The organism is Lysobacter solisilvae, assembly GCF_016613535.2.
Lineage (GTDB): Bacteria > Pseudomonadota > Gammaproteobacteria > Xanthomonadales > Xanthomonadaceae > Agrilutibacter > Agrilutibacter solisilvae.
On the sequence record NZ_CP071518.1, the window covers coordinates 1,366,658 to 1,422,185 of the forward strand.

The 55,528-nt window shown below is 69.2% G+C and carries 54 protein-coding genes, 1 tRNA gene and 1 pseudogene (2 of these 56 cut by a window edge); 33 read left to right on the forward strand and 23 right to left on the reverse strand.

All coding sequences use genetic code 11. The features are described 5' to 3' along the window. The 7 genes from I8J32_RS06015 to I8J32_RS06045 all read left to right on the forward strand — a co-directional run. A protein-coding gene (locus tag I8J32_RS06015; RefSeq protein ID WP_200616197.1) for a VOC family protein crosses the window boundary here: on the forward strand, nt 1-61 show its end. It extends 308 nt beyond the left edge of the window; 61 of the gene's 369 nt are visible here — the last part of the coding sequence; the start codon falls outside the window, past its left edge; the stop codon is at nt 59-61. Nucleotides 62-176: 115 nt separating this feature from the next. After that, on the forward strand, nt 177-551 hold the full coding sequence (locus I8J32_RS06020) for an MAPEG family protein (RefSeq protein WP_200616196.1): 375 nt from the start codon (nt 177-179) through the stop codon (nt 549-551). Between the two features lie 134 nt (nt 552-685). Then, nucleotides 686-1,057 (forward strand): VOC family protein, encoded by a 372-nt coding sequence (locus I8J32_RS06025; protein ID WP_200616195.1) that lies wholly within the window; start codon nt 686-688, stop codon nt 1,055-1,057. 58 nt (nt 1,058-1,115) lie between these two features. Next, nucleotides 1,116-1,379, forward strand: coding sequence for a hypothetical protein (locus I8J32_RS06030; protein WP_200616193.1), 264 nt, complete (start codon nt 1,116-1,118; stop codon nt 1,377-1,379). A gap of 71 nt (nt 1,380-1,450) precedes the next feature. Next, a complete protein-coding gene (locus tag I8J32_RS06035; protein WP_200616192.1) occupies nt 1,451-1,741 on the forward strand; it encodes a YciI family protein in 291 nt (96 codons plus the stop codon). 81 nt (nt 1,742-1,822) lie between these two features. Further along, on the forward strand, nt 1,823-2,872 hold the full coding sequence (locus tag I8J32_RS06040; RefSeq protein ID WP_207526823.1) for an alpha/beta fold hydrolase: 1,050 nt from the start codon (nt 1,823-1,825) through the stop codon (nt 2,870-2,872). A gap of 98 nt (nt 2,873-2,970) precedes the next feature. After that, on the forward strand, nt 2,971-3,354 hold the full coding sequence (locus I8J32_RS06045) for a hypothetical protein (RefSeq protein WP_200616189.1): 384 nt from the start codon (nt 2,971-2,973) through the stop codon (nt 3,352-3,354). A gap of 36 nt (nt 3,355-3,390) precedes the next feature. Here I8J32_RS06045 and I8J32_RS06050 read toward each other — a convergent pair whose 3' ends face one another. After that, the gene (locus I8J32_RS06050; RefSeq protein ID WP_207526824.1) at nt 3,391-4,074 is read right to left on the reverse strand and encodes a DUF2306 domain-containing protein; all 684 of its coding nucleotides are present in this window, start codon (nt 4,072-4,074) and stop codon (nt 3,391-3,393) included. A 308-nt stretch (nt 4,075-4,382) separates the two neighbouring features. Between I8J32_RS06050 and I8J32_RS06055 the strand changes: the two genes are divergently transcribed. From I8J32_RS06055 to I8J32_RS06065, 3 genes are read left to right on the forward strand one after another with little or no spacing between them, the layout of a single operon-like run. Then, nucleotides 4,383-5,375, forward strand: coding sequence for a DUF2306 domain-containing protein (locus I8J32_RS06055; protein ID WP_200616186.1), 993 nt, complete (start codon nt 4,383-4,385; stop codon nt 5,373-5,375). 41 nt (nt 5,376-5,416) lie between these two features. Next, on the forward strand, nt 5,417-6,493 hold the full coding sequence (locus tag I8J32_RS06060; protein ID WP_200616184.1) for a sensor histidine kinase: 1,077 nt from the start codon (nt 5,417-5,419) through the stop codon (nt 6,491-6,493). Next, the gene (locus I8J32_RS06065) at nt 6,490-7,278 is read left to right on the forward strand and encodes a LytR/AlgR family response regulator transcription factor (RefSeq protein WP_200616182.1); all 789 of its coding nucleotides are present in this window, start codon (nt 6,490-6,492) and stop codon (nt 7,276-7,278) included. The genes I8J32_RS06060 and I8J32_RS06065 overlap by 4 nt, the downstream gene beginning before the upstream one ends. 104 nt (nt 7,279-7,382) lie before the next feature. On the opposite strand, the gene I8J32_RS06070 is transcribed toward I8J32_RS06065, so the two are convergent. Next, nucleotides 7,383-7,814: a TfoX/Sxy family protein gene (locus I8J32_RS06070; protein WP_200616181.1), complete on the reverse strand. Its 432-nt coding sequence runs from the start codon at nt 7,812-7,814 to the stop codon at nt 7,383-7,385. Continuing rightward, nucleotides 7,811-8,296, reverse strand: a complete 486-nt coding sequence (locus I8J32_RS06075) for a GAF domain-containing protein (RefSeq protein WP_200616179.1) — start codon at nt 8,294-8,296, stop codon at nt 7,811-7,813. Before I8J32_RS06075 ends, I8J32_RS06070 begins: the two co-directional genes overlap by 4 nt. A gap of 193 nt (nt 8,297-8,489) precedes the next feature. On the opposite strand from I8J32_RS06075, the gene bioD reads away from it, so the two are divergent. The 3 genes from bioD to I8J32_RS06090 all read left to right on the forward strand — a co-directional run bounded on the left by bioD (nt 8,490) and on the right by I8J32_RS06090 (nt 13,836). Beyond that, nucleotides 8,490-9,176, forward strand: coding sequence for a dethiobiotin synthase (gene bioD, locus I8J32_RS06080; protein ID WP_200616178.1), 687 nt, complete (start codon nt 8,490-8,492; stop codon nt 9,174-9,176). A 153-nt stretch (nt 9,177-9,329) separates the two neighbouring features. After that, on the forward strand, nt 9,330-10,544 hold the full coding sequence (locus I8J32_RS06085) for an efflux RND transporter periplasmic adaptor subunit (RefSeq protein WP_200616176.1): 1,215 nt from the start codon (nt 9,330-9,332) through the stop codon (nt 10,542-10,544). 211 nt (nt 10,545-10,755) lie between these two features. Further along, entirely contained in the window at nt 10,756-13,836 is a 3,081-nt protein-coding gene (locus I8J32_RS06090) for an efflux RND transporter permease subunit (protein ID WP_200616175.1), read from the forward strand. Between the two features lie 206 nt (nt 13,837-14,042). Here I8J32_RS06090 and I8J32_RS06095 read toward each other — a convergent pair whose 3' ends face one another. Together I8J32_RS06095 and queD are read right to left on the reverse strand one after the other, a co-directional pair. After that, nucleotides 14,043-14,444, reverse strand: a complete 402-nt coding sequence (locus I8J32_RS06095; RefSeq protein ID WP_200616174.1) for a phasin family protein — start codon at nt 14,442-14,444, stop codon at nt 14,043-14,045. Between the two features lie 168 nt (nt 14,445-14,612). Then, nucleotides 14,613-14,972: a 6-carboxytetrahydropterin synthase QueD gene (gene queD, locus I8J32_RS06100; protein WP_200616173.1), complete on the reverse strand. Its 360-nt coding sequence runs from the start codon at nt 14,970-14,972 to the stop codon at nt 14,613-14,615. Nucleotides 14,973-15,247: 275 nt separating this feature from the next. On the opposite strand from queD, the gene I8J32_RS06105 reads away from it, so the two are divergent. Further along, nucleotides 15,248-17,611 (forward strand): Tex family protein, encoded by a 2,364-nt coding sequence (locus tag I8J32_RS06105; protein ID WP_200616172.1) that lies wholly within the window; start codon nt 15,248-15,250, stop codon nt 17,609-17,611. A 159-nt stretch (nt 17,612-17,770) separates the two neighbouring features. Here I8J32_RS06105 and I8J32_RS06110 read toward each other — a convergent pair whose 3' ends face one another. The 4 genes from I8J32_RS06110 to I8J32_RS06125 are packed head-to-tail and all read right to left on the reverse strand — an operon-like array spanning nt 17,771 to nt 21,859. Beyond that, a complete protein-coding gene (locus I8J32_RS06110) occupies nt 17,771-18,463 on the reverse strand; it encodes a GntR family transcriptional regulator (protein WP_200616171.1) in 693 nt (230 codons plus the stop codon). A 9-nt stretch (nt 18,464-18,472) separates the two neighbouring features. Further along, nucleotides 18,473-19,924 carry an aldehyde dehydrogenase family protein gene (locus I8J32_RS06115; protein WP_200616170.1) on the reverse strand — a complete coding sequence of 484 codons (1,452 nt, stop codon included), beginning with the start codon at nt 19,922-19,924 and terminating at the stop codon, nt 18,473-18,475. A gap of 1 nt (nt 19,925) precedes the next feature. Next, entirely contained in the window at nt 19,926-20,924 is a 999-nt protein-coding gene (locus I8J32_RS06120) for a 4-hydroxyproline epimerase (RefSeq protein ID WP_200616169.1), read from the reverse strand. Between the two features lie 11 nt (nt 20,925-20,935). Then, nucleotides 20,936-21,859: a dihydrodipicolinate synthase family protein gene (locus tag I8J32_RS06125; RefSeq protein WP_200616168.1), complete on the reverse strand. Its 924-nt coding sequence runs from the start codon at nt 21,857-21,859 to the stop codon at nt 20,936-20,938. Between the two features lie 91 nt (nt 21,860-21,950). On the opposite strand from I8J32_RS06125, the gene I8J32_RS06130 reads away from it, so the two are divergent. The 5 genes from I8J32_RS06130 (at nt 21,951) to I8J32_RS06150 (ending at nt 30,105) form a co-directional block, all read left to right on the forward strand. Next, nucleotides 21,951-23,261, forward strand: coding sequence for an NAD(P)/FAD-dependent oxidoreductase (locus I8J32_RS06130; RefSeq protein WP_200616167.1), 1,311 nt, complete (start codon nt 21,951-21,953; stop codon nt 23,259-23,261). Further along, on the forward strand, nt 23,258-24,460 hold the full coding sequence (locus I8J32_RS06135; protein WP_200616166.1) for a M24 family metallopeptidase: 1,203 nt from the start codon (nt 23,258-23,260) through the stop codon (nt 24,458-24,460). The genes I8J32_RS06130 and I8J32_RS06135 overlap by 4 nt, the downstream gene beginning before the upstream one ends. Nucleotides 24,461-24,665: 205 nt before the next feature. Beyond that, nucleotides 24,666-27,254 (forward strand): collagenase, encoded by a 2,589-nt coding sequence (locus I8J32_RS06140; protein ID WP_207526825.1) that lies wholly within the window; start codon nt 24,666-24,668, stop codon nt 27,252-27,254. Between the two features lie 97 nt (nt 27,255-27,351). Beyond that, nucleotides 27,352-28,242 (forward strand): TSUP family transporter, encoded by an 891-nt coding sequence (locus I8J32_RS06145; RefSeq protein ID WP_200616163.1) that lies wholly within the window; start codon nt 27,352-27,354, stop codon nt 28,240-28,242. 27 nt (nt 28,243-28,269) lie between these two features. Further along, nucleotides 28,270-30,105 carry a DUF885 domain-containing protein gene (locus I8J32_RS06150; protein ID WP_200616162.1) on the forward strand — a complete coding sequence of 612 codons (1,836 nt, stop codon included), beginning with the start codon at nt 28,270-28,272 and terminating at the stop codon, nt 30,103-30,105. A gap of 157 nt (nt 30,106-30,262) precedes the next feature. Here the strand turns inward: I8J32_RS06150 and I8J32_RS06155 are convergent. Continuing rightward, nucleotides 30,263-30,339, reverse strand: a tRNA-Met gene (locus I8J32_RS06155). Between the two features lie 119 nt (nt 30,340-30,458). On the opposite strand from I8J32_RS06155, the gene I8J32_RS06160 reads away from it, so the two are divergent. The 3 genes from I8J32_RS06160 to bfr all read left to right on the forward strand — a co-directional run bounded on the left by I8J32_RS06160 (nt 30,459) and on the right by bfr (nt 32,011). Further along, on the forward strand, nt 30,459-31,076 hold the full coding sequence (locus I8J32_RS06160; RefSeq protein ID WP_200616160.1) for an RNA pyrophosphohydrolase: 618 nt from the start codon (nt 30,459-30,461) through the stop codon (nt 31,074-31,076). 125 nt (nt 31,077-31,201) lie between these two features. After that, complete coding sequence (locus tag I8J32_RS06165; RefSeq protein WP_200616159.1) at nt 31,202-31,402, forward strand: (2Fe-2S)-binding protein; 201 nt, start codon at nt 31,202-31,204, stop codon at nt 31,400-31,402. Nucleotides 31,403-31,540: 138 nt separating this feature from the next. Further along, nucleotides 31,541-32,011: a bacterioferritin gene (gene bfr / locus I8J32_RS06170; RefSeq protein WP_200616157.1), complete on the forward strand. Its 471-nt coding sequence runs from the start codon at nt 31,541-31,543 to the stop codon at nt 32,009-32,011. 77 nt (nt 32,012-32,088) lie between these two features. Here bfr and I8J32_RS06175 read toward each other — a convergent pair whose 3' ends face one another. Further along, nucleotides 32,089-32,667, reverse strand: coding sequence for a DUF4126 domain-containing protein (locus I8J32_RS06175; RefSeq protein WP_200616156.1), 579 nt, complete (start codon nt 32,665-32,667; stop codon nt 32,089-32,091). A gap of 141 nt (nt 32,668-32,808) precedes the next feature. Between I8J32_RS06175 and I8J32_RS06180 the strand changes: the two genes are divergently transcribed. The 5 genes from I8J32_RS06180 (at nt 32,809) to I8J32_RS06200 (ending at nt 36,572) form a co-directional block, all read left to right on the forward strand. Next, nucleotides 32,809-33,228, forward strand: a complete 420-nt coding sequence (locus I8J32_RS06180) for a bactofilin family protein (protein WP_200616155.1) — start codon at nt 32,809-32,811, stop codon at nt 33,226-33,228. A 61-nt stretch (nt 33,229-33,289) separates the two neighbouring features. Then, nucleotides 33,290-34,006, forward strand: a complete 717-nt coding sequence (locus I8J32_RS06185) for a DUF6776 family protein (protein WP_200616153.1) — start codon at nt 33,290-33,292, stop codon at nt 34,004-34,006. A 58-nt stretch (nt 34,007-34,064) separates the two neighbouring features. Continuing rightward, entirely contained in the window at nt 34,065-34,448 is a 384-nt protein-coding gene (erpA, locus tag I8J32_RS06190) for an iron-sulfur cluster insertion protein ErpA (RefSeq protein WP_200616152.1), read from the forward strand. 111 nt (nt 34,449-34,559) lie between these two features. Further along, on the forward strand, nt 34,560-35,492 hold the full coding sequence (nudC, locus tag I8J32_RS06195) for an NAD(+) diphosphatase (RefSeq protein WP_200616151.1): 933 nt from the start codon (nt 34,560-34,562) through the stop codon (nt 35,490-35,492). Nucleotides 35,493-35,624: 132 nt separating this feature from the next. Further along, nucleotides 35,625-36,572 carry a hypothetical protein gene (locus tag I8J32_RS06200; RefSeq protein WP_200616149.1) on the forward strand — a complete coding sequence of 316 codons (948 nt, stop codon included), beginning with the start codon at nt 35,625-35,627 and terminating at the stop codon, nt 36,570-36,572. A 51-nt stretch (nt 36,573-36,623) separates the two neighbouring features. Here I8J32_RS06200 and I8J32_RS06205 read toward each other — a convergent pair whose 3' ends face one another. Further along, entirely contained in the window at nt 36,624-37,031 is a 408-nt protein-coding gene (locus I8J32_RS06205) for a DUF2752 domain-containing protein (RefSeq protein ID WP_245156434.1), read from the reverse strand. A gap of 7 nt (nt 37,032-37,038) precedes the next feature. Continuing rightward, entirely contained in the window at nt 37,039-37,410 is a 372-nt protein-coding gene (locus I8J32_RS06210) for a CD225/dispanin family protein (RefSeq protein ID WP_200616148.1), read from the reverse strand. Nucleotides 37,411-37,579: 169 nt separating this feature from the next. On the opposite strand from I8J32_RS06210, the gene I8J32_RS06215 reads away from it, so the two are divergent. Next, nucleotides 37,580-38,920 (forward strand): hypothetical protein, encoded by a 1,341-nt coding sequence (locus tag I8J32_RS06215; RefSeq protein ID WP_200616146.1) that lies wholly within the window; start codon nt 37,580-37,582, stop codon nt 38,918-38,920. A 126-nt stretch (nt 38,921-39,046) separates the two neighbouring features. On the opposite strand, the gene I8J32_RS06220 is transcribed toward I8J32_RS06215, so the two are convergent. Further along, nucleotides 39,047-40,942 (reverse strand): MFS transporter, encoded by a 1,896-nt coding sequence (locus I8J32_RS06220; protein WP_200616145.1) that lies wholly within the window; start codon nt 40,940-40,942, stop codon nt 39,047-39,049. A gap of 117 nt (nt 40,943-41,059) precedes the next feature. Beyond that, nucleotides 41,060-42,673 (reverse strand): diguanylate cyclase domain-containing protein, encoded by a 1,614-nt coding sequence (locus I8J32_RS06225; RefSeq protein ID WP_207526826.1) that lies wholly within the window; start codon nt 42,671-42,673, stop codon nt 41,060-41,062. Nucleotides 42,674-42,985: 312 nt separating this feature from the next. On the opposite strand from I8J32_RS06225, the gene I8J32_RS06230 reads away from it, so the two are divergent. The 4 genes from I8J32_RS06230 (at nt 42,986) to I8J32_RS06245 (ending at nt 46,435) form a co-directional block, all read left to right on the forward strand. After that, entirely contained in the window at nt 42,986-43,276 is a 291-nt protein-coding gene (locus I8J32_RS06230) for a hypothetical protein (RefSeq protein WP_200616139.1), read from the forward strand. A 245-nt stretch (nt 43,277-43,521) separates the two neighbouring features. Further along, a complete protein-coding gene (locus tag I8J32_RS06235; protein ID WP_200616138.1) occupies nt 43,522-44,739 on the forward strand; it encodes a c-type cytochrome in 1,218 nt (405 codons plus the stop codon). Nucleotides 44,740-45,200: 461 nt separating this feature from the next. After that, nucleotides 45,201-46,061 carry a pseudouridine synthase gene (locus I8J32_RS06240; protein ID WP_245156435.1) on the forward strand — a complete coding sequence of 287 codons (861 nt, stop codon included), beginning with the start codon at nt 45,201-45,203 and terminating at the stop codon, nt 46,059-46,061. A 173-nt stretch (nt 46,062-46,234) separates the two neighbouring features. Beyond that, a complete protein-coding gene (locus I8J32_RS06245; protein WP_207526827.1) occupies nt 46,235-46,435 on the forward strand; it encodes a hypothetical protein in 201 nt (66 codons plus the stop codon). On the opposite strand, the gene I8J32_RS06250 is transcribed toward I8J32_RS06245, so the two are convergent. The 6 genes and pseudogenes from I8J32_RS06250 to prmA all read right to left on the reverse strand — a co-directional run bounded on the left by I8J32_RS06250 (nt 46,398) and on the right by prmA (nt 53,060). Further along, entirely contained in the window at nt 46,398-47,144 is a 747-nt protein-coding gene (locus I8J32_RS06250) for a Crp/Fnr family transcriptional regulator (protein ID WP_200616133.1), read from the reverse strand. The two genes, I8J32_RS06245 and I8J32_RS06250, sit on opposite strands and share 38 nt — an antisense overlap. 275 nt (nt 47,145-47,419) lie before the next feature. Then, nucleotides 47,420-48,713, reverse strand: a pseudogene (gene purD, locus I8J32_RS06255) (phosphoribosylamine--glycine ligase). Nucleotides 48,714-49,057: 344 nt separating this feature from the next. Then, complete coding sequence (gene purH / locus I8J32_RS06260) at nt 49,058-50,629, reverse strand: bifunctional phosphoribosylaminoimidazolecarboxamide formyltransferase/IMP cyclohydrolase (protein WP_200616131.1); 1,572 nt, start codon at nt 50,627-50,629, stop codon at nt 49,058-49,060. Between the two features lie 305 nt (nt 50,630-50,934). Next, nucleotides 50,935-51,207: a DNA-binding transcriptional regulator Fis gene (fis, locus tag I8J32_RS06265; RefSeq protein WP_200616129.1), complete on the reverse strand. Its 273-nt coding sequence runs from the start codon at nt 51,205-51,207 to the stop codon at nt 50,935-50,937. A gap of 157 nt (nt 51,208-51,364) precedes the next feature. Further along, the gene (locus I8J32_RS06270) at nt 51,365-52,105 is read right to left on the reverse strand and encodes a zinc-ribbon and DUF3426 domain-containing protein (RefSeq protein WP_200616128.1); all 741 of its coding nucleotides are present in this window, start codon (nt 52,103-52,105) and stop codon (nt 51,365-51,367) included. Between the two features lie 31 nt (nt 52,106-52,136). Further along, nucleotides 52,137-53,060, reverse strand: coding sequence for a 50S ribosomal protein L11 methyltransferase (prmA, locus tag I8J32_RS06275; RefSeq protein WP_200616126.1), 924 nt, complete (start codon nt 53,058-53,060; stop codon nt 52,137-52,139). Between the two features lie 80 nt (nt 53,061-53,140). Between prmA and I8J32_RS06280 the strand changes: the two genes are divergently transcribed. Continuing rightward, the gene (locus I8J32_RS06280; RefSeq protein WP_200616125.1) at nt 53,141-53,800 is read left to right on the forward strand and encodes a hypothetical protein; all 660 of its coding nucleotides are present in this window, start codon (nt 53,141-53,143) and stop codon (nt 53,798-53,800) included. 35 nt (nt 53,801-53,835) lie between these two features. Here I8J32_RS06280 and I8J32_RS06285 read toward each other — a convergent pair whose 3' ends face one another. Both I8J32_RS06285 and accC read right to left on the reverse strand, forming a co-directional pair. Beyond that, nucleotides 53,836-54,537 carry a hypothetical protein gene (locus I8J32_RS06285; RefSeq protein ID WP_200616124.1) on the reverse strand — a complete coding sequence of 234 codons (702 nt, stop codon included), beginning with the start codon at nt 54,535-54,537 and terminating at the stop codon, nt 53,836-53,838. A 265-nt stretch (nt 54,538-54,802) separates the two neighbouring features. Then, nucleotides 54,803-55,528: the 3' portion of an acetyl-CoA carboxylase biotin carboxylase subunit gene (gene accC, locus I8J32_RS06290; RefSeq protein ID WP_200616122.1), read on the reverse strand. The gene runs 642 nt beyond the window's last position; the window shows 726 of its 1,368 coding nt (coding positions 643-1,368); the start codon falls outside the window, past its right edge; the stop codon is at nt 54,803-54,805.

Below are 55,528 nucleotides of genomic sequence, written 5' to 3' on the forward strand. Positions count from 1 at the left end.
ATTCATCGTCCTGGTGATCGACACCGAGGGCAACATGATCGGGCTGCATTCGCTGCAATGACGGCGCGAACTGCACGTCCCGGCCCGGCCTCGTCCCTGCGGTGCTGGTTCCAGGCCATGCGCGGTGACGGCATCGAGATTGCAGGGGGCAACGGGTGAATCCGCTCGTAGTTCCCATGGCAGGCCACGTCGCCCTGACGGCTCTGCTCTATGTGGTGCTCACGGTGGCCCGCGCGCCGCGGGTGTGGGGTATCGGTCGAAGGCCGGACGGGACCAGCCCGTGGGCCGGGATCGAGCCGCGCATCAGCGCAAACCTGTCCAACCAGTTCGAGTGGCCGTTGTTCTTCTACGCGGCCTGTCTGCTGCTCATCCACGGCCAGGCGCAGAGCCGCGCGGCGCTGCTGCTGGCCTGGATATTCGTCGCGGGGCGGATCGTCCACGGGGGCGTGCAGATCCTTACCGCGAACGTTCGCCTGCGCGGACTGGTCTTCACCATCAACTTCCTGGCCGTGCTGGGCTTGTGGGTGCTGGTCGTGCGGGCGTTGGCTTGAACGATTCCCCGCGCCCGGAGCCGGGTAGTCCACTCTGGCCATGCCACGCAGGACGCTCATCCAGTTGCCGTACTGCGGCCAAGGCGTCTGCGGCCGCCGGGATCTGTCGCTTCGGAAACCAATGAGGAACGAACATGCAGCTCGGCAACTTTTCCGTCAGCCTGGCGGTACGGGATATCGCGGCGTCACGTGCCTTCTACGAAAAGCTCGGCTTTGCCGTGTGGGGAGGCGACCAGGCGCAGAACTGGCTGATCCTGAAGAATGGCGGTACGGTCATCGGCCTGTTCCAGGGGATGTTCGAGCGCAACCTGCTGACCTTCAATCCGGGATGGGACAGCGACGCGAACAAGCTGCCCGCGTTCACCGACATCCGCGACCTGCAGCGCCAGCTCCGGGCGCAGGGCGTTGAACTGCTCAGCGAAGCCGATGAGTCCACCTCCGGTCCGGCCAGCCTGATGGTGGTGGATCCGGACGGCAATCCGATCCTGCTGGATCAGCACGTCTGAACTCCCCGCGGTCCCTGTCGTCCCGCCCCGCCGTTCTCTGCCACCGACCAGGTACATCATGCTCAGAGCCAGTGCGGGACTGCTCGTCATCGGATGGCTGGTGGTGTGCGTGCTGTACCTCGCCGGCACGCTGGCCTGGGACAACCGGCTGCTGTGGATCTGCGTCGTCGCATTTCCGTCGGCCTGCATGATGGGCCTGGCCGCCGCCGCCGAAGAAGGCAGCCATCGCCTGGCGGCGGTGGGCGTGGCGCTGGCGGCATTGGCCAGTTGCCTGCTGTTTGGCGTCTTCTACTTTTTCCTGTTCGGACTGGTTGGTAGCTGACGTCCGAAGCACTGACAATCCAGTCGACCGCCGCGCATCACCGGCGCCCGACTGAAGCACGGAGGCATACGATGTTCGTGGTCCTGCTGACCTACACCGCCCCGCTGGATGCCGTGGATCGCCACGTGCCCGCGCATCGGCAATTCCTGGAGCGGCAGTACGCCGCGGGCGTGTTCCTGCTGTCCGGGCGCAAGGAGCCGCGCGACGGCGGGGTGATCCTCGCCACCGCCGCATCGCGCGCGCAACTCGACGCCGTGCTCGCGCAGGATCCCTTCATGCTCCACGGGATCGCCGATTACCAGGTGCTGGAGTTCCATCCGACCATGGGAGCACCGGCGGTCAATGGATGGCTGGAAGGTTGAAGGGGCCGCACTTCGCAGTCGGCCCGGCACACGCCTCCGCGTGGCGGCCGTAAACTGACCTCCCTCCATCCGGACGCCCCCATGCTGTCGATCGCCAGAGGTTGCCTGCTGTCGTTGCTGTTCGCCGCCTGCGCCGGTGTGTTCGCACCCGCCTTCGCCGCCGATTGCCCGGTCACCACCGACTATGCCCGCGCGCGCGCCATCGTGGCCGACCTCAACCGGATCGTGGCGCCCCAGGGTGTGCAGGAGTCCTACACCACGCGCATCGGCGGCATCGACCAGTGGATCAACGTGCGCGGGCAGGATCGCGACAACCCGATCATCCTGTTCGTGCATGGCGGGCCGGCCTCCCCGCTGATGCCGACGCTGTGGCAGTTCCAGCGGCCGATCGAGGAATACTTCACCGTCGTCAACTGGGACCAGCGTGGCGCCGGCAAGACGCTGGGCGAAGTCGACCCGGAGTCCATCAGCGACACCATCCACATCCCGCGCTACGTCGATGACGCCATCGAGGTCGCCGAGCACATCCGCCGGAAGTTCGGCCAGCGCAAGCTGATCCTGATGGGGCACAGCTGGGGCACCATCGTGGGAATGGGCGCGGCGCTGAAGCGGCCGGACCTGTTCCACGCCTACGTCGGCATCGGCCAGGTGATCAACGTGCGCGAGAACGAGCGGATCAGCTTCGACTACGCGGTCGCGCAGGCCCGCGCCCACGGCAACACGGCGGCACTGAAGGAACTGGAGGCCATCGCGCCTTATCCCGGCGACCAGCCGATCACCCGCGAGCGCATCGTGACCGCGCGCAACTGGGCGCAGCACTACGGTGGGCTGAGCGCATACCGGGCGACGTCGGATTATTTCTACGACGCACCGCGACTGTCGCCGGAATATGCCCCGCAGGACGTGTGCTCGGTGGACGAGGGCAACCGGTTCACGCTTGGCCGCATCCTGCCCGAATTCCTGGCGGTGGATTACACCGTCGTGCAGGCGTTCCCGATCCCGGTGGTGATGTTCATGGGCCGGCACGACTACACCACGCCGTCGGAACCCACGCAGCGCTGGCTTGACGCGCTGCAGGCACCGTACAAGCGGGGCGTGTGGTTCGAGAACGCCTCGCACATGATTCCCTAGGAAGAGCCCGGCAAGCTGCTGCTGAGCCTGGTGGAGCACGTGCGGCCGCTGGCGGTGCCGTCCGCACCGGCACCCGCCGCCACCACAGGACAGGCCCGATGAACCAGCCGCGGCCATTGACGCGTGGGTGGTTCCGGATCGCGGACATCGCCGCCCGCCTGCTCGCGCTGGGCTGCGTGCTGTTCGCGGTCGCCTATCCGTTCCTGGCGTCCGAAGTGGCGGCCCGCCACGGCCAGGCGCCGGCGTGGGGCGCGTGGTTCTTTGCCTCGCTGGTGTTCGTGGCCGCGGCCGTGGGCGCACATGGCTTCCTGCGCCGCCGGCCGACGGCGCTGCTGCTGATCGCGCTGCCCGCCGTGCTGTTCCTGACGGATGCACACGTGATGGCGGCGGTCTGCTGGTTGCTGGCCGTGGTGCTGCTGTTCGCCGCGCCATTCGCGCTGGCCCTGCGCGAAGCGCGCGCCGCGCCCCGGCGCGTGGACTGAATTTCGGAGCGGCGCGGTATCCGCCGCCGTCGGGCGTCAACCGTCCGCGAGTGCCTCGCCGGTGCGGGGCAGCGCGACGCGGCGCCGCTTCCAGTACACGCGCACCAGCCAGAAGAGCAGCATCCCGGTGACCAGCAGCACGGGCAGGGCGAGCAGCCCGGATTTGCGGATCGGCATCGGGAAGAATTTCGCCTCGCCGAGGAAGGCGGACGTCGTGGCGATCCACATCGCGTAGGTCATCCGCCACAGGTGGCGGGCCAGCCGGTGGGCGCCTTCGATGCGACCGGCCCACAGCAGGCGCGCGTCCATCGCCGCGGCCAGCAGCGCCGCGGCGCCGAACAGGAAAAGCGGGGGTGCCGGAATGCCGTCGACGCGTCCGTTGGCGCTCTGGGTCGCCTCGATGCCGTAGGCGAAGCCGAAGGCCGCCAGCCCCATCGCCAGCAGCATCAGCGCGGCGGTCACGCCGCGCGTGCGGTCCACCGGCCGTTTGACGGTCAACCAGGCGGTGCTGACCAGATAGAAGGTGAGCAGGCCCGCGACGACCGAACCGCGGTCGGGCTTGAGCCAAGCCAGCACCGCGCCGGTACTCGACATCACCAGCATCACCGCGAAGAAGACCGTCCCGCTGCGCCGGTGCAGGGGCGAGCCCTTGGTCGCGAACAGGGCGGTGAATCCGGCGGCGAGGGCGAGGATGCCGCAGGCGATGTGGATCCATTTCATGTCGGTGACCCCGGTAAGACGCAACGTGCGCGCCGTCGGAGCTGAATCTGGACGCGCGCGGACGGCCTGCACAGGGGGCGTGCGACGGGCGACGGCTCCCGGGGCGCGGACGACGGCGCGACGCGACGGGTGGCGCCGCGGACCGGCGGGTGGTGTCCGAGTGCGATGCGAGGCGGACGCGACATGCGGCAATCGGTGCGCCGGTGCCGGTGCCGGTCACAGGCGGACGTGCGGCGGCTGGACATGCCCGCACCGGCGCCACGGCTCCGTTGGTCCACAACGGCCTGCGTCGCTCGTCGCCCCGATCCGTGGCTGGCGGCCTCCACGCCGTCGCCCGTCGCCTGGCGGCTTCCGCTGAGCTGCCGGCGCCCGAACACTCCGACGCCAACGCCGCATCCACCGCGAGCGAGCCGGAGAACGCCATGCAGCCGTCCAGCCCCACCGCCGATGCCACCCCGGGGCTCCTGTCAGCCACGCCCGCTCGCGCGGGCCGCGTCGTCGACGCCGAAGCAGGCAACCGTGCGGCGCGAACCCTGCGCCTGGTGGCCGCCGTCTGGTTCGGCGTCGCCGCCACGGGCCAGTTGATCTTCGTCGCCTACATCCTGGGCCTGTATGGCCTGTCGGCCCTGCGCGGCGACCTGGCGGCGTGGAATGCGGTGATGCCCCGGGCGTACGTGCCCGGCGCGACGTTCGCCAACACCGTGATCGGCGTGCACCTGGCGTTCGCCGCCATCGTGGTGACCGGCGGAATCTTCCAGCTGGTGCCGGCGGTGCGCCGGCGCTGGCCGGTCTTCCATCGCTGGAACGGACGCGTGTATCTGTCGGCGATCTTCCTGGTGTGCACCGCTGGACTGATCATGTTCGCCACGCGCGAAATCGTCGGCGACCCCGAGCAGCGCGTGGCCAGCGTGATCAATGTGGCGCTGATCCTGGTGTTCGCGGTGCAGGCGCTGCGCCACGCGCGCGCGCGGCGCATCGACATCCACCGGCGCTGGGCGCTACGCCTGTTCCTGGCCGCCAGCGCCGCCTGGGTGTTCCGCGTCGCGCTGATGTTCTGGATCGTGGTCAACCAGGGGCCGGTCGGCTTCGATCCGAAGACGTTCCAGGGGCCGTTCCTGATCTTCCTCGCCTTCGCCCAGTACCTGCTGCCACTGGGCGTCCTGGAGCTGTATTTCCTTGCGCGGGACCGCGGTGGCGCGCGCGTCCGGTACGCGATGAGCGCCGGACTGGGCTTGGCGACGCTGGCCACGGCGACGGGCATCGGTGCAGCGACCATGATCCTGTGGTGGCCCAAGCTGTAGGCCCGCTACTCGTTCCGGCCTTCTGCGCTATCGTCCCGCCCATGCACTCTCCCGACGCATCCGCGGCTGCTCCGCGCCTGTTCACCTGGCAACGCGTGCGGCCAGTGGCGATCGCCTGCTTCCTCGTCAGTCTGATGATGTCGCTGACCTGGCAGGCCTCGTATGCGGTGCTGATCACGCGGCTGCTGATGGTCGGGATGACCGCATTGCTGGTGTTCGGCGTGCTGGAGCGCTGGCCGCGAAGGCTGCCGCGTTTCGTGGAACGCTGGGCGTTGCAGGTGATCGGCGTGGCCGTGGTCATCCCCTTCGCGACTGCGATCGCCTATGCGCTGACGGTGTGGGGCGAGCCGAAGCCGTGGTTCATGGACAAGGACCGGATGGGTGGCTTCAGCGCGATCTGCATGCTGGGCCTGCTGATCGCACCGTGGATGGCAATCGCCGCGCTGCTGCGGCAGATCCGCGGCGAGGCGCAGCGGCAGGCGCTGGCCTTCGAGCTGGAGCGCAGCCAGTACGAACGCAATGCGCTGGACGCGCGCCTGCACCTGCTGCAGGCCCAGGTCGAACCGCACTTCCTGTTCAATACGCTGGCCAATGTGCGCGAGCTGGTGGACTCCGGCTCCGCGCAGGCATCGGCGGTGCTGGGCAGCCTGATCGCCTACCTGCGCGCGGCCGTGCCGCGCCTGCACGAGCCGATGTCGACGCTGAGCCAGGAACTGGACCTGTCGCGCGCCTACCTCGAGGTGATGCACATGCGCATGCCCGACCGCCTGCAGTTCTCCCTGCACGCCGACGACGCGGCGCTGGCGCTGACCTGCCCGCCAACCACCCTGCTCACGCTGGTGGAGAACGCAGTGCGCCACGGCATCGATCCGGCGGAGGAGGGCGGCCGCATCGACGTACGCGTGCGGTTGCGCCACGGCCGCTGCCACGCCGAGGTGAGCGATACCGGCGTGGGCATCGCCACGCACGGTGAACACGGGCTGGGCACCGGGCTGGAGAACCTGCGCGAACGCCTGCAGCTGGCCTTCGAAGGCGACGCGCAACTTCGGCTGACGCCGCTGGCGCCGCACGGCACCAGCGCGGAAGTGGAATTCCCCGCCCGGAGCGCACCGGCATGAGCGCGAGCCGGCCGACGGCACTGATCGCAGACGACGAACCCCTCCTGCGGCGCTCGCTGGTGCGCCTGCTCGCACAGGCCTGGCCGGAGCTGGAGATCGTGGCGCAGGCGCGCAACGGGCGCGAGGCGGTGGAGCGTTTCGAGGCGCTGCAGCCCGACATCTGCCTGCTGGACGTGCACATGCCGGGCCTGTCCGGCGTGGAGGCGGCGCGGCTGATCGGTCGGCGCGCGCACCTGGTATTCGTGACGGCCTACGACCAGTACGCGTTGCAGGCCTTCGAGCACGGCGTGCTCGACTACCTGGTCAAGCCGGTGGAATTGACCCGCCTGGCCGACACCGTGGCGCGGCTGCGCGAGCGGCTGGGCGCATCGCAACCGGCGCCGGATACCGATGCGCTGCTGGAGCAGCTCGCCGCGCGCCTGCAGAAGAAGGTGGCGGCGCCCGAGCCACTGCGGTGGATCCGGGCGTCGGTCGGCCCGTCGCTGCGCATGATCGCGGTCGAGGACATCGACTACCTGCGCTCCGACGAGAAGTACACGCTGATCGCGTGGCGAGGCGATGGCGGCAAGCCGGGCCAAGCCCTGATCCGCACGCCGCTGAAGGAACTCGTCGCCCAGCTCGACCCGGCGCACTTCGTGCAGGTGCACCGCAGCGCGGTGGTCAACCTGCGGGCCATCAGCCATGTCACCCGAGGCGCCAACGAGACCGCCCACGTGCACCTGCGCTCGCGCGAGGAAGTGCTGCCGGTGAGCCGCAGCTACCTGCACCATTTCAGGCAGATGTAAGCAGATCGAGATGGGCGAACGGGGGTGGCCGTCAGCCGTGGCCGATCAGGCGCGCAGCCCCGGTGGCGCGATGCACTTCGGCGCGTCCGGCGCCCAGGACATGCTCAGTCTTCGGCGCCCGCAGAACCACCGTCATCGCCACCCAGGGCGCCGGCGCGGTCGTCGAAGGCAGCAAAGCCCTCGGCCGGATCGGTGCTGGCGTCGTCTTCCACGGGCTCACGCGGGGCGGTGATGGTGGTGCGCACCGGGCCCGCCGCGGGGCGGTTGCGTGGTGGCGGCAGCTGCGCGGTGGCGGCGTCGGCGGCCAGGATCAGTTCCTGGCGGCGTTCCTCGGGGACTTCCTGCCAGTGGCAGTCCAGCAGTGCGCCTTCGATCGCGTAGAGCAGGTTCAGGCCTGGCTTGAAACCGGCGCGCTTGACGCGCATGAAGGCCTCGACGGTGCCGACCGCGGCCAGGTCGTCCAGCGTGCGCAGGCCCACCTGGCGCAACCACGCCGCGCTCTTGGGGCCGATGTTCCGCATCTTCACCGCGCTCATGCCAGCGATTCCACAAAAACCTGCGCCAGGGCTTCCAGCCCGCGCTGATCGTGTTCATCGAACCGGTCGAGTTCGGGGCTGTCCAGGTCGAACACGCCGATCAGTTCTTCTCCCCGCAGCAGCGGCACAACCACTTCCGAACGCGAGGCCGCATCGCAGGCGATGTGGCCGGGGAAAGCGTGCACGTCGGCCACGCGCTGGGTCTGGCGGGTGCTCGCGGCCGCGCCGCACACGCCCTTGTCCAGCGGGATGCGGACGCAGGCGGGTTGCCCCTGGAACGGGCCGACCACCAGTTCGCGACCATCGAAGAAGTAAAAGCCGGCCCAGTTGAGCGCGGGCAGCGCGTGGGCCACCAGCGACGACAGGTTGGCGGCATTGGCGACGCGGTCGCGTTCGCCGGCCAGCAGGCCACGCGCCTGGTCGACCAGCTGTGCGTACTGCTCGGGCTTGTCGCCCGACAACGGAGAGGCCTGGAACGTCATGGCGGCAGTGTAACAGTGGTCGCCGACGCCGCCCTCCCGGTCCCGGCTACCATGGGCGAGGCCGCCGGAGGACGCGCATGGAGCTGATCAGACTGCCGATCGACCACATGCCGCCCCAGTGCGGCTGCCAGGCCGCGCGTCGGCCGGCCAGCGTCGGCGGCGCGTGTCCCCGCACGGCGACGGGTGGGCGCGCATGAGTGCGGCCGTCACGCACCGCGCGCTGTTCGTTACCGGCACCGACACGGGCATCGGCAAGTCGGTGGCCAGCGCCGCCCTCCTGCACGCCTTCCGCGCGCGCGGACTTCGTGCGGTGGGCATGAAGCCGGTGGCCAGCGGCTGCGAGTGGCTGCAGGGCGGCTGGCGCAACGAGGATGCGCTCGCGCTGCAGGCGGCGAGTGACCCCACGCCCGACTACGACGACATCAATCCCTACGCGCTCGAGCATCCGCTCGCACCGGAACTGGCCGCTGCGGACGCCGGCATCTCCATCGCCCTGCCGCCGATCGTCGCCGCGTATGCGCGGCTGCGCGCGCAGGCCGACGTGGTCGTGGTCGAAGGCGTGGGCGGCTGGATGGCGCCGCTGACCGCGCAACTGGACCAGGCCACGCTGGTGAACGAGCTCGGGCTGTCCGTCGTGCTGGTGGTGGGCCTGCGGCTGGGCTGCATCAACCATGCGCGGCTGACGGCGCGCGCGATCCAGGCCGATGGCCTGCACCTGGCCGGCTGGATCGCCAACGAGGTGGATCCATCGATGGCGCGGCGCGACGACAACGTCGAGATCCTGCGGCGCGTGCTGCCGGCGCCGTGCTGGGGCCGGCTGCCGCACGCCGCGCAGATCGATCCGGCGAGGATGGCCGCCGGGCTCTCGCCCGGGCCCTGAACGGCATGAGACGCCTGCCGAACAGGGAGCGACGCCGCTCCGGCGGCATGTGCAGAAGATGGCTTTAATCCCGGCCTGACTTCCGGCAGGGTTATCGGACGACAGCGGCAACGCTAAACTGCCCAGTTCAAGAAATGGACCGACGAGGCTGGCATGGCCCGATTGCAGTGGAATCACGGACTCCCGCTCGTCCTGGCCCTGGGCCTGACGGTGGCGCTGAGCGCGTGCGGCAATGGTGACGCGGCCGGTGCCGGCGCGGCCGCGGGTGGCGGCGGCCCTCCGGGCGGCATGCCGCCGCTGCCGGTCGAAGCCATCACGCTCAAGCCGCAGAAGCTCGAGGCCGGCCTGCAGACGGTCGGCAGCCTGCGGGCGGACGAATCGGTGGTGGTGCGCCCCGAAGTGGGCGGTCGCATCGTCCGCATCAACTTCACCGAAGGCGCATCGGTCAACGCCGGCCAGCCCCTGTTCGTGCTGGACGGCAGCGTGCAGCAGGCGGCGCTCAACGAGCAGCTGGCGAACGTGGAAAACAGCCGCCGCGCCGCCGAACGCACGCACCAGTTGCTGGGCGACAAGCTCATCGCGCAGTCGGACTACGACCGCGCGCGCGCCGCCTACGGCGTCGACCAGGCGCGCGTGGCTTCGGCCCGAACCGCGCTGGCGAAGATGACGATGCGCGCGCCGTTCTCGGGCCGGATCGGCCTGCGCCAGGTGAGCGTGGGCGACTTCGTCACCGTCGGCCAGGACCTGGTCACGCTGGTGCGCCTGGATCCCATCGAAGTGGATTTCAGCGTCCCCGAAGGCGCGCTGCCGCAACTGGAAAACGGCCAGCGCATCGCCATCACGGTCGACGCCTTCCCCGCCGACGAGTTCGTCGGCAAGGTGACCGCGATCGATCCGGTGGTCGACCCCAACAGCCGCAGCGCCAAACTGCGCGCGCAGATCCCCAACCCGGACGGCCGCCTGCGCCCGGGGCAGTTCGCGCAGCTGCAACTGGACACCGGCGCCAACTCGGTCGACGCGGTGATGGTCCCCGAGCAGGCGCTGATGCAGGAAGGCAGCCAGCGTTTCGTGTGGACCGTCGTCGCCGGCAAGGCGAAGAAGGTGATCGTCAAGACCGGCGTGCGGGTCCCCGGGGCGTTCCAGGTCATCGACGGCGTCAAGGCCGGCGACCAGGTGATCACCGCGGGCCAGAACAAGCCGATGATGAGTGATGGATTGCCGGTGCAGGTGTTGCCGGGCGAGGGTGCGGCTGAAGCCAGCCCTGCCGCTGCAAACCCGGCAGCCGCCAAGCCTGCGTCGGCCAAGGCCGCCGAACCCAAGCCCGCCGACCCGAAGTCGGCCGAACCGGCGCCGGCCGAAGCGAAATAGTCAGCCCGCGCTGCGCGGCAACGCGCAGCGCCGTCCCACGCCGGGGTTGACCGCCACGGCGCGCAGGTTCCCGGAACGGGCGGCCTGGCCACCCTGGCCACCTGTTCCACCGCGGCGCGATGCGCCGCCTCCATGCGTGGCCCCTGCCCGCACGGAGTCCGCCAGATAGGGCGCTTCCCACGGGACGCGCCGCGACCCAAGCGAGGCGTCCATGGTTCTGTCCGACATCTCCATCCGCCGTCCCGTCTTCGCGATGGTGATCAACCTGGTGGTGCTGCTGGTCGGCATCATCGCGTACGACCGCCTGGCGGTACGGCTGATCCCGAACGTCGACGTCCCGGTGGTCACCGTCAACACGGGCTATCCCGGCGCCAGTGCGCAGGTGATCGAGTCGCAGGTGACCCAGCCGATCGAGGACGCGTTGTCCGGCGTGGAAGGCGTGGAGTACATGCAGTCGGTCAGCCGCGAGCAGTCCAGCCAGGTGACCATCCGCTTCCGACTCAACCGCGATCCGGACGGCGCGGCGTCCGACGTGCGCGACCGCGTCGCGCAGGCGCGGCAGTTCCTGCCCGAGGAAGTCGACGAGCCGGTCGTCCAGAAACAGGAAGCCGACGCGCAGCCGATCATCTACCTGGCCTTCTCCTCCGACCGGCACTCGCAGGTGGAGATCGCCGACTACGCCGAGACGCTGGTCAAGGACCGCGTGCAGACCATCCCGGGCGTGGCCCAGGCGCAGGTCTACTCGAGCACCTACGCGATGCGCGTGTGGATCCAGCCGCAACGGCTGGCCGGCTTCGGCCTGACGCCGGCGGACGTGGAAGCCGCGCTGCGCGAGCAGAACGTGGAGATTCCGGCCGGGCGCGTGGAAGGCAGCGACCGCGAGTTCACCGTCCTGTCGGAAACCGACCTGAAGACGCCCGAGCAGTTCGGCAACATCGTGCTGGGCGACGTCAAGGGCACGCTGGTGCGCCTGCGCGACGTGGCCAAGGTCGAACTGGGCCAGGAGGAGGACCGCTTCCGCGCGCGCTACAACGGCAAGAACGCGGTGCCGCTGGGCATCGTCAAGCAGGCGGTGGCCAACCCGCTGGACATCTCGCAGGCGCTGCAGGAGATGCTGCCGAAGATCACCCAGTCGCTGCCGCAGGGCATGAAGGTCGAGATCGCCTATGACTCGACGATCTTCATCGACAAGTCGATCGAGGAGGTGCAGCACACGGTGCTGATCGCGATCGGCCTGGTGATCGTGGTGATCTTCCTGTTCCTGCGCAGCTGGCGGGCCACGCTGATCCCGCTGGTGACCATCCCGGTTTCGATGATCGGCGCGTTCGCGCTGATGTACGCCTTCGGGTTCACCATCAACACGCTGACGTTGCTGGCGATGGTGCTGGCGATCGGCCTGGTGGTCGATGACGCGATCGTGATGCTCGAGAACATCGTGCGCCACATCGAGGAAGGCATGCCGCCGATGGAGGCGGCGTTCAAGGGCAGCAAGGAGATCGGCTTCGCCATCGTCGCCATGACCCTGACCCTGGCCGCCGTGTACATCCCGCTGGCCTTCTCCACCGGGCGCACCGGCAAGCTGTTCGTGGAATTCGCACTGACGCTGGCCGGTTCGGTGCTGGTGTCCGGTTTCACCGCGCTGTCGCTGTCGCCGATGATGTGCTCACGGCTGCTGCGCGGCGACAACCACCACGGACGCTTCTACCAGGCCGGCGAACGCGTGCTGCAGTGGATGGATTCGCATTACCGCAGCGCCTTGTCGGCGATGATGCGCTGGCGCTGGATGGTCGTGGGCTTTGCCGCGCTGGTGTTCGCCGGCGCCGTCGGCTTGTTCCTGTGGCTGCCCAAGGAAACCGCGCCGCAGGAGGACCAGGGCTTCATCATCGCCATCGGCGTGGCGCCGGAAGGCTCCACGGTGGAGTACACCGACCGCTACGCCAAGCAGATGGAAGGCATGCTGATGGGCCTGCCGGACCAGCAGCGGGTGTTCGAGATCGTCGGCTTCCCGGACGTCACCCAGGCCATCGGTTTCACCATGCTCACCGACTGGTCCAAGCGTGAAAAGTCGGCCAAGGAAATCTCCGATGCGCTGGGCGGCCAGATGTTCTTCGCCGTGCCGGGCGTGCTGGCCTTCACGATGACGCCGCCGCCGCTGGGCAGCGACGACTTCCTGGGCAAGCCGGTCAACTTCGTCGTCCAGAGCACGGGCACGTGGGATGAGCTCAACGCCACCGTGCAGAAGCTCATGGCCAAGATGCAGACCAATCCGAAGCTGATCGCGCCGGAAACCGACCTGAAGCTCAATAAGCCGCAGCTGCGCGTGGAAGTCGACCGCGACAAGGTGGCTGCGGTGGGCAGCAGCGTGGACACGGTCGGCCACACGCTGGAGACGTTCCTGGGCGGGCGCAATGTGACGCGCTTCAAGCGGGGATCGGAGCAGTACGACGTCGTCGTGCAGATCGAGGATGCCGCCCGGCGCACGCCGGGGGCGCTGTCCAACGTGTTCGTCCGCGGTGGCGACGGGCAGATGGTGCAGCTGTCCAACCTGGTCAGCGTCAATGAGACGATCGCGGCCAAGGAGCTCAACCACTTCAACAAGCTGCGCGCCGCCACCGTGAGCGCCGGCCTCGCGCCGGGCTACTCCATCGGGGACGCGCTGACCTGGATGGAAGATGCGCTGCAGGAAGTCGCGCCGGCCTCGCCGTACGATCTGTCCGGCCAGAGTCGCGAATTCCGCGAGTCCTCCAGCGACTTCGCGATGATCTTCCTGCTGGCGCTGGCCTTCATCTTCCTGGTGCTGGCCGCGCAGTTCGAAAGCTGGGTGGATCCTTTCGTGATCCTGCTGGGGTCCGTGCCGCTGGCGTTCTTCGGCGCGCTGCTGCTGCTCAAGCTCACCGGCGGCTCGTTCAACATCTACACCCAGATCGGCCTGGTCACGCTGGTCGGCCTGATCGCCAAGCACGGCATCCTGATCGTGGAGTTCGCCAACCAGCTGCAGGAGGACGGACGCGACAAGTTCAACGCCGTGCTCGAAGCCGCCGCCCTGCGCCTGCGCCCGATCCTGATGACGACCGGCGCCATGGTCCTGGGATCGTTGCCGCTGGCCATTGCCACCGGCGCCGGCGCGGAGGCGCGCAACCAGATCGGCTGGGTCATCGTGGGCGGCATGTCGATCGGCACGCTGTTCACCCTGTTCGTGGTGCCGGTGGTGTACCTGCTGATCGGCCGCGACCACCACAAGGCGCAGACGCGCAAGGCGGCCAAGCTGCAGGCGGCGACGCAGTCGACCTGACGCACCGCACTGGCCGAAGGCGGGGCGCGCGGGAAACCGGGCGCCCTTCTTTTTGCCGGGCTGCGGACCTCAGGGCATGCGGCGCGGCTGTCCCGGCTTGGCCACGACCGACCGCGCGTCCGCGTCAGGTAAAGCGCCGGCCAACAAAAAACCCGGTCGCCTTCGCGACCGGGTTCGTTGTTCCACCGGGGTGGAGAGAGAGACGGTTACTTGACCTTGGACGCGTTGGCGACCTTGTTCGCAGCCTCTTCAACCGTGGCCTGCGTCTTGGCGGCGACGGTCTCGATCTGGGTCTTGGTGATCTGGCCGATGGCCTCGTTGGCCTTCAGCGTGCGGCCGAAGACGTCCTGGCCGACGGCCACGGCGCGCTCGACGTTCTCGCGGGCCACCTGGACGCCCTTCGGGAAGAGGGTCTTGAGGGCTTCGAGGTCACGGGCCTGCGCGGCTTCACCGAAGAAGGCGAAGGTGGCGTTGGCGCGCTCGTTCAGGACGCCCATCTGCAGGCCGAAGACGGCCTCGACGTTGTCCAGGGCGATGCGGTTGATCTGGGCGGCCGTGTCCGCGAACTGGCGCGAGGCGGCGGCAAACTGTTCGTTGAACTGGTACATGGCGGCTCCGTTAGTCTTTGACCAATCCGGTCGGGGGATCCGGCGGATTGTGCGACGCAGCATAACGGGCGGATTGTTGCATTGCAACATTTGGCGCTCCGGCGCCGACGAGCGGTTCAGATACCTTTCAAATCAATGGCTTGGCCCGGACGGGGCCGGTCCCGGGGGTTACGCCTCGCCGCGGTAGCGGCAGCCTGAGGTGCAGGTCTCATGGACCACGACCTCGCTCAACAGGGGCAGGACCGGCTTGAGGCGCTCCCAGATCCACACCGCCAGACGCTCGCTGGTCGGGTTGTCCAGGCCCTCGATCTCGTTGAGGTAGTGGTGGTCCAGGCGGTCGTACAGCGGCTGGAAGGCCTTCTTCACGTCGGCGAAATCCATCACCCAGCCCGTCTGCGCGCCGATGTCCCCGCGCAGGTGGATCTCCACCCGGAACGAGTGGCCATGCAGGCGCGCGCACTTGTGGCCGTCGGGCACGTTGGGCAGGCGGTGCGCCGCCTCGAGGGTGAAGACCTTGAAGATATCCATGGGGTGGATTGTACGGGTCGGCCCCCCGGCTTCCCCAATTCGAGCGGCCACGGCCGGCCTGATCCAGTCTTCGATCCTGCCCGGCGGCTGGAAGCGGGGCAGCGGCTCGGGAGCCCGGCCTGTGCTGCGTCGGCGCTCGCGCACAGCCTCGCGCCGCAGCCCCGTTGTATGCGGCAACCGGCCGCATCCGCTCCCGCGGTTTGTCAATCCTTACGCTGCGGCGGACGCGTTGCCACAATCGGGGCAGCATTCCCGCCGTAACGCCGAAAGACGCAATGCCCGAGATTTCCCCGCAGCTCGCCCAGCACATCGCCCGCACCATTGCCGCCGAGATCGGCGCGCAACCCGCCCAAGCCCTGTCGGCCATCGCCCTGCTCGACGAGGGCGCCACCGTTCCGTTCATCGCGCGCTACCGCAAGGAAGTCACCGGCGGGCTCGACGACACCCAGCTGCGCAACCTGGAAGTGCGCCTGACCTACCTGCGCGAACTGGAAGACCGTCGCGCCGCGGTGCTGTCCAGCATCGAGGAGCAGGGCAAGATGACCGACGCGCTGCGCGCGGACATCCTTGGTGCCGACAGCAAGTCGCGCCTGGAAGACCTGTATCTGCCGTACAAGATCAAGCGCCGCACCAAGGCGCAGATCGCCCGCGAAGCCGGCCTGGAACCGCTGGCCGACAGCCTGCTGGCCGATCCGTCGCAAACGCCGGAGACCGTCGCCGCGACGTTCGTCGATGCCGACAAGGGCGTGGCCGACCCCAAGGCCGCGCTCGACGGCGCGCGCGCCATCCTGATGGAGCGCTGGGGCGAGGACGCTGCGCTGGTCGGGCAATTGCGCCAGTGGCTCACCGAAGTCGGTGTCATCCGCGCACGCGTGGCCGAAGGCAAGGAGACCGAAGGCGCGAAGTACCGGGACTATTTCGACCACGCCGAATCGCTGGCGAAGATTCCCTCGCACCGCCTGCTCGCCCTGTTCCGCGCACGCCGCGAGGAGATCCTGTTCCTGGACCTCGACCCGGGCCAGGAAGCCGACGCGGGCCACCTCCAGGCCGAAGGCCGCGTCGCGCACCACGTCGGGGTCCGCGTGCAGGGGCGTCCCGCCGACAAGTGGCTGGGCGACACCTGCCGCCTGACCTGGAAGGCCAAGCTGCACCTGCACCTGATGCTCGACCTGTTCGGCCAGGCCCGCGAGAAGGCCGAGGCGGAGGCCATCGACGTGTTCGGGCACAACCTCAAGGACCTGCTGCTGGCCGCGCCGGCGGGCCCGAAGGCGGTGCTGGGTCTGGACCCCGGCCTGCGCACCGGCGTCAAGGTCGCGGTGGTCGATGCCACCGGCAAGCTGGTCGCGACGGACACCATCTATCCCCACGAGCCGCGCCGCCAGTGGGACCAGTCGCTGCACACGCTGCGCGCGCTGTGCACGAAGCACGGCGTCGACCTGATCTCGATCGGCAACGGCACCGCCTCGCGCGAGACCGACAAGCTGGCCGGCGACCTGATCAAACTGGCGCCCGAACTGAAGATGCAGAAGATCGTGGTCAGCGAGGCGGGCGCGTCGGTGTACTCGGCGTCGGAGTTCGCGGCGAAGGAATTCCCGGACCTGGACGTGTCCATCCGTGGCGCCGTGTCGATCGCCCGCCGCCTGCAGGACCCATTGGCCGAGCTGGTCAAGATCGAACCCAAGGCGATCGGCGTCGGCCAGTACCAGCACGACGTCGACCAGTACCGGCTGGCGCGTGCGCTCGATGCCAGGGTCGAGGACTGCGTGAATGCGGTGGGCGTGGACGTCAACACCGCTTCGGCCGCGCTGCTCACGCGCGTGTCGGGCCTGTCGTCGACCGTGGCGGAGAACATCGTCGTCTACCGCGACCAGAACGGCGCTTTCCGCAGCCGCAAGGAACTGCTGAAGGTGCCACGCCTGGGCGAGAAGACCTTCGAGCAGTGCGCCGGCTTCCTGCGCATCGCAGGCGGCGAGCAGCCGCTGGATGCCTCGTCCGTGCATCCGGAGGCCTACCCCGTGGTCGAGCGCATCCTCAAGCAGTGCGGCCGCGAAGTGTCCGCCGCCGAGGTCAAGCGTGTCATCGGTGATGCGCCGCTGCTGCGCGGGCTCAAGCCCGAGCAGTTCACCGACGAGAAGTTCGGTGTGCCCACCGTGCGCGACATCCTCAAGGAGCTGGAAAAGCCGGGCCGCGACCCGCGCCCCGAATTCAAGGCCGCGCGCTTCGCCGACGGCGTCGAGGACATCAAGGACCTGACGCCGGGCATGATCCTGGAGGGCGTGATCAGCAACGTCGCCGCCTTCGGCGCGTTCGTCGACATCGGCGTGCACCAGGACGGGCTGATCCATATCTCCGCGCTGTCGGACAAGTACGTCAAGGACCCGCGCGACGTGGTCAAGGCCGGCGACATCGTCAAGGTGCGGGTGCTGGAAGTCGACATCCCGCGCAAGCGCATCGCGCTCACGCGCCGCCTCGACGATGCGGTGCCTGCGCCGCGCCCGGCCGGGGAACGTGATGCCCGCGCCGCGGCGCCCCGTGGCCGCGACGCGCAGGGCGGCAGGCCGCCGCAGCGCACCAGTGCACCTCCGCCGGCGAACAACGCGCTGGCGGCGGCTTTCGCGAAGGCCAAGCAGGGCGGGTGACGTGACTGGAGATGGGGTCGGCGGCGAGCGGTTGCCGACCCCAGTCCCGGCGCTGCGACGCAACCCGATGCAATGCGGGGTGGTCGGTGGTCGGCCTGGCAGGTCCGAGGCCTCGCGCTCGCGCTGGACCCACCCGGGCACGGAGTGCCGTGCGCGAACTTACTCCTGCACCGAGCGCCGCGCCTTGGCCGGCGCAGTGGCGGTGGCGGTTCCCCGCAGCTGCTTGCGCAGATCGTCCAGGGTGACGGTGATGTGGTCGGCGAGCAGGGTCGTGACGCGCTGCGGGTCGCGCGCCATCCAGGCCTTGAGCAGTGCGCGGTGCTCGCGGTGCGCGCGGGCATGGCGGCCGGCCGGTTCCAAGTGCTTGTGCACGTAGCGCTCGGCCAGCACGTGCAGGCGTTCGATCAGCTGGGAGGTGACATGCCGGCCGCCCGGACGCACCAGCGCCAGGTGGAAGGCGCGATTGAGCAGCACCATCGCGCGGCCATCGCCGCCGGTGGCGTTCTCCAGCGCGGTCAGTGCGGCGGTCGCGGTGGCGCGTTCGGCCTCGTCGGCTTCCAGGCTGGCGTGGGCGGCTGCCTCGGGTTCGATCTTCAGCCGCAGGGCGAACACTTCCTCGGCCTCGGTCGTGGTCAGCGCCGGCACCACGAAACCGCGGTTGGGATGCGACTGCAGCAGTCCGTGCTGCTCCAGCCGCGCCAGCGCCTCGCGCAGGGGGATCTTGCTGATCCCCAATTCCTCGGCGAGGGCGTCCTGCCGGATCGGCGACAGCGGGGGGATCCGCGCCGACAGGATCCGCTCGCGGATCACTTCGAAGGCCTGGTCGGCCAGAGTCCGGGTGACGATGCTCATGCCCCCAGTCTAGCCTGCGGCCAGATACGTCGTGCGCACCGTGGTGTAAAACGCCCGCGCAGCTCGTCCTTGTTCACGCGGGCCAAAACTGGAGGCGCCCATGCCGCCGAAGGGCGCGTGGTGATCGACCCCGGCCGTGGGCAGGTTGATCATCAGCATGCCCGCGCGCGCATGGTGCTTGAATGCCTCGGCGTGCCGGAGCGAGCGCGTGCACAGGCCGGCCGACAGGCCGTGGCGCGAATCGTTGAGCAGCGCCAGCGCCTCATCGAAGCCGTCGACGCGGAACACGCCCGCGACCGGTCCGAAGATCTCCTCGCGCGCCAGCGGGCCGGCGTGGTCGGCGTGGTCGAACAATGTCGGCGGGAAGAAGCAGTCCTGAGGGTCGGGCACGGCACCGAAGGCGGTGATGGCGCCGCTGCGACGCACTGCATCCACCTGCGCACTGACCCGTTCCTTCTGCCGAGGCGAGGCGAGTGGGCCCACGTCGGTGGCTGCCTGGCGCGGGTCGCCAATCGCCAGGCGGTCCACGCGTTGCGCCAGGGCCACGACGAAGCGGTCGGCGATCGCGTGGTCGACAATGATCCGCGAGGTCGCCGTGCATCGCTGGCCCGCGGCGAAGAACGCGCCATTCGCTGCGCATTCCACTGCCACGTCGAGATCAGCGTCGGCCAGCACGATCAGGCCGTTGACGCCGCCCATCTCCAGCTGCACGCGCGCGCCGCGGGCCGTCACGGCCTGCCGCACCGCACTGCCGGCACTCTCCGAGCCGGTGAACGACACCGCATCGATGCCAACGTGCGCGCACAGGGCGGCGCCGCTGGCGCCGGCGCCGAGCAGCATGTTGACGCTGCCCGAGGGCAGGCCGGAGTGCGCGACGATGCCCATCAGCTTCGCGGCGATGGCCGAGGACACTTCGGAAGGCTTCCACACCACGGTATTGCCGAACGCCAGGGCCGGGGCGATCTTCCAGGCGGGAATCGCGATCGGGAAATTCCAGGGCGTGATCACGCCCACCACGCCGACGGGGTGCTGCATCACCTCGACCATGGCGCCCAGGCGAGTGGAGTCGAAGCGCTCGCCGACGTTGCGCAGGGTCTCGCCGGCGAAGAAGTCGAAGATGCGCGCGGCGCGGATCGTCTCGCCGCGTGCGTCGCGCAGGGTCTTGCCGGTCTCGCGTGCGATCAGCAGGGCGAAGTCGTCGGCCTCCGCGGCGATCTGCCGGCCGATGCGCGCCAGTGCGTCGCTGCGGGCTTCGATGCCCCCCAGCGACAACGGCGCCAGCGCCCGCCGGGCCGCATCGACGGCATGCGCCACGAGGTCGGCGCCGGCCTGCGGCAGCCGCACGCACAGATCGTCCGGCACCGCCGGGTTGCGCTGTTCCAGCTCGGCTGGCCCGGGCATGTCCTGCCCCGCGATGTGATGGGCCAGGGTCAGGGAAGTTGCGTGCATTTCGTCGTTCACGTCAGGTCACCACGAAGCCGTGGGCAAAGGTGTCGGCATCGTCGATCCAGATCTGGCTGAAGCCGGTGGCGATCGCCGCGCCTTCGATGGAGGGCACGATCGCCGCGTGGGGGCCCACGGTCGTCTCGTCTTCGACGCGGCCGATGAAGCGGCTGCCGATGTAGCTCTCGTGCACGAAGCGGTCGCCCCTGCGCAGCCGGCCGGTCGCGGCCAGCTGCGCCATCCGCGCCGACGTGCCCGTGCCGCAGGGGCTGCGATCGATCGCGCGCTCGCCGTAGAACACCGCATTGCGGCCGTCGGCGCCGTCGCCGCGCGGCGCGTCCGCCCACAGCACGTGGCTGACGCCCCGGATCGAGGGGTCCAGCGGGTGCACCGGCTCGAACTGCTCGCGGACCAGGGCACGGACGGTGCGGCTGAGTTCGATGATGCGTGCCGCGCCGAGCGCATCCAGGCTGGTGTACGCCCCCTGGGGTTCGACGATCGCGTAGTAGTTGCCGCCATAGCAGACATCGATGGCCAGCTCCCCGAAGCCGGGCACCTGCACGCGCAGGCCACGCGCGGCCAGGTAGCTGGGCACGTTGCGCAGGCGGATGCTGGCCACGCGTTCGCCCTCGCTGCGGTATTCCACGTCGATGACTCCCGCCGGCACTTCCACGCGCAAGCGGCCGGATTCGCGCGGCCGGATCAGGCCGTGCTCCAGACCGAAGGTGAGGATGCCGATCGTGCCGTGACCGCACATCGGCAGGCAGCCGCTGGTTTCGATGAAAAGAATGCCCAGGTCGGCATCGTCACGCGTGGGCGGATAGAGAAACCCGCCCGACATCATGTCGTGACCGCGGGGCTCGAACATCAGGCCGGTGCGGATCCAGTCGAAACGGGCCAGGAAATCCTGGCGCCGTTCGCTCATCGAAGCCCCCGTGAGCAGGGGCGCGCCACCGCTCACCAGCCGGACCGGATTGCCCGCGGTGTGGCCGTCGATGCAGAAGAACGTATGGCGCATCGACGGTGTCCTCAGGCGGCCGCGGCGGCGACGAGGGTGGGTCGCGTGGCGGCCGCGCGTTCGACCATGCGCCGCACTTCCTCGTAGCGCGTGCCCGTGAGCGGCATGCGTGGCATGCGCACGCGCTCGGTGCCGCGTCCCATCACCGCTTCGGCCAGCTTGATCGCCTGCACCAGGTCGTGCCCGGCGTCCAGGTGCAGCAGCGGCATGAACCAGCGGTAGATCTGCAGCGCCCGCGCCAGGTCGCCGCGCTGCACCGCGTCCCACAGCGCCAGTGATTCCTGCGGGAAGGCGTTGGTCAGGCCCGACACCCAGCCGCGGGCGCCGAGCAGCAGGCCCTCGAGCGCGACGTCGTCGAGGCCCGCGAACAGGGCGAAGCGGTCGCCGAAGGCATTGATCAGGTCGGTGAAGCGACGCGGGTCGGGCGCGCTTTCCTTCACCGCCACCACGTTGGGCACTTCCACCAGCCCGGCGAGGGCCTGCGTGCTGATGCTGACCCGGTAGGCCGGCGGGTTGTTGTAGAGCATCACCGGCAGCGCGGTGCTGGCCGCGACCATGCGGAAGTGCGCGAGCAGTTCGGCTTCGGTGGGCACGTACACCATCGCCGGCAGCACCATCAGGCCGGTGGCGCCGATGTTTTCCGCGGAGCGGGCGAAGGCCATCGCGCGTGGCGTGGTGAGTTCGGAAACGCCGGCGATGACGGGCACGCGCCCGGCGGCCACTTCCACGGCCGCGGCCAGCACCGCCTGCTTTTCGTCGGGCTCCAGCGAATTGTTCTCGCCCACCGTGCCGATGATGATCAGGCCGTGCACGCCGTCGCGTATCAGCGCGTCCTGCACTCTCTGTGTGGCATCGATATCCAGCGCGAAGTCGGGCTTGAACTGGGTGGTGGCGGCGGGGATCACTCCCTGCCAGCGGCAGGCACTCGTGGGCATGCGGTTTTTTCTCCGGGGGTTGAATATCGTAGATCGTATACGATATATATGCCGCCACCAAGGGGGCAGCCGGCCCCCGGAGCCGACCCGCGTGCACGCCAGCAGCACTCCTTCCACTGCCGTGGTGATCGGCGCCGGCATCGTCGGCCTGGCCTGTGCGTTGCGCCTGCAGCAGTGCGGGCTGACCACGACGCTGGTAGATGCCCAGACCCGCCCGCAGGGGGCCTCGTACGGCAATGCCGGGCACATCGCGATCGAGCAGGTCGAACCCCTGGCCTCCTGGTCCACGTTGCGTTCGGCGCCCCGCCGGCTTTTCGCCATGGGCGGCGCGCTGGACGTCCGCGATCCGCTGTGGGTGGCGCCGTGGGCACTGCAGATGGCGTGCGCGGCGTCCCCGCGTCGCTTCGAAGCCGGGCGCGCGGCACTGGGCGGCTTGCTGCGGCAGGCGCTGCCCGCCTGGCGCAACCTGGTGGACACCCTGGGGCGACGCGACCTGCTGCGCGCCGATGGCCATGTCGTGGTGTGGGAATCTGCCGCCAGCGCCGCCCGTGGCCGCGCGACATGGGCGCGCGCGGACATCGGCGGTGCCCGCGTGCGCGATCTGGTCCAGGCCGAACTCGACGAGCTGGCGGCCGTGCTGCGCAGCCGGCCGGCGGGCGGCGTGCATTTCGAAGGCACCGCGCAGGTCGCCGACCCCGGCCTGGCGCTCGAAGTCATGCGCGACGCGTTTGAAGCCTGCGGCGGCACGCTTCGCCAGGCGCCAGTGCGCGCGTTGTCGGTGCAGGACGGCCGTACGGGCGCGGTGCTCACCGACGGCAGCGTGCTGCAGGGCGACTGCGTCCTCGTGGCCGCGGGTGTGGGTTCGCGCGCACTGCTGGCAACTCTGGGGATACACGCTCCACTGATCGCCGAGCGCGGTTATCACCTGCAGTGGAGCGAACACAACTGGCCGCTGCGCATGCCGCCGGTGGTGTTCGAGGACCGGTCGCTGATCCTTACCCGCTTCCGCAGCGGACTGCGCGCGGCCAGCTTCGTCGAATTCGCGCGGCAGGAGACCCCGCCGGACCCGCGCAAGTGGCGGGCATTGGGTCGCCATGCGAGTGATCTGGGGCTGCCGGTCGGCGGTGAACCGCAGCCCTGGATGGGTGCGCGGCCGACCCTTCCCGACTATCTGCCCGCGATCGGTCGCAGCGCGACGGCACCGGGCCTGCTGTACGCCTGCGGCCACCAGCACCTGGGACTCACCCTGGCGCCGCTGACCGCGCACCTGGTCGCGGCGCTGGCCACAGGACGCCCGCCGCCGGTGTCGGTGCAGCCCTTCGATCTCGCCCGCTTCTCCTCGGCCCGATCCTCCTCTGCCCACTTTCCGTCACGCGCTTCTTCAGCGAGCACACGTCCATGAGTCAAGGTATCGGCGGTTCCACGGCGGAACACGAACTGGCGGCGCTGCGGCGCTGGCCGCAGCAGGCCGCGCGCATCGGCGCCGAAGAACGTGCGCATCGCCTCAAGCGCGCCCGCGCGCTGATGGCCGATGCCGGCGTGGACGCCCTGGTCATCAACGCGGGCGCCAGCCTGCGGTATTTCTCCGGCCTGCCGTGGGCGCCGACCGAGCGGCTGATCGTGCTGCTGGTCCGCCCGTCGGGTCCCCCGGTGCTGGTGTGTCCACAGTTCGAGCTGGGCTCGGTCGAAGCGGGGCTGGGCGTGCTGGCCGACGTACGCACCTGGGAGGAGCACGACAGCCCACACGCGCTGCTCGCCGACTCCCTGCGGGAAGTGGGCGCCCGCCGGATCGCGGTCGATCCGCAGATGCCCTTCTGCCATATCCAGGCGCTGCGACAGGCGGCGCCCGGCGTCGAGCTGATCGACGCCGCCCCCGTCATCGACGGCTGCCGCATGCACAAGTCACAGGCCGAACTCGCCCTGATCCGCCAGGCGATGGCGATGACGCTGGAAGTGCACCGCCGCGCCGCAGCCATCCTGCGTCCGGGCGTCAGCACCGCGAACGTGCGGCGCTTCATCGACGAGGCACACCGCGCGCTGGGCGCCGACAACGGCAGCACCTTCTGCGCGGTCCAGTTCGGCCAGGCGACCTGCTACCCGCACGGCGTCCCCGGCGAACAGCTGCTTGCACGGGGCGACCTGGTGCTGATCGATACCGGCTGCACCGTCGACGGTTACCACTCCGACATCACCCGGACCTACGTGTTCGGTGCGCCCACCGTCGAGCAGTCGGCGGTGTGGCAGCTGGAGCGCGAAGCGCAGCAGGCGGCTTTCGACGCAGTCCGCCCGGGATATCCGTGCGAAACCGTCGATGCGGCGGCGCGCACGGTACTGACACGCGCCGGCTTCGGGCCCGACTACCGCCTGCCCGGGCTGCCGCACCGCACCGGGCACGGCATCGGGCTGGCGATCCACGAGGCGGCCTACCTGGTGCGCGGTGACCGCACGCCGCTGGCGCCGGGCATGTGCTTCAGCAACGAACCGATGATCGTCGTGCCGGGCCGCTTCGGAATACGACTCGAAGACCACTTCCACGTGACCGAACGCGGCGCGCAGTGGTTCACGCCGCCATCGCCCTCGCTGGCGGCGCCGTTCGGATGACCCCATACCGCGCGGGGAGCCGCCACTGGGCCGGCACGCTCCTCAACACGATGCTCCCGGCGACATCACGCGCACATCGCCGCCAGCCATGGGCAGCACGAGCTGCCCACGCCACAGGAGAGGTGTCATGACACCGCGTTTTTCCAGGTCCAGACGTTCCAGAGGGTTCACCGCCGCCGTCGGCATTGCCGCCATGTGCGTCGCCATGCTCGGCTACGCCGCCGCCACCAGTCCCGGCGGCATGCTGCGTCCCGTCACCCAGCCCGAATCGCGTGCGCCGCACGTGGTCGCGCGTCCCGCCAGCGTCAACGCACCGGTCAACGCCCCGGTCAGCGCATCGAGGCACACGGCCTCCGCGCCCGCGTCGCCGGCCCGCGCCCGTATCGGCCGGCGTCCCAGCACCGAGAAGGAGGTGTTCGGCGCCCACTTGCAGTACCGGCCGCTCGACCCCGCCCATCGCGCACCCCTGCAGAGCCCGCTGGCGCGCAAGGTCGACAGTGGCTACGACTACGCCGCGCTCCACCGCAACGTGCTGCGCCGTCCCAGCCAGCTGAAGCGCACCAAGGCCCAGGCCATGGCGGCCTGCGACAGCAACCAGTTCGGCAGTCTCAGTGGCGCGGCGCTGGTCACGGCCGTCAAGGCGGCGGAGACATCGTGCATCAACACGCTGTTCGGCCTCACCGGCACGGCGGCGTACAACACTTTCCGCGAAGCGCAGATGGTGACGATCGCCAACGCGATGACCTCCGCGACGACCAGCTACAACGGCACCAACGCCGGCAACCTCGCCCAGCTGGTGCTGTTCCTGCGCGCGGGCTACTACGTGCAGTTCTACGACACCAGCGTGGGCAGCTACGGCACCGCGCTGCGCAACGCCATCCGTCCCGCGCTGGACGCCTTCGCGGCCAACTCGTCTTTCGGCCTGGTGAACGACACCCACGGCGAGATCCTGTCGGAGTACGTCATCCTGCTGGACAGCGCCGGCGAGAACGCGCGCTACCTGTACCTGGTCAAGCGGCTGCTCAATGCCTACAACAGCAGCTACAACACGTACTACTGGATGAAGTCGGCGGTCAACAACGCCTACACCATCCTGTGGCGCGGTCACCAGATGGACGATTTCCGCGCGGCGGTACAGGCCGACACTTCGATCGTCGATACGCTGCATACCTTCGTCAACAACAACTTCGCCCAGCTGGGCGGCGCCAACGACTATCTGGTGGCCAACGCCGGCCGTGAGATGGCGCGCTTCCTGCAATACACCGGGCCCCTGAAGAGCCTGGCGCAGCTGCGTTCGAAGAACCTGATCGATCGTTCCACGATCCCCGGTGCCACCGCCAAGCTGTGGCTGGGCGTGGGCGAGATGATCGACTACCACGACAAGGCCAACTGCGCGTACTACAACCTGTGCGACTTCGTCGCCCGCGTCGATGCGGCCGCGCTGCCGATCCGCCACACCTGCAGCCCGACGCTGAAGATCCGTGCCCAATCGATGACGAGCACCGAGCTGGCCAACACCTGCTCGATCGTCGCCGGCCAGGAGAATTACTTCCACCAGCAGGCCGCGACCAACCGCACGCCGGTGGCCCAGGACAACAACGCCGCGCTGGAGATGGTGGTCTTCGACAGCAGCAGTGACTACGGCACGTATGCCGGCACGCTCTACGGCATCGACACCAACAACGGCGGCATGTACCTCGAGGGTGACCCGGCGGTCGTCGGCAACCAGGCGCGCTTCATCGCCTACGAGGCCGAGTGGCTGCGCCCGACCTTCGAGATCTGGAACCTCACCCACGAGTACATCCATTACCTGGACGGGCGGTTCAACATGTTCGGCGACTTCCAGGCCGCGATGACCCAGAAGACCGTGTGGTGGGTCGAGGGCTTTGCCGAGTACATGTCCTACTCGTACCGCAACGTGATCTACACCGCCGCGCAGAACGAGGCCGCGGCCGGTACCTACAACCTGAGCCAGGTGTTCCAGAACGATTACAACAGCGGCACGACCCGGGTCTACCGCTGGGGCTACCTGGCCGTGCGCTACATGTTCGAAAAGCGCCGCAGCGATGTCAGCAACATCCTCGCCTACTTCCGTCCGGGCAACTACACCGGCTACGCGAGCTTCATGACCAGTATCGCCACGCGCGACGACGCGGCGTTCAAGGCCTGGCTGCCCTGCGTGGTGAACCCGTCCAATCCGGGCTGCAGCGCGGCCAACCAGGCGCCCAAGGCCGTGTTCGGGTACGCGGTCAGCGGGCTGAAGGCGAACTTCACCGACGGCTCCAGCGATCCGGACGGCGCCATCGTGGCGCGCAGCTGGAACTTCGGCGACGGCACCACGTCGACGGCGACCAATCCAAGCAAGACCTGGAGCACGGCAGGCAGCTACACCGTCTCGTTGACCGTGACCGACGACAAGGGCGCACGCACCACGGCCAGCAAGGTGGTGACCGTAGCCTTCCCCGAGTGCACCGCCACCGATACGCGCGTGCTCGACCGCAACTGCAGTCGTAGCAACCTGACCGCAGCGCAGGGCAGCCTGAAGTACTTCTACATCTACGTGCCCGCCGGCACGCCCAGCCTGCGAATCACCAGCACAGGCGGCACCGGCAATGCGGACCTGTACGTCAACACGCTGGGCAACTGGGCCTCGCCGACGTCGCACAACTACCGTTCGACCACGTCGACCAACAGCGAGACCCTGGTCGTCAACAACCCGCCGGCTGGCTACGTGTACGTGAGCCTGTACGCGACGACGGCCTTCAGCGGCGTGCGCCTGTCGGTCCAGTACTGATTTCCTCGCTTCGGGGCGGGCTTCGTCTGCCGCCCCGTCTTTTTCCACCGGCCCGTCCGCCCCCGAAACCGGCGGCGGGCCCCCGGGAAGCGCCCGAATGATCGTGACGGTGATCCTGATCCTGCTGTGCGTGCTGGGAAGCGCGTTCCTGGCCACGCTGCTGCATGCCGCGCGCAGGCGCGGGCAGCTGCGACCGTCGCTGGAGGCCATCGGCCTGGGCGCGGTCACCAATTTCTTCGACACGCTGGGCATCGGCTCGTTCGCGCCGACCACGGCGTGGCTCAAGCTGCGCCGCTGCGTGCCGGACAGTTTCCTGCCGGCCACGCTCAACAGTGGTCATGCGTTGCCCACGGTCGTGCAGGCCGTGGTGTTCATCCATCTGGTGCGCGTGGACCCGTGGCTGCTGTGCGGCTGCATCGCCGCCGCGGTGTGCGGTGCCGCGCTGGGCGCACGCTGGGTGGTGCGCGTGCCGGTGCGCGTGGTGCAAGGAGTCGTCGGCGTGGCGATGCTGCTGGCGGCGGCGCTGTACGCGCTGGCCAACCTGAAGCTGATGCCGGCCGGCGGCCAGGCGCTGGGCCTGGACGGCGCCGGCTTCGCGGTGGCTGTGTCAGCACACCTGATGTTGGGCGCGCTGATGAGCTTCGGCATCGGTCTGTACGCGCCCTCGCTGATCCTGCTCAGCCTGCTGGGCCTGGAGCCGACCGCGGCGTTTCCGGTCATGATGGGCGCCTGTGCGTTCCTGATGCCGGTCAGCGGAATGCGCTTCGTGCGGTCCGCCCGCATCGACCTGCGCGTCGTGCTTGGCCTGGCGCTGGGCGGCATCCCGGCCGTGGTGCTCGCGGCGTTCGTCGTGCGCAGCCTCACCCTGGAGAACCTGCGCTGGGGCGTGGTGGTGGTGGTCCTGTATGCCGCGATCGCGTTGCTGCGGTCGGCCCTGCGGGCGCCTTCGCCGGTGCCCGCGCCGGACCTGATCCGACCCTCGACCTAGCGGTCCCAAGTCCCTGCGGAGATTGCGATGTCCCGACTGGTCCTGATCGTACTGGCCGCCTGCATGGCGCTTCCCTCCTGGGCGCAGACGCCTTCGCAGGATCTGCAGACGCTGTTCGACGAAGAGCGCGCGTTCCTCTGGCGGGCCGATCCGCTGGTGGCCACTGCCGATGGTGAGCACCGGTTCGACGACCGCCTGCCGTCGGTGACGCCGGAAGCCCAGCGCGCGCGCCTGGAGGCCGACCGCGGCTTCCTGCGGCGCCTGCAGGCGCTCGACCGCTCTCGGCTGGGGCCGGGAGAGCAGGTGAGCCATGATCTGTTCGCCTTCATGGTCGGCCAGCGCATCGAAATGGCCGAACACCGCGAGTGGCGCATTCCGCTCAACAGCGATAGCGGCTTCCACGCCGACGTGCTCTTCATGCATGAGCTCGCCGCGCCGCGCACCGTCGCCGATTACGAGCGCTACATTGCCCGCCTGCGCGAGGTGCCGCGTTACTTCGACGAGAACCTCGCCAACATGCGGCAGGGCATGCGGGAGGGCTTCACCCTGCCGGCCGCCGTGATCGACGGCGTCTCCCGCGCGATCGCCGCCGAACAGTTCACGCGGGTGGAGGACTGCCCGTTGTTCCGCCCGTTCGCCACGTTTCCGACCACGGTCCCGGCCAGCGAGCGGGCCCGGCTGGCATCCGCCGGCCGTGAGGCGATCGAGGAGGGTGTGCTTCCGGCGTACGCGAAGTTCCAGTCCTTCTTCGAGCGCGAGTACCGCGCCCGGGCACGCGCGAGCATTGCCGCGACGCAACTGCCGGGCGGCGAGGAGTACTACGCCGACCTGGTGCGTTACTACACGACACTGCCCGAAGCGACCGCCGACCAGGTGCACGCTACCGGCCTGGCCGAAGTGAAGCGGATCCGCGCGGCGATGGAGGCGATCATCGCCGAGGTCGGCTTCAAGGGCAGCTTTGCCCAGTTCCTGGACTTCCTGCGTACCGACCCGCAGTTCTACGCCCGCACCCCGGAGCAGCTGCTGCATGCGGCCGCGTGGCTGGCCAAGCAGGCTGATGCGCGGCTGCCCGAATACTTCGGACGGCTGCCGCGCACCCCCTATGGCGTGCGCGCCGTCCCCGACGCACTGGCGCCCAACTACACCGGCGGCCGCTACAACCCGGGTCCGCTGGGCGGCGCGGGCGAGTACTGGGTCAATACGTACCAGCTCCAATCGCGCCCGCTGTACGTGTTGCCAGCATTGACGCTGCACGAGGCGGTGCCGGGCCACCACCTGCAGGGCGCGCTGGCGCGCGAGCAGACGGGCGTGCCCGCGTTTCGCGTCAACTTCTACCCGCACGCCTTCGGCGAAGGCTGGGGCCTGTATTCGGAGAAGCTCGGCGAGGAATTCGGCCTCTATCGCACCCCGTACGAGCGTTTTGGTCGGCTGACCTACGAGATGTGGCGCGCGAGCCGGCTGGTCGTGGACACCGGCATGCACGCCAAGGGGTGGACCCGGCAGCAGGCGCTGGACTTTCTCGCCGCCAACACGGCCTTGTCCGAGCATGAGGTACGGACCGAGGTCGACCGCTACATCGCCTGGCCCGGGCAGGCCCTCGCCTACAAGACCGGCGAACTGAAGATCCTCGCGCTGCGTCGCAAGGCCGAATCGGCCCTGGGTGCGCACTTCGACATCCGCGCCTTTCACGACACCGTGCTGTGCAACGGCGGAGTGACCCTGCCGGTGCTGGAAGCCCAGGTCGAGGACTGGCTGAAGCACGAGATGGCGTGCCTGGACCCGGCGCATCGCGGTTGCGTCCCGCCTCGCCAGTCCGGATGTCCGGTGGCGGACAGCCCCGGCGCGCCCGGACCGGGGCGCTGAGGACGTCCCGCCAGGCGTGGCCGGCCAGAGGCGCCCCGCCCACGCCGTTGCCTCGCCGCGGCCCAGCCGCCCGGCGTCCCATCCCCGGGCCGGCGACACCGCACCGGGGCCCGAAAAAGCAAGAGGCCCGCTTGCGGCGGGCCTCTGTCTTGAAGCGTGGTGGCTATGGGTGGACTCGAACCACCGACCCCAGCATTATGAGTGCTGTGCTCTAACCGGCTGAGCTACATAGCCACGCGGGTGAACCGCGAATTATTCCGACATCAAGGGGCTCCGTCAACCGTCCTCGCCTTGCTTGTCGAGCGGCGGAGGCCGTGGCAGAGTCGGGCATAGTGCATTTTGGAGTCCGCATCGTGATCGATCCGGACGGTTACCGGCCCAATGTCGGCATCGTGCTGATGCATCCCGACGGTCGCCTGTTCTGGGCGCGCCGCGTGCATCGCGACGGGTGGCAATTCCCGCAGGGCGGGATGAACACCGACGAGACCCCGCTCGAGGCCATGTACCGCGAGTTGCGGGAAGAGACAGGCCTGCTGCCTGAACACGTCGAAGTCCTCGGCGCCACCCCCGGCTGGCTGCGTTACCGGCTGCCGCAGCGGGCGATCCGCCGCAACGACCGGCTGGTCTGCATCGGCCAGAAGCAGGTCTGGTTCCTGTTGCGGCTGACCGGCCAGGAAAGCGACCTGCGCCTGGACCTGACGGACAAGCCCGAGTTCGACCACTGGCGATGGGTCGACTTCTGGTACCCGGTGGAGCACGTGGTGACCTTCAAACGCGGGGTGTACAACAGCGCCCTGCGGCACCTGGCCCCGATGGCCCGGGGGATTGCCGGCGTCCTGGCGGTCCCCGTGCCCGGCCCCGATCCCCGTGACCTGCGCGACCCGCGGCGGACCAGCAGCCGCAACCGCCAGCGCCCGCGCTACCGGGGGGAATCGGCCGCCCGCGGGGGTGGTTCCGAGCCCGCCAGCTGAACCGGCCGCGGGTGCCGGCCGAGCTGACCGGGTCAGCCGAGGGCCGCCCCGGCCAATTGACAATAATTCTCATTCGTGGCGAAATTGTCCTGCAGTCGAGCCGGCTGCCAGCCCGCCGTCACCCCATGTACGTGTGCATCTGCAATGGCGTCACCGAGCGCGATATCCGTCAGGCCGCCGAGGCCGGATGCCGGACCGTGCCCGAGCTGACCATGCGCACCGGCGCGGGCGCCAACTGCGGCAGCTGCCTGGACATGGCCGCTGAACTGCTGGCCAAGCACGCCACGGTCGACCTGCCCCTGCCGGTGCTGCGCCAAGCCGCCTGAGCTGCGTCGCGACGCGCGCGGCTGCGCGCGACTTGCCGGGGTTTTCCTGCGAACCGTTCTCGAATGCAGTCGATTCGCGTTCCGTCAGCCTGCGGACGATCGGACTAGGATGCCGGGATCGCAAGCACGGAGCACGCCATGAAGGGCGACCCCAAGGTCATCGAATTCCTCAACCGCGCGCTCTACAACGAGCTGACCGCGATCAACCAGTACTTCCTGCACGCCAAGATGCTGAAGAACTGGGGTCTGAAGGAACTGGCCGAACACGAATATCACGAGTCCATCGATGAAATGAAGCATGCGGACAAGCTGTCCGAACGCATCCTTTTCCTCGAAGGGCTGCCGAACTTCCAGGCGCTGGGCAAGCTGCGCATCGGCGAAGGGCCGCGCGAAGTGCTCACCTGCGACCTGGCGCTCGAGCTGGAAGCCCTGCCCATGCTGCGCGAGGGCATCATCTACTGCGAAAGCATCAAGGACATCGTGAGCCGCCAGTTGCTGGCCGACATCCTCGAGTCGGAGGAAGAGCACATCGACTGGATCGAGACCCAGCTGGCCCTGATCGACCGCATCGGCGAACAGAACTACCTTGCGATGAAGATGGAAAGCTGATTTCGCGGATGAACGAAAAACGCCACCGGAAGGTGGCGTTTTCTTGCCTGCCAGGAAACGCGGCTCGACGCCGGACGTCAGGGCGTCGGCTTGGGCGCCCGGCCGAACAGCTTGCGCCACAACAGCCACAGCGCCAGTGCGATGCCGCCGGTAACGGTGACCAGCAAGCCCAGGGCCAGCCATGGGTGGGTGAACACCAGTGCCAGCCCGGTGACCGTGGCGACGTCCTCGGCCACCGAGGCCGTCCAGTTCGTCACGGGTTCGGGTGAGGTGTTGATCAGCGCGCGCGAGCCGGTCTTGAGCACGTGGCTGGTCAGGGCCACCCCGGCGCCCGTGGCCAGTGCGCCCATGCCCAGCTGGCCATCGGGTGAAAGAGTGGCGGCGGCCAGGAACGCGCCCGCGGGCACGCGCATGAGGGTGTGGAGCAGGTCCCAGCCTGAATCGACCCCGGGAATCTTGTCGGCGAAAAACTCGGCAGCCGCCAAGGCCCCGGAGACGCCGATCACCCAGGGGGACTGGGTGGCCTGCAGGGCGGTCGGCAGGTCCAGCCAGCCCAGGGCGCCGGCCAGGCCGACGCCGAAAACGGTCAGATAGACGCGGATCCCGGCCAGCCAGGCGAGAACTACGCCAATTGCGAACAGGTGCGCATCCGACACGGCGGTCCTCCCAGTAGACTTGCGCCCGGCGCGGGGACTACGCGCCGAGTATAGGGGATCGGGCCGGGACGACCGTCAGGCCCGCCGGGCCGACAGCCGGGGTTCACCGGCCGGCGCCATCGCCACTTGGGGAAGTCAAAGATGTTCAAGAACAACAAGAAGTCGACGGTCCAGCCGGGCCAGGTCGATACCCTGATCGGGCGCCATTCGGTGGTACGCGGCGACCTGCATTTCGCCGGCGGCCTGTACATCGAAGGCCGGGTGATCGGCAAGGTGATCGCAATCGACGGCGAAGCGGCGGTGGTCACCGTCGCCGAATCGGGCATCGTCGAAGGCGAACTGCGCGCGCCGACCGTGGTGATCGACGGCACGCTCGCCGGTGACGCCCACGGCGAACGCGTCGAACTGCAGCCACACGCGCGCGTGCAGGGCAACGTGCATTACGACGTCGTGGAAATGGCCGCTGGTGCCACGTTGACCGGCCGCCTCATCCACGCCGGCTCGGTGACCGTCGCCCAGGCGATGAGCGACAACGTCGTCGAACTCGTCGCCGCCGGCTGAGTCACCGCGGCGTTCACGGCCGGCACAGGCTGCCGGCCACGGATGCCGCTACTCTTGACGGATGCATAGACCACAGCCTTCCTGGTTCGCGCAGCACAAGGGTGCGCTGGCATTGACCGCGCTCGTCCTGGCTGCGCTCGCCTTCGGCGCCTGGGGTGCGTGGCAGGTGTTTTCGCCGGTCTCCGGCGATCCCCGCGCGCAACTGGCCACCAGCGGTCGTGAACTCACGCGCGCCCAAGGCGAACTCGAACAGCTGCGCCAGCGCGTGGCCACGCTCACGCGCTCGGACCAGATCAGCCGCGACGCCAACCGCGACCTGCAGGGCGCGATTGCCGACCGCGATGAGGAAATCGCCGGCCTGCGCGCCGACGTCGCCTTCTACGAGCGACTGGTCGGCGCCACCTCCCAACGCCGCGGCCTGAGCGTGCATGCATTGCGCGTGCTGCCGCAGGACGGGCCGGCGTGGCATTTCTCGACCACGCTCACCCAGAACCTCAACCGCGGCGCGGTCAGCGACGGCACCCTCACGATGTCGGTCGAGGGCACGAAGGCCGGCCGCCTGCAGAAGCTGGCCTGGGGCGACCTGCGCCAGCAGCCCAATGCGCCCGGCGTGCCGTACTCGTTCAAGTATTTCCAGCAGGTCGACGGCGACCTCTTCCTGCCCGAGGGGCTGACGCCGGTGAAGATCACCGTTCGCCTGCAGCCGCGCGCAGGCGCGCCCATCGAACAGTCCTTCACCTGGGCCGAAGCGGCCCGCACGGCCGTCGCGGCCCCCTGAACCGAGCTTTCCGGAGCGCGGGCTTGATTGCCACCCCCGCGCGCCCCATTGTCCCCGCATGACCGAACTCGTTTCCCTGCCCACGCCCGCCGCGCCCGATTACCAGGGCCTCGACCGCCCGCTGCAGTTCACCTCGGCCGCGGCGGCGAAAGTGCGCGAGCTGATTGCCGAGGAAGGCAACGCGGAACTGAAGCTGCGCGTGTACATCCAGGGCGGCGGCTGCTCCGGCTTCCAGTACGGGTTCGAGTTCGACGAATCGCAGGGCGAGGACGACCTGGCCGTGCTTACCGACGGCGTCACGCTGCTCGTCGACCCGCTCAGCCTGCAATACCTGATGGGTGCGGAAGTCGACTACACCGAGAGCCTGCACGGCGCGCAGTTCGTCATCCGCAATCCGAATGCGAAGACGACCTGCGGCTGCGGCTCCTCGTTCTCGGCCTGAGGACGGCCGGAGCGGCGCGCGAGGACGCCGCGTCCCGGAGCGCGCCCCTTACACCCGCACCCCGCGGGCCGGATAATTCCTGCGGCATCTGCCGCCGCCACAGGAAGGTCCATGGCCCCCGCTCCCTACGCCTTCGTCGAACACGATGCGATCCGCGCGCAGCTTGACCGCGCCGACCACCTGCGCGACGACCCCGCGGCGTTGTCGGCGCTCTGGCCGGAAGCGGGCGTCATCCTGCTGGACCACGACGGCCTGGCGCTGGCAGACGAGCAGCGCCGCCTGTGCGCACCGCGTGGCACCGATCTCACCGGCGGCCCCGGTGGCGTGGGGGCTGCCGTCTTCCTCGGCCTCGACGCGCAGGGGCGGGCGTGGTTCTGCCTGGATGCGGAGCTCACCGCCTTCCAGGCTCCCGGCCGCAGCGACCTGCGTGGCGCGGCGACACACTGGCCGCGATTCGAGGCGGCGCTGTTCGCCCAGGCCCGCGCCGTCCAGCACTGGCGGCAGCGCCACCGCCACTGTGGCGCTTGCGGCGGTGCCCTGCAGTTCCACAAGGCTGGCTGGCTGGCGCGCTGCACGCAATGCGCGCTCGAGCACTACCCGCGCACCGACCCGGCGGTGATCGTCGCCGTCAGCGATGGCGAACGCCTGCTGCTCGGTCGCCAGAGCAGCTGGCCAGCGCGGCGGTACTCCACGGTGGCCGGTTTCGTCGAGCCGGGCGAGACGCTCGAACAGGCCGTGGCGCGTGAAGTGCTGGAGGAGACCGGCGTGCGCGTACGCCACTGCCAGTACCTGGGTTCACAACCGTGGCCCTTCCCGGGTTCGCTGATGCTGGGCTTCATCGCGCACGCCCATCCCGACGAAGTGCGTACCAGCGACGAACTCGAGGACGCTCGCTGGTTCACGCGCGAGGAGGTACGGGCCGCGCAGGCGCGCGAGGCCGATCCCTCGCTCGACGACGGCGAGGGCCTGCTGGTCTCGCCGCGACTGTCGATCGCGCGCTGGCTGATCGACCGGTGGGCCGCTGGCGATGCCGGCGGCGCATGAGCGCCTGGTGCGTGCGCCGCGCATTGTGCGACGCGGTACGCGGTGGCGCAGGCGGCGCCATCACCCGCAGCAGATAGAATCGGCCAGGACGGACGCTGTCCGGACATCCACGCACGACCTGCCGGGAGCCCCATGGCCGTTACGCTGATCGCCGTCGTCACAGCACTGGTCGTCGGCCACATGGCCCAGGGGCTGGCCGCGTCGGTGCGTCATTACGACTGGTACGGGCAGTTCCTGGACTGGCTCAACGCCCAGTTCCCCGCACCGGGACCCTGGCGCGAACGCTGGGGCATCGCGTTCGCGCTGGTGCCGGCGCTGTTGGCGGTGGGTCTGTTCCAGGTCGCGTTGCATACGCCGCTCTACGGGCTGGCGGGCCTGCTCTTCGCGGTCGTCGTGCTGTTCTACGCGTGGGGACCGCGTGATCTCGACCTCGACGTCGATGCCATCGGCCAGGCGGGCGACCCCGTCGAGCGCCGCATTGCGATGGCACGGCTGTTCCCCGAGGGCACGAGCTTCGACGGCGTGAGCGGCGACGAGGCGAACTTCGCTCCCGACGGCGGCCAGCTGGTTGCGGCCGTCTTCCACAACGCGCTGCGCCGCTGGTTCGGCGTGCTCTTCTGGTTCCTGGTGCTGGGCCCGACGGGCGCGCTGCTGTATCGCCTGGCCGCGATTTCCTGCGAGGGCCCGTACGCTCTACGCCTGCCGTCGGAAAACGCCGCCGGGGCGCGCGTGCTGCTGCGCGTGCTCGACTGGCCCGTCGCGCAGCTGATGACCCTCGCGCTGGCGCTGGTGGGCAATTTCGACACCGTGCTGGGCGCGTGGCGCGACCACGGCGGCGCATCGGCACAACTGGATCATCGCTACCTGTACGCCGCCGCGCGTGCCAGCGTGCGCACCGAGCTGGCCGAAGACGCCGCCGACGACCTCGACCAGGCCACCGAAGCCAGCGCGGAAGCGCCGCGCGCGATCGGACTGCCGGGTCTTCCGGCCCTGCGTGATGCGATGAGCCTGGTCTGGCGCATCCTGCTGGTGTGGCTGGCGGTGCTCGCGCTGTTCGTGATCGCGGGCTTCGTGTCCTGAGCCGCAACCGCGCGCAATCATTCCGCGGCGGGTGACGCGGCGATCGTGCCTTCAGCCCGGTGCGAGCCAGGAGAACGGCCACCACGGCAGGTTGCGCAGCACCCAGAACGCGATCAGCGCGCCCACCCACAGGTAGCCGTTGTACAGCCATCTGGCGACGCCCGCCGGCAATGACTCCGGGCTGTCGGCGAACCAGACCATCAAGCCCAGCAAGGGCATGGCCACGACCGCGAAGACATTCATCTGCACGGCCCGCAACAGGTCGCCGTGGGCCAGGGCGTGCAGGGCGCGGGTGATCCCGCAACCGGCGCAATACAGGTCCGTCACGGCCAGGAACACGCAGGCGGGGAACGGGTTGCCCGCCAGGTTGGGATCGAACAGCTGGAACGTCGCGATGCCGGCAACGGCCGCCATCGCGGCGGCCGCCAGCATCACGCGCTTGCGCAGGAAGCCGGTCACGGCACGATCAGTGCTGCTGCTGGCGCACCTGTTCCATCACTTGCTCGAAGCGCTGGAACTGCTCCTGGAAGCGACCGGTGGACCACATGTAGGTGAACGTCACCAGCGCCAGGAGGATGAATGCCGTGGTGACCCAGCACCAGATCATGGCGGTCTTCGAGGCGCGCAGCGCGCCCTCCATGTCGCCGGCGGCGAGGCTGGAGTTCACCTTGCTGGCGAACACGATGGCCACGATGCCCGTGGCCAGGCCCGGCAGGCTGACGCAACTCAGGCAGCAGATCAGCGTCGCGCCGAGCGTGGCGAGAATCGCCCAGACCAGATGGTTGGGGACGCGACCGGCAGCCGGCGGCGCGGGCGGGTAGGGCGGCGGTACGTTCATGGATTCCCCGGTGCGGTGGGTCACGGGCCTGCTTGGCCTCGCGGCATCCTAGCAAGCGCACCCGCCGCCGTCAGCGCGCCGACCGCAGCGTGTCCGCTTTGAGCCTTGGCCGGCGTTAACCTCATCCCGTGGGGACCACGAGGGTCCCTCCCACCGAGGACGTTCGCCGATGACACGGATCTGCCCCACTTCCCCACGCCTTCGCCTGCAGGCGATCGCGCTGGCGGCCGCCGCCCTGTTCGCAGGCGCGGCCAACGCCGCCTACGTATTCACCACCGTCGAATATCCCGGCGCGTCGATGACCGACGTGCGCGGCATCAACAACAGCGGCCAGATCGTCGGCTATGCGCGCGACGGAGCGGGCAATGTCTTTTCCTTCCGCTACGCCGGCGGCGTGTTCACCGCGCTGCCCCCGGCGCCGGGCGGCCTGACCGTCACCGCGCACGGCATCAACGACAGCGGCGTCATCGTCGGCTCGGCGCAACCGGCCGATGGGTCCTACACCGTGGGCTTCGTCCTCAACGGCAGCACCTACAGCTACTTCTCGTATCCGGGCCGCATCCACACCTATGCCCGCGCAGTCGACAACGCGGGCCGGGTAACCGGTTATGCGGAAGACGCCAGCGGCGTCAACAACCTGGGCTTCCTGCACAACCCGGCCGTCGGCTCATTCACCGCGATCAGCGTGCCCGGCTCGATGTTCCTGATCGCGCAGGGCATCAACACCGCCGGCCAGGTCGTCGGCAGCGAGATTGGCGCCACCCCGGGCGGTGCGCGCGCGTTCCTGCGCGAGCCTTCGGGCGCGATGAACTTCTTCCGCATCGGCGGCGGCCCCACGCGTGCGCGAGGCATCAGCAACTCGGGCCTGATCACCGGCTTCCACCAGGACGGCACCGGCCGCGAGGCCGCCTTCGTCGGCACGTCGGCGGGCTTCCAGTCGCTGTACGTCAACCCGACCGACGACACGATTGGCGAAGCCATCAACGACGCCGGCCAGGTGAGCGGGCTGTTCATCGATTCCACCGACACCTGGCGCGGCTTCATCGCCACACCCGCCGCCATGCCGACCGGCACCACGTCGTCGGGGGCCTATACCTTCAGCGTCGACGTCGTCGCCAACGTCCCGATCTTCATCGACCCCGAGGTAGCCCTGGGCTACCAGTACGACACCGGCGCCGGCGACCCGGCCATCACCACCGTGCGCCTGCCGATCGGCATCGGCGACAACCGCTACACGGTGCAGGTGGGTGGGCACCGGTTCCCGGTTGCCGCGGGTGAGCTGTTCGACTTCCGCGCGAACGGTTACGGGCGCGGCGTGCACCGGTTCCGCGTCACCGGGATCGAAGGCCAGGCCGGACTGGACCCCGACAACCCCTACGCCTTCCCGACCCAGCTGAGCTTCATCGCGGACGGCCGTTTCACCGGCACGATGCTGCCGCTCTGCCAGCCGCCGGGACAGGCCAAGCACAGCCCGGCGCAGTCGCGCGCGCTGAAGCGCTGCATCAAGTAAGGGCGCGGAGCATCCGGCGGACGCATTCCGCCGGATGCCTGGGCCCGGGACCCGCGCTCTTTCGCACAAGGGGCGGGAAGCCGATCCTGCCGGTGACGGGCGCGGCCTGCGCCCCGAACGCCTGGCCTAGGCCGCCGCGCCCCGCATCTGCCGGACCTTCGTCTCCAGCAGCGCGGCATCCACCTGTGCGCCATCCAGCGGCGCGTCGGCGATCACCTCCACGTCCGCGCGGAAGCGCCGTGGCACGCGCATGCGGCCCATCCGGTTGTCGCGATGGCTCCACATGCTGGTCCACATCCCGCGCAACGCCATCGGAATGACCGGGACCGGGCGCCGGGCCAGGATCTTCTCGACGCCCGACTTGAAGGTCGCGATCTCGCCGTCCCTGGTCAGCGCGCCTTCCGGGAAGATCCCCACGATCTGGCCGTCGGCCAGCGCCGCGTCGATCTCGTCGAACGCGCGCTGCATCAGGACGGGATCCTCGCGCGCGCCGGCGATCGGGATGGCCTTGGCGGTGCGGAAAATCCAGCTCATGACCGGGATGTTGAAGATCCGGTAGTACATGACGAAGCGCACCGGCCGCGGGATGCTGCCGCTCAGGATCAGCGCGTCCATGTAGCTGACGTGGTTGCACACGAGCAGCGCGGGCCCCTCGTCGGGCACGAAGCGCTCGATGCCGTGCAGGCGGATGCGGTAGAGCGTACGCACCAGCAGCCAGCTCAGGAACCGCATCAGGAACTCGGGCACCAGGGTGAAGATCCACACCGCCACCAGGGCGTTGGCGATCGCCAGGGCCAGGAACAGCAGCGGGATCGACCAGCCCGCGAATCGCTGCAGCACGATGCCCGCCATCGCCGCCATCACGATGAAGAACGCGTTCTGGATGTTCATGCCGGCAATGACGCGCGACATCTCGTCCCGCGGCGAGCGGCTCTGGATCAGGGCGAACAGCGGAACCACGAAGAAACCGGCGAACAGCCCGATCGCCGTCAGGTCCATGACCAGCCGCCACGCGCCCGGCTGCTGCAGGAAAGTGGTCACCGTCAGGCCCTGCGCCGGCGCGGCGCCGCTGCGGGCGAAGTACAGATCGACCATGAAGGCCGTCATGCCCGCGGCGCCCAGCGGCACCAGGCCGATCTCCACCGTGCGCGCCGACAGGCGTTCGCACAGCAGCGAGCCGACACCGGTGCCGATGGAGAACAGCGCCAGCGCGAAGATGTAGAGCGAGGCATCGTTGCCCGGCGCACCCAGATGGAGTTCGGCGTAGGTCGGCAGGTTCGAGGTGATCACCGTGCCCACGAACCAGAACCACGACACGCCCAGGCAGGCGTTGCGCACCGCCACCTGCTTGCGGGTCAGCCGCAGCACGGCGAGGGATTCGGGAATCGGGTTCCAGTTGATCTTCAGGTCCGGCGCGCCGGCGCCCGCCGGCGGGATGGCGCGGCTGACCAGGTTGCCCAGGATGGCAAGCGCGACCACCGCGCCCCCGGCGAACCAGCCACCATTGGCGCCCGTCAACTGGAAGATCAGGCCGCCGAAGATCATGCCCACCAGGATCGAGATGGACGTGCCCATCTCGACCAGGCCGTTGCCGCCGGTGAGTTCCTCGGGCTTGAGCACGCTGGGCAGGATGGAATACTTCACCGGCCCGAACAGCGTCGACTGCATGCCGGTGCAGAACAGCGCGACCAGCAGCACGACCAGGTTGTGGGTGACGAAGCCGACCGCCGCCAGCGACATGATGGCGATCTCCATCGCCGTGGTGATGCGGATCAGCCGCGATTTCTCCAGCTTCTCCGCGATCTGTCCCGCCGTCGCCGAGAACAGGAAGTAGGGCAGGATGAAGATCGCCGGCGCCAGGTTGGTGTACAGCGACTTCTGCGCCGGATCCACCGCCAGGTAGCCGAGCAGGCCGATGATGGCCTGGCGGTACACGTTGTCGTTGAACGCGCCCAGCGACTGGGTCAGGAAGAAGGGCAGGAAGCGTCGCTGCCTGAGCAGGTCGAACTGGGAATGCGCCATGGAGCCCCCGGGGTCTGGCGCGCAGCCTAGCAAACGCGCGCGTGCCCGGGGTCGGCGCGCGGCGGAATCCGAATGCGCGGTACGCGTGTCCGGCCGCAGTCGACCGGCTGCGAAACGCTACAGCCCCACCCGGTTGCGCCCGTCGCGCTTGGCCCGGTACAGCGCCTGGTCGGCCAGCTGCACCAGCACCAGCGGACGCGTGCCCGACGCGGCCACGTACACGCCGACGCTGACGGTCAGCACGCCGGTGGGCGCATCCCCGTGCGGAATCCCCAGTGCCGAAACGGCCTGGCGCGCGCGCTCGGCCACCTGGCAGGCCGTGTGCACATCGGCCTCGTCCAGCATCGCCATGAACTCCTCGCCGCCCATGCGCGCCAGCACGTCCTCGCTGCCACGCAGGCAACCGCTCACGGCCGACGCCACCCGGCGCAGCGCGCTGTCTCCAGCCAGGTGCCCATAGCGGTCGTTGTAGGCCTTGAAATGGTCGATGTCGAAGGCCAGCGCCGCCACGGGAACGCGGGTCACGCCGTGCTGGGCGTCCACGCGCTGCGCCAGGTGTTCCTCGAATCCGCGGCGGTTGAGCACGCCGGTGAGCGCGTCGGTGCGGTTGAGCCGGTCCAGTTCCTGGTTGTTGTAGTGCGCGATGTCCAGCCGGCTGGCCAGTTCATCGATCGACTGCGCCAGCGGCTGCAATTCCAGCGGCATGTCACGCATCCGCAGCAGCGCGACCGGTTGCCGTGTCGTCATGCCCTGCAGCACCGCCAGGAACGTGTCGAGGATCTCCGCGAATCGCCGCATCTGCAGCTGCACGACGACCCAGGTGCCCAGCGCCGCCACCAGCAGCATGCCCAGGAACACCGCCAGCCGCCGGGCCAGCGACTGGTACAGCACCGATTCGGGCGCGAAGAGCACCACGGTCCATCCACTGCGCGTGCCGGCACGTGCGAAGAACGCGTCGCCGCCGTCACCGAGCACCCGTTTCGCGCGCCCGGTGACGACCCCGGCCGCGGGCTGCGCGCCGCGCAGGAACATGGGGTCGCGCAGGTTCTGTTCAAAGCGGTAGGGCAGGCCGGCGCTGGCATGCACGACCCGGCGCTGGCGGTCGAGGACCATCATTTCGAAACCCCGCAACCGCAAGGCCGCCGATCGCAGCCGGGTGAAGGCGTCCACGCGAATCGAGCCCTGCAGCACGCCCGCGAAGCGACCGTCGACGAACAGCGGCGCGGACACCGCGATCAGGGGATCGGTGCCCAGCACGCGGCCGACAAAGCCATCGGACACGTGCGACTGGCCGGTGGCCGCCGGGATCCGGAAGTACTGCCGGTCGTCCACGCGGCGGAAGCGTCGGGAGGAGGCCGGATCGGACAGCAGTACGTTGCCTCGCGCGTCGGTGACCAGCGCCGAAGCCATCGCGGGGTACTGTTCGCGCAGGCGGCGAAGTTCCGGCGCCCAGTCCTCGCCCACGCGTGAGGTGGATGCCAGCAGGTTCACCGACGACAGATGTGCGCGGACGAAGTCATCGACCGCCGATGCCGACAGCACGGTCGACATGGCCAGCTGCTCAGTCAGCGCGCGGCGCTCGGTGCGGTAACCCGATGCCAGCTCGCCCACGCCCAGCAGTGCGATCGGTACCAGCGCGGCCAACGCGAGGCGCCGGATCAGCGTCGTGCGAAGCGACGTCGCCGCGGGAAGGGCCAGTGGCATGGCGGCCGGCTGGACATTGCTGTTCATCGCGGGCCGACGAGTGCCCGTGCCGCCGCCACCGGCGTCGTTGGCCTCACCCGACCGACGGTTCCGGTCCACGCTGATCCTCCGAGCCATTGCGTCGATGCCGCCCCGGCCGCGCGTGGTCGCCCCCGTGCGATCTGCGCCCGACCGTCCCTCGCTCCGCCCGCCACGCCCGCATGGCCGCCCTATCCACGCCCTGCAAGTGTGAACGCAGCGTCAACACGTCCGCCAGCTTCTCCACATCCCGTAGGCGAACGCGCCGCTACGGTGGGCTGGACAGCGGCAACCCCGCCGAGCGCCCCCAAGGAGGCCCCCATGTCCGAGGAAACCGCCAAGACCCCGCTCGACCACGTGCACGACACCGTGACCCAGCTCAAGGAGATGCGCCACTACTCCAAGAACAACGTCGAGTTGCTGACCACCCAGTGGCTGATGTTCGACGGCGAGCTCAAGAAGCTGAAGAAGACCCAGACCATCGAAGACCTGATGACAAGGCAGTCGGAGTTCTACGACGCCGTCGAATCGGCGATCAGTGACCTGGAAGAGCTCGAGGTGAGCCTGCAACCGGCGCCCGAAGACACGGGCGGTGCGGATACGGTCCACTGACTGCGCGCAGCGTATTGGTAAAAGGCCCCGCGCATGCGGGGCTCTTCTTTCGATGACAGAAAGCAGCCGGCCACCATGTCGCTGCAGGTGATGGGAGCGTCACACCGGCTGTCCGCGGCTGATTCGCCCCGCATCATCGCTGCATCACTGTGTTCCGTCGATACTGCGCGTGGCTGCGAAGTCGCGTCTCCATCGCGGCCCGCCCTCCCATGGCGAGCTTCAGCGACGCGCTGCCGGGGCAATCGATGACCACCCGAGATCACGAACCGATGGACGCCACCGAATACCGGCGCCTGGTGGCGACCATTGCCGCGTTCCTGGTCGCAATCCTGGTGGGGGCGGGATTTGCGGTGCAGACCTTGCGAGGCGTCCGGGCCGAGTCCCACGCCGGTGGCCTGAGTCCGGCCATGATCGCGCAGGGGCAGCGCATCTTCCGTTTCGACACCTTCGGCGACGAGAAGCTGTGGACCGACCAGCTGCAGCTGCACACCGTGGTGGAGCACAGCGTGGACCCGACCACGGCACTGAGCGTCGGCCTGAAAGTCGATGCCGATGCGTTGCCGCCGGGGATTCTCGACACTGCCGACCTCACCAGCCCGGCCACCACCGTCGCAATGCTGAAGTTGAAGGCGGTCGTCGGCCTGCAGGCCACCGTCGATGCGGACAACCACATCACCAAACTCGGCGTCACCTGCGCGCTGTGCCATTCCACCGTCGACGACTCGGTCATGCCCGGCATCGGACATCGCAAGGACGGCTGGCCCAACCGCGACCTCGATGTCGGCCGCATCATCGCGCTGTCGCCGGCGTTGCCGCGGGCCAAGAAGGCGGTCTACAACGGCTGGGGCCCGGGCAAGTACGACCCGCGCTACAACATCGATGGCCTCAACACGCCGCTGGTGCTGCCACCCGCCCACGGGCTGAAACACATCAGGAACGAGACTTACACCGGCGACGCGCCGATCTCCTACTGGAACGCGTATGTCGCGGTGACCCAGATGGGCGGCCAGGGCAACTTCGCCGACCCGCGGCTGGGCATCAACGTCACCCATACCCCCGACCTGGTCACGCCGAAGCTGCCCGCGCTGCGCGCCTACCAGCTCAGCCTGCGCGCGCCGGCGCCGCCGGCCGGCAGCTTCGACAAGATCGCGGCGACCCGCGGCCGCGCGGTGTTCGGCCAGCACTGCATCAGCTGCCACGTCGGCGCCAGCGGCTCGGACAACAACGGCGGCAAGCTGCACGCGCCGGCCGAGACCGGCATGGATGGCGCCTATGCCGCGCGCACCGTCAACAAGGCCTACCGCACCACGCCGCTGCGCGGGCTATGGCAGCACCCGCCGTATTTCCACGACGGCAGCGCGGCGACGCTGGAGGACGTGGTGGCGCATTACGACCAGGTTCGCGCGCTCGGCCTGAGCCAGGCGCAGCGACGGGACGTGGTGGAGTACCTGAAGACGCTGTAGGACAAGGCCGTTCCTCGCGTTGCCATATGTCCGGACATATCGCGGCATATCTCCGAAGCGATTCTGGAACCCTCCGAAGCGATGGGTCCATATGCCCGGACATATCGCGGCATATCTCCGAAGCGATTCCGGAACCCTCCGCAGCGATGGGTCCATATGCCCGGACATATCGCGGCATATCTCCGAAGCGATTCCGGAACCCTCCGAAGCGATGGGTCCATATGCCCGGACATATCGCGGCATATCTCCGAAGGGTTTCCGGAACCCTCCGAAGCGATGGGTCCATATGGCCGGACATATCGCGGCATATCTCCGAAGCGATTCCGGAACCCTCGGAAGCGATGGGTCCATATGCCCGGGCATATCGCGCCATATCCTCCGGCGCGGAATGGAGCGACTGTCGACAACCGCTTCTGGTTCAATGGACCGACCCGCAGATGCCGAATCCATCGCCAGGCACCATGCAAGCGCCCAGCCACCTCCAGCTTCCCCCGGGCCCGTGGCTCACCGTGCTCGACTGCCTGTGCGACCGCTTCCCGGCGATCAGCCGCGACGTCTGGCTCGACCGTTTCGCGCGCGGCCGGGTGCAGGACGCGCAGGGCGCCCCGCTGGCGGCCAGCGCGCCCTACCGCCTGGGCGCCGGCATCCGCTACTTCCGCGAGGTCATCGACGAGCCGGTGATTCCGTTCCAGGAGACCGTGCTCCACGTCGACGCGCACCTGGTGGTCGCCGACAAGCCGCACTTCCTGCCGGTGACGCCGGCCGGGGGTTTCGTGCGGGAAACTCTGCTGGCGCGCCTGGTGCGGCGCCTGGACAATCCGGACCTGGTACCGCTGCATCGCATTGACCGGGACACCGCCGGGCTGGTGCTGTTTTCGGCCAACCCGGCCACGCGCGGCGCGTACCAGTCGATGTTCCGCGAGCGGAGCATCCGCAAGGGATATGAGGCCATTGCCCCCGCGCTGCCGGACCTCGTGTTTCCGCGCGTGCATGAGTCGCGGCTGGAAACGGGCGTGCCGTTCTTCCGCATGCGCGAGGTCGAAGGCGTCGCCAACAGCGCCACGCGCATGGACGTGCTCGAACGCGCGGGCGCGTGGTGGCGCTACGCGCTGGAGCCCGTCACCGGGCGCAAGCACCAGTTGCGCGTGCACATGGCCGCGCTCGGGGCGCCGATTGCGAACGATCGCCTCTATCCGCAGCTGGAGGACCCCTCGGGGGCCGATGACGCGTCGCGGCCCTTGAAGCTGCTGGCGCGGTCGCTGTCCTTTGCCGATCCGCTCACGGGGCAATCGCGGTCGTTCGAGAGCGCCAGATCGCTTTAGGCGTCCAGCGCGTGGACCTCGGGCTCCGATGCGAAACCCGCAGTGCGTCATCGGGCCGGGCGCCGCTCGACGGCAGCCCCAGGAATCGCGGGAAAACCACCTTCGCCCGGCAATAACGCCAAAGGCGTAGCCTGCTAATGCGCGGTCCCGAACACAAGAATTGGCGGCAGTACGTGACGCTTTCCAACGCCGATCTGATGCTCATGACCTACCTCGATGCGGTCGAGCGGGGTCAGGGACTCCCCGACGGCTGCGATTGGAGGGCGCTGCTGGCTGAAGAGCTGCTGTGGGGAGACAAGGCCCACTGGGCACTGACCCGGCAGGGACGCCTGCGTCTCACGGACCTGCGTTCGGTCGCGTCCGAAAGCGCCTAGCCGCTGCCCAGCAGTCGCTGGTACTCGCTGCTGACCACGCCGTAGCACTCGCAGGTTCGGGCGAGCAGTTCGTCGCGGTGATAACCCGGATCGTGCCCCGGCTGTAGTCGATCACGCCATCGGTCTGCAGTTTCTTCGCCGCCTCGGTAATGCCTCCGCGACGCACGCCCAGCAGGTGGGCGATCTGCTCCTGGGTCATCTTCAGGTCCACCGGGCCCAGCCGGTCAAGGCTCATCAGCAGCCAACGGCAGAGTTGACGTTCGACGGTGTGGTGCCGGTTGCAGACGCCGGTCTGCGCCATCTGCGCGAGCAGGGCCTGGCCATAGCGGAGCACGGCGAAATGGAACCTGCCGTTGCGCCCGAACTCGCGTTCGACCGCTTCGCCGGGCAGCATCAGGGCTTCGCCGGCCACCTGCACGACGGCGCGGCTGGGTGTGCTCTGGCTGTCGACGATCAGCGACATGCCGACCACGCCTTCCCGGCCCACCATCGCGATCTCGCTGGTGTCGCCGTTCTGCAGCACGAACAGCAGCGACACGATCCCGCTGCGTGGGAAGAACATGCTGTGCTGCCTGGCATAGGACTCGTACAACACCTTGCCGACCGGCAGCTCGACCTCCTGCAGGTCATGACGCAGGCGCGCGCAGACATCCGCCGGGAGGCGCTCCAGCAGCTCGTTGCCCAGTGCCAGTGACGAAGTTCTGTTCATGGATGCAGCCGCCCCCGATCAGCCGTGCATTCTCACGGCCAGTGCAAGGGGGCGTATGTACGGGAGCGCACTTGGCGATCGATGCGTCCGCACCATCGTGCGGCAATCAGAGGGTCGCCGCAGTCCGCATGGCCACCAACGGGCCAAAGGCGAGGATGCCTAAAACCACGGTGCGCGCTATGCGCGACGAATGCAAGGAACACGCGGCCCGCATGAAGCAGATGCGCGCGTTGGCGCCGGCAGGGCGGACGCGGCCCGCGCTGCGGGCCGGCGCTTCAGGCTGTCGCGGTCTCGCGTTCGATGGCACGCCAGCCGATGTCATGGCGGTGGAACTCGCCATGCCAGGAGATGCCGGCCACTGCTTCATAGGCCTTGCGTTGCGCCTGCGCGACGGTGTCGCCCAGCGCGCACACGCACAGCACGCGGCCGCCGCTGGTGATGGCGTGCTCGCCCTCCAGCGTCGTGCCGGCGTGGAAGACCTTCGTGTCTTCCAGTTCCGGTGCATCGATGGTGTTGATGACGTCGCCCGTCCGTGGCGTACCGGGATAGTTCTCGGCAGCCATGACGACACCCAGGCTGGCCTGGCGCGTCCATTGCGCGGTGGTCTCGTGCAGGCGCGCGTCCAGCGCGGCTTCGACCAGGTCGAGCAGGTCCGACTCCCAGGCGCAGCATCACCGGCTGGGTTTCCGGATCGCCGAAGCGGACGTTGAACTCGATGACCTTGGGCGCGCCCGACTTGTCGATCATCAGGCCCGCGTACAGGAAGCCGGTGAAGGGGATGCCGTCCTTCGCCATGCCCTGCACGGTGGGGTTGACGACCTCCCGCATGACGCGGTCGTGCACGGCCGCGGTCACGACCGGCGCCGGCGAGTAGGCGCCCATGCCGCCGGTGTTCGGGCCGGTGTCGCCGTCGCCGACACGCTTGTGGTCCTGCGAGGTGGCCATCGGCAGCGCGGTGGCGCCATCGACCATGGAAATGAAGCTGGCTTCCTCGCCGTCGAGGAATTCCTCGATCACCACGCGCGCGCCGGCGGCGCCGAAGGCGTATTCGCCGAGCATATCGGTGATGGCGGCTTCGGCCTCGGCCAGGGTCATCGCCACGATGACGCCCTTGCCGGCGGCCAGGCCGTCGGCCTTGATCACGATCGGCGCGCCGACGGAACGGACGTATTCCAGCGCCTCGTCCATGTGCGTGTGCACGGCGTAATGCGCGGTGGGAATGCCATGGCGGGCGAGGAAGTCCTTGGCGTAGGCCTTGCTGCCTTCCAGCTGCGCGGCGCGCGCGGTCGGGCCGAAGATGCGCAGGCCGGCCTCGCGGAAGCGGTCGACGACGCCGGCCACCAGCGGGCCCTCCGGGCCGACGACGGTGACGGCAACGCCTTCCTTCCTGGCCAGTTCGAGCAGGCCATCGATATCGGACGCGTTCACCGCGACGTTGCGGCAGCGGCCCTCGAAGGCGGTGCCGGCGTTACCCGGGGCGATCAGCACTTCGCTCACGCGTGGGGATTGCGCGAGCTTCCACGCCAATGCGTGTTCGCGACCGCCGGAACCGATGACGAGGACTTTCATGCTGCGCGCTCCTTACGTTACGTGTGTCGCTCCGGGGAGCGCGTTGAACGGAGCCGGGCCATCCGGCCATCCGTATTTTAAGGCCCCGTATCCCAAGGCCTCCGATCCGGGAGGGGGCGGGCTCGACCCTCGCACGCAGCGGTCGCGGTCATCCATCGCGAAGGCCGGGTCGCACCCCGAGGCCGCACCCTGAACCCGCATCCTGAAAACCCGACACCCTGAAAATCCGCACCCTCGCCTGATTCAACGGCAAAGGTGGAGGGTGCGGGCCGCCAGAACCTCATCGGCTGCCTGGCGCCACCTTCTGCCGGGGAAGCAGGCAGGCGCCGCTTCCGGGTACAAGCCTAGTGCCGGAAATGCCGGACGCCCGTGAACACCATGGCGATGCCGTGCTCGTCCGCCGCCGCGATCACTTCCGCGTCGCGCATCGAGCCGCCGGGCTGGATCACCGCCTTGATGCCGGCGGCCGCGGCGGCGTCGATGCCGTCGCGGAACGGGAAGAACGCGTCGGACGCCAGCACCGACCCCGGCACGGCCAGCCCGGCTTCCTCGGCCTTGAGCGCGGCGATCTTCGCAGACACCACGCGGCTCATCTGCCCGGCGCCGACGCCGACCGTGCGCCGGTCCTTGACGTACACGATGGCATTGGACTTGACGAACTTCGCCACGCGCCAGGCGAAGAGCAGGTCGTCCATCTGTTCGGCCGTCGGGGCGATCTTCGTCACCACCTTGAGCTCGCCGCGACCCACCTCGCGGATGTCGCTGGTCTGCATCAGCAGGCCCGAACCGACGCGCTTGATGTCGAAGTTGTTGCGGCCCTCGCCGTGCGGAATGCGCAGCACGCGCACGTTGGCCTTCTTCCTGGCGTAGTCGAGCGCGCCTTCATCGTAGTCCGGCGCGATCAGCACCTCGACGAACTGGCGGTCCAGGATGGTCTTCGCTGTCGCGGCGTCGAGGGGCCGGTTGAAGGCGATGATGCCGCCGAAGGCCGACGTGGGATCGGTGGCGTAGGCCGCTTCGTAGGTATCGGCGCAACCCTCGCCCTCGGCCACGCCGCAGGGATTGGCGTGCTTGACGATCACGCAGGCCGGCCGCTCGAACTGGCGCACGCATTCCCAGGCGGCGTCGGCGTCGGCCAGGTTGTTGAACGACAGCTCCTTGCCCTGCAGCTGGGTGAACGTCGCCAGCGTGCCAGGCACCGGATACAGGTCGCGATAGAAGGCGCCGTGCTGGTGGGGATTCTCGCCGTAGCGCAGGTCCATCACCTTGACGAAGTTGCTGTTCTGCTGCGCCGGGAACAATGCACGCTGGCCGTCTTCGGCAATGGCGGACAGGTAGTCGCTGATGCAGGCGTCGTACTGGGCGACGCGGTTGAAGGCGGCGACCGCCAGGGCGAAGCGCGTGCGCGCCGACAGCGTGCCGCCGTGGGCCTGGAGTTCGTCGGTGAGTCCCGCGTACTGGGCCGGGTCGGTGGCCACGGCGACGCGGGCGAAGTTCTTCGCGGCCGAACGCAGCATGGCGGGGCCGCCGATGTCGATGTTCTCGACGATCTCGTCCATCGAACTGTCGGGGTTCGCCGACACCCGTTCGAACGGATAGAGATTGAGCACCAGCAGGTCGATCGCGCCGATGCCGTGCTGCGCCATCACCTCGTCATCGACACCGGCGCGGCCGAGCAGGCCGCCGTGGACGATCGGGTGCAGGGTCTTGACGCGGCCATCCATCATTTCGGGGAAGCCGGTCACGTCGCTGACGTCCCGCACGGCCAGGCCCGCGTCGCGGATCGCCTTGGCGGTACCGCCGGTGGAGAGCAGTTCGACGCCCTGCGCGGCCAATGCGCGGGCCAGGTCGACCAGGCCGGTCTTGTCGGAAACGGAAAGCAGTGCCCGGCGGACGGGCAGGCGGTCAGCGGTCATGGGGAGGGACGGCGGGGGGAGGAGCGGAATTATAGCCGCCGCGGCCCGGCTGGCCTTGGGGCCAGGAAAGGCAGGAGTGAGTGATCAGGAGTGAGAAATGAGTGCTGGGCGGGCCCGGAGGGGGCCCGCGGCGACGGCTGGTGCGCAATGTCTGCGAAGTCGTCGCCGGCGCCCCACCACGGGGCCGGTCACTCCACACGGAAGGCCTCGCTCCGGCCTCATGACGAACGGCAGGAGGAGGAGAAATCCAGAGGGCCCGCAGACGCCGCCCTCGTTTCTCACTCCTGATCACTCACTCCTGCTTTTCAGCCATCCAGACCGTACTCGCGCAGCTTCTTGCGCAGCGTCGCGCGGTGGATGCCGAGCATCGCCGCGGCGCGGCTCTGGTTGCCTTCGCAGTGGCGCAGCACTTCCACGAACAGCGGGATTTCCAGTTCGCGCAGCGCGATCTCGTAGAGATTCTCGGTGCCGCTGCCGTTGAGGTCGCCCAGATAGCGGCGGACCGAAGTGGCGACGTGGTCGCGCAGCGGCGGACGCGCGCGGCTGCGTGGATCGTTGCGGTCGGCTGCGGCGTTCAAGCGGACTCCCCCGTTAAAACATCCGTCGAAGCGGGCGGGCCATCCTTGCCAGTCGCCGCCGACGGGACGGGGAGTCTAGCGCGGGCAGGTCGCAATCAACAACGCGACCAAGGTCGGGGTTGCGCGCCCGCCCGGCGTGTGGCCGGCGGGCCCGGGCTTACCGGAAATCGAAGGTGAAGGCGACCACCGGGCGCGCGGGTTCGACCACCTCGAGCTGGATCGTCGCGCTCTGCCCGGGGGCGATGGGGCTGTCGGTCGCGCCGCGCCGGTAATCGGCAGGTTCAAAGGCGCGCAGGCCGACCTGGCGGCCTTCCATGTCCGACAGCGTGAGCAGCAGAGTCGGCCACGGCTGCGGCCAGCGCGCGTCGTTGCGGAAGCTGGCCGAGACGCTGAGCACGCCGCGCGCGTCGCGGCGCGGCTGCACGCTGCGCTGGAGCATCGTGAAGGCGGCCGGCTCGCGCCAGGCCGGCACCTCGCACTGCAGCACGCCGCACAGGCCGCTGACGAGCGGGCGCCAGCGTGCGTCGGCGGCCAGCTGGTCTCGCTGGGACAACACGCTCTGCAGCAGCAGCAACAGCAGCAGCGCGGCGATCGCCGCCCACATGCGCCAGTCGCGCAGTTGCAGTGGCGAAGGCGCGCGTCGTGGCACGAAGCTGGGTGCACGACGTGCGCGCGCCGAGTGCAGCGCGGCAGGCGCCGGGGGTGCGGTCGGTGCGGGCGTGGTTTCGCCGGCGTCCGGCGCGTCCGCCCGCACGGGCACGGGCGCCACTGCGTCGGCCGGTGCCTCGAAAGGCTTGGCCGTCCGCGGGTCGATCAGGGCACCGCAGCGCGGGCAGCGCAGGCTGCCACCGTTTTGCGAGGCGACGAGGAAACCGCAATGCGGGCAGGTGACGAACATGGCCTATTCAACCATGCCCGGTGTGCGGCGGTCAGCCGGCCCGGCGCCGGCCCGTCACCCGCATCCAGTCGTCGAACGAATCTGCGCGCAGGTCCTCGAACTGGCCGGCATAGCGCGCCATCACATCGTCCTGCTGGCCGGCCAGGATGCCCGACATCGCCAGCAGGCCGCCGGGGGCCACGCGCGCGGCCAGCGTGTCGGCCAGTGCGATCAGCGCCGTAGCCAGGATGTTGGCCACGACGACGGGATAGGCGGCCACCGGCTCGTCGGCGGGCAGGTACACCGACAGGCGTTCTTCGACGCCATTGCGCTGGGCGTTGTCCCGGGTGGCGATGATGGCCTGCGGATCGTTGTCGACGCCGACCGCGTGCGCGGCGCCCAGCTTCAGTGCGGCCAACGCGAGGATGCCGCTGCCGCAACCGAAATCGAGCACGCGCGCGCCCGCCAGGCGGCCATCGCGGGCCAGGCCGTCGAGCCACTGCAGGCACAATGCGGTGGTGGGATGCGTCCCCGAGCCGAACGCCAGGCCGGGGTCGAGCCGGACGACGGCCGCTTGTGGCGTGTCGGCGTCCGCGGGCAGTTCGTGGCTCCAGGGCACGATCCAGGTGTGCTCGCCGAAGCGCAGCGGCTCGTACTGGTCCATCCATGCGCGCTCCCAGTCCTGGTCCTCGACTTTGCGGAATCCGGCGCGAGTCCAGTCCAGGTCCGCGTCGAAGGCCTCCAGTGCGGCCAGCAGGACCAGCGCATCGGTGTCGTGGGGGAACAGGGCGGTGAGCGACAGTTCGTCCCATAGCGGTGTTTCGCCCACGCCTGGTTCGAAGATGGCCTGTTCATCGGCGGCGTCGGCATGCGCATCGGCCAGGGTCACGGCCAGGGCGCCGACATCCTCGAGCGCGCGCTCGAAGCGCGGCTGCTGGGCGAGGGTGCAGGGCAGAGTCAATTCCAAGAAGGGCATCACGGCTACCGCGGGGAAAGGCGGTCATTATCCCATCCCGCTTCCAGTGGCGTTTCGCTGGATATCCCGGGGGGGATCCGATGATCGACCGATTCACCGCAGCACGCAGGCGGCCGCACAGTCGGCGGCTGCGGGCGCGGATCCTGCTGTGCCTGGTGGCCGGCCTGCTGGCGCTGCCGGCGTCTGCACAGGTCGATCGCCGGCCGTTCGCGCCCCAGGCCATGGGCCAGCAGTTGTTCGGCGCGCAGAAGACCGGCGTGGAACAGACGCCCAGGGGGCCGCTGGTGAAGGGGCGCCACTGCGAGGGCGCGCATTCGCTGGTCGGGTCGATGCTGACCTGGCGCCTGGGACTGGCGGCGCAGGATGATCTGCTGGCGCTGTTCGACCGCGTGCTGTGCGCGCGCACCGGCGACGCCGGCGAGGTGGCCGTCGCCAGCCTCGGCGACGACGCGGCCGAGCCGTTCGGCAGCGGCCACATGCGATACACGGGCAAGCCCGAACTGGGCGACTGGGAACCGGGCCTGCAGTATCGCGACCCACGCACGAACGCCACCGTCTCCTACGTGGGCCTGATGCTGGGCCAGCCGGGCGTGTCCCTGTGGGAGGTGCTGGCCGACGACCGCGTGCGCGTGTGGTATGCGCCGTTCCGGACCGCGCCGGCCGAAGCGATCGTCTTCTTCTTCGAATTCCGCGCAGGTCGCTGGGTGTGGACCGCGGTGTCGACGGCCAGGCGCGCGTAGCTCGCCACGCAGGTCCCAGGCCGCGCAATCCCTGACTAGTCCTCGCCGCGTTCCTGTGCGTGGCGTTCGACGATCCACGCCTGCCGGCGGCGCAACAGGCGCACGCCGTCGTGGAGGTAGTTGAGGCTGAAGGCGAGCGTCAGTGCGATCAGCAACAGGTGCCAGCGGCCGGCCAGGAACACGTCCGGATGCGCGTGCACGCACCACCAGGCCAGACCCTGGAACGCCACGGCCAGCGGCATCATCCAGACGATGTTGAGGCGCTGGTCCCGCAGGATGTCGTCCAGCAGCGCGCGTTCGGCGGGCGTGGCGAAGTCGGCCGCCTGGCGCCGCACCACGCGCAGGTCCCAGGCGTACAGGCCCCAGACGGCGGCGGCATAAAGCGCGTTGAGGCCGAACCACGCGCGCGGGTCGCCGACCTGGGTCAGCGCGGCGGCTTCGATCAGGGTCGCGCCGAAGTAGAGGAAGGTGTGGCCGAACTCGAGCGGCCAGCCGATGAACGACAGCGTGTGGATCAGCGAACGCGACCAGAAGATCAGGATCACCAGCAGGCCGGTGAGCACGTAAGGCCACGCGTCCCACTGCAGCTGCACGATCGGCTTGACGGCGCTCGCGGCCAGCACGCCCAGCGCCAGGCCCTGGATGATGCTGATCAGGGTGAGTTCGATGCCCACCACGGTGGTGTCCAGCTGCGTTTTGGCGGCGCGGCGCAGGCGCGCGGGCGAGGCGTCGGACATGGAATCCCCTGCGGTCGGTGACCGTGGCGCAAAGGTAGCGCACGGCTTCGCGGCCTGCACACCAGGCGTACGCCGGCGGACAAGCCCGCGGGACCTCGCGTCCACCTGGGCTCTGCAAGGCGGCGGCGACTGGCGGGTATCGGCCTCGATCGCGGCACGAGAGGTGGCGGCGCTCCAGTCCGCGCTTGCGGATTCCGGTAGCTCGCCCCCCACAAACGACTTGCCCCGCATCCGCGGGGCAAGTGGCAACGCATCCCGACGTGGCTTACGCCATCGAGATCGACTTTTCCTTCTGTTCCTTCAACCGCTTTTCCAGGTAATGGATGTTCTGCCCACCCTGCTGGAAACCGATGTCGGCCAGGATCCGCTGCTGCAGCGGGATGTTGGTCTTGATGCCGTCCACCACCATCTCGCTGAGCGCCACGCGCATGCGCGCGATCGCGGTCTCGCGGTCGGGGCCATGCACGATCAGCTTGCCGATCATCGAATCGTAGTTCGGCGGCACGCGGTAGCCTTCGTAGATGTGGCTGTCCACGCGCACGCCCGGGCCGCCCGGGGCGTGGAAGTGCTGGATCAGGCCCGGACACGGCATGAAGGTGTCGGGGTCCTCGGCATTGATGCGGCATTCGATCGCGTGGCCTTCCAGCACGATGTCGCTCTGCTTGATCGACAGCTTGTGGCCCGCGGCGATGTTGAGCTGCTCGCGCACCAGGTCGATGCCGGTGACCAGTTCGGTGACCGGGTGCTCCACCTGGATGCGGGTGTTCATCTCGATGAAATAGAAGCGGCCGTCCTCGTAGAGGAACTCGAACGTGCCGGCGCCGCGGTAGCCGATGCGGATGCATGCTTCCACGCACACGCGGCCAATCTCCGCGCGCTGCTCAAGGGTGATGCCCGGCGCCGGCGCTTCCTCGACGACCTTCTGGTGGCGGCGCTGCATGGAGCAGTCACGCTCGCCCAGGTGGATCGCGCCGCCCTGGCCGTCGGCGAG

What these genes read in the sequence shown, in the direction of transcription:
- I8J32_RS06020 (WP_200616196.1), top strand. Translation starts at nt 177, where the DNA reads ATGGCAGGCCACGTCGCCCTGACGGCTCTGCTCTATGTGGTGCTCACG.
- I8J32_RS06025 (WP_200616195.1), top strand. Translation starts at nt 686, where the DNA reads ATGCAGCTCGGCAACTTTTCCGTCAGCCTGGCGGTACGGGATATCGCG.
- I8J32_RS06030 (WP_200616193.1), top strand. Translation starts at nt 1,116, where the DNA reads ATGCTCAGAGCCAGTGCGGGACTGCTCGTCATCGGATGGCTGGTGGTG.
- I8J32_RS06035 (WP_200616192.1), top strand. Translation starts at nt 1,451, where the DNA reads ATGTTCGTGGTCCTGCTGACCTACACCGCCCCGCTGGATGCCGTGGAT.
- I8J32_RS06040 (WP_207526823.1), top strand. Translation starts at nt 1,823, where the DNA reads ATGCTGTCGATCGCCAGAGGTTGCCTGCTGTCGTTGCTGTTCGCCGCC.
- I8J32_RS06045 (WP_200616189.1), top strand. Translation starts at nt 2,971, where the DNA reads ATGAACCAGCCGCGGCCATTGACGCGTGGGTGGTTCCGGATCGCGGAC.
- I8J32_RS06050 (WP_207526824.1), bottom strand. Translation starts at nt 4,074, where the DNA reads ATGAAATGGATCCACATCGCCTGCGGCATCCTCGCCCTCGCCGCCGGA.
- I8J32_RS06060 (WP_200616184.1), top strand. Translation starts at nt 5,417, where the DNA reads ATGCACTCTCCCGACGCATCCGCGGCTGCTCCGCGCCTGTTCACCTGG.
- I8J32_RS06065 (WP_200616182.1), top strand. Translation starts at nt 6,490, where the DNA reads ATGAGCGCGAGCCGGCCGACGGCACTGATCGCAGACGACGAACCCCTC.
- I8J32_RS06070 (WP_200616181.1), bottom strand. Translation starts at nt 7,814, where the DNA reads ATGAGCGCGGTGAAGATGCGGAACATCGGCCCCAAGAGCGCGGCGTGG.
- I8J32_RS06075 (WP_200616179.1), bottom strand. Translation starts at nt 8,296, where the DNA reads ATGACGTTCCAGGCCTCTCCGTTGTCGGGCGACAAGCCCGAGCAGTAC.
- bioD (WP_200616178.1), top strand. Translation starts at nt 8,490, where the DNA reads ATGAGTGCGGCCGTCACGCACCGCGCGCTGTTCGTTACCGGCACCGAC.
- I8J32_RS06085 (WP_200616176.1), top strand. Translation starts at nt 9,330, where the DNA reads ATGGCCCGATTGCAGTGGAATCACGGACTCCCGCTCGTCCTGGCCCTG.
- I8J32_RS06090 (WP_200616175.1), top strand. Translation starts at nt 10,756, where the DNA reads ATGGTTCTGTCCGACATCTCCATCCGCCGTCCCGTCTTCGCGATGGTG.
- I8J32_RS06095 (WP_200616174.1), bottom strand. Translation starts at nt 14,444, where the DNA reads ATGTACCAGTTCAACGAACAGTTTGCCGCCGCCTCGCGCCAGTTCGCG.
- queD (WP_200616173.1), bottom strand. Translation starts at nt 14,972, where the DNA reads ATGGATATCTTCAAGGTCTTCACCCTCGAGGCGGCGCACCGCCTGCCC.
- I8J32_RS06105 (WP_200616172.1), top strand. Translation starts at nt 15,248, where the DNA reads ATGCCCGAGATTTCCCCGCAGCTCGCCCAGCACATCGCCCGCACCATT.
- I8J32_RS06110 (WP_200616171.1), bottom strand. Translation starts at nt 18,463, where the DNA reads ATGAGCATCGTCACCCGGACTCTGGCCGACCAGGCCTTCGAAGTGATC.
- I8J32_RS06120 (WP_200616169.1), bottom strand. Translation starts at nt 20,924, where the DNA reads ATGCGCCATACGTTCTTCTGCATCGACGGCCACACCGCGGGCAATCCG.
- I8J32_RS06125 (WP_200616168.1), bottom strand. Translation starts at nt 21,859, where the DNA reads ATGCCCACGAGTGCCTGCCGCTGGCAGGGAGTGATCCCCGCCGCCACC.
- I8J32_RS06135 (WP_200616166.1), top strand. Translation starts at nt 23,258, where the DNA reads ATGAGTCAAGGTATCGGCGGTTCCACGGCGGAACACGAACTGGCGGCG.
- I8J32_RS06140 (WP_207526825.1), top strand. Translation starts at nt 24,666, where the DNA reads ATGCTCGGCTACGCCGCCGCCACCAGTCCCGGCGGCATGCTGCGTCCC.
- I8J32_RS06145 (WP_200616163.1), top strand. Translation starts at nt 27,352, where the DNA reads ATGATCGTGACGGTGATCCTGATCCTGCTGTGCGTGCTGGGAAGCGCG.
- I8J32_RS06150 (WP_200616162.1), top strand. Translation starts at nt 28,270, where the DNA reads ATGTCCCGACTGGTCCTGATCGTACTGGCCGCCTGCATGGCGCTTCCC.
- I8J32_RS06165 (WP_200616159.1), top strand. Translation starts at nt 31,202, where the DNA reads ATGTACGTGTGCATCTGCAATGGCGTCACCGAGCGCGATATCCGTCAG.
- bfr (WP_200616157.1), top strand. Translation starts at nt 31,541, where the DNA reads ATGAAGGGCGACCCCAAGGTCATCGAATTCCTCAACCGCGCGCTCTAC.
- I8J32_RS06180 (WP_200616155.1), top strand. Translation starts at nt 32,809, where the DNA reads ATGTTCAAGAACAACAAGAAGTCGACGGTCCAGCCGGGCCAGGTCGAT.
- I8J32_RS06185 (WP_200616153.1), top strand. Translation starts at nt 33,290, where the DNA reads ATGCATAGACCACAGCCTTCCTGGTTCGCGCAGCACAAGGGTGCGCTG.
- erpA (WP_200616152.1), top strand. Translation starts at nt 34,065, where the DNA reads ATGACCGAACTCGTTTCCCTGCCCACGCCCGCCGCGCCCGATTACCAG.
- nudC (WP_200616151.1), top strand. Translation starts at nt 34,560, where the DNA reads ATGGCCCCCGCTCCCTACGCCTTCGTCGAACACGATGCGATCCGCGCG.
- I8J32_RS06200 (WP_200616149.1), top strand. Translation starts at nt 35,625, where the DNA reads ATGGCCGTTACGCTGATCGCCGTCGTCACAGCACTGGTCGTCGGCCAC.
- I8J32_RS06210 (WP_200616148.1), bottom strand. Translation starts at nt 37,410, where the DNA reads ATGAACGTACCGCCGCCCTACCCGCCCGCGCCGCCGGCTGCCGGTCGC.
- I8J32_RS06215 (WP_200616146.1), top strand. Translation starts at nt 37,580, where the DNA reads ATGACACGGATCTGCCCCACTTCCCCACGCCTTCGCCTGCAGGCGATC.
- I8J32_RS06220 (WP_200616145.1), bottom strand. Translation starts at nt 40,942, where the DNA reads ATGGCGCATTCCCAGTTCGACCTGCTCAGGCAGCGACGCTTCCTGCCC.
- I8J32_RS06225 (WP_207526826.1), bottom strand. Translation starts at nt 42,673, where the DNA reads ATGAACAGCAATGTCCAGCCGGCCGCCATGCCACTGGCCCTTCCCGCG.
- I8J32_RS06230 (WP_200616139.1), top strand. Translation starts at nt 42,986, where the DNA reads ATGTCCGAGGAAACCGCCAAGACCCCGCTCGACCACGTGCACGACACC.
- I8J32_RS06235 (WP_200616138.1), top strand. Translation starts at nt 43,522, where the DNA reads ATGACCACCCGAGATCACGAACCGATGGACGCCACCGAATACCGGCGC.
- I8J32_RS06240 (WP_245156435.1), top strand. Translation starts at nt 45,201, where the DNA reads ATGCAAGCGCCCAGCCACCTCCAGCTTCCCCCGGGCCCGTGGCTCACC.
- I8J32_RS06250 (WP_200616133.1), bottom strand. Translation starts at nt 47,144, where the DNA reads ATGAACAGAACTTCGTCACTGGCACTGGGCAACGAGCTGCTGGAGCGC.
- purH (WP_200616131.1), bottom strand. Translation starts at nt 50,629, where the DNA reads ATGACCGCTGACCGCCTGCCCGTCCGCCGGGCACTGCTTTCCGTTTCC.
- I8J32_RS06270 (WP_200616128.1), bottom strand. Translation starts at nt 52,105, where the DNA reads ATGTTCGTCACCTGCCCGCATTGCGGTTTCCTCGTCGCCTCGCAAAAC.
- prmA (WP_200616126.1), bottom strand. Translation starts at nt 53,060, where the DNA reads ATGCCCTTCTTGGAATTGACTCTGCCCTGCACCCTCGCCCAGCAGCCG.
- I8J32_RS06280 (WP_200616125.1), top strand. Translation starts at nt 53,141, where the DNA reads ATGATCGACCGATTCACCGCAGCACGCAGGCGGCCGCACAGTCGGCGG.
- I8J32_RS06285 (WP_200616124.1), bottom strand. Translation starts at nt 54,537, where the DNA reads ATGTCCGACGCCTCGCCCGCGCGCCTGCGCCGCGCCGCCAAAACGCAG.